General features: G+C 52.3%; 40 protein-coding genes and 1 pseudogene (2 of these 41 only partly in view). 8 read left to right on the top strand and 33 right to left on the bottom strand.

Annotated features, from left to right (window positions below; all coding sequences use genetic code 11):
* On the bottom strand, positions 1-505 hold the 5' portion of the coding sequence (locus tag ACZ5PT_RS13680) for a bifunctional diguanylate cyclase/phosphodiesterase (protein WP_464263591.1). It extends 1,652 nt beyond the left edge of the window; the window shows 505 of its 2,157 coding nt (coding positions 1-505); it begins with the start codon at positions 503-505; its stop codon lies off the left edge, out of view.
* A gap of 878 nt (positions 506-1,383) precedes the next feature.
* On the opposite strand from ACZ5PT_RS13680, the gene ACZ5PT_RS13675 reads away from it, so the two are divergent.
* A complete protein-coding gene (locus ACZ5PT_RS13675; RefSeq protein WP_464263590.1) occupies positions 1,384-1,815 on the top strand; it encodes a c-type cytochrome in 432 nt (143 codons plus the stop codon).
* Positions 1,816-1,967: 152 nt separating this feature from the next.
* Here ACZ5PT_RS13675 and ACZ5PT_RS13670 read toward each other — a convergent pair whose 3' ends face one another.
* From ACZ5PT_RS13670 to ACZ5PT_RS13605, 14 genes and pseudogenes are all read right to left on the bottom strand, one after another.
* Positions 1,968-2,636, bottom strand: coding sequence for an EAL domain-containing protein (locus tag ACZ5PT_RS13670; RefSeq protein ID WP_464263589.1), 669 nt, complete (start codon positions 2,634-2,636; stop codon positions 1,968-1,970).
* Between the two features lie 128 nt (positions 2,637-2,764).
* A complete protein-coding gene (locus ACZ5PT_RS13665) occupies positions 2,765-3,379 on the bottom strand; it encodes a hypothetical protein (RefSeq protein WP_464263588.1) in 615 nt (204 codons plus the stop codon).
* Between the two features lie 84 nt (positions 3,380-3,463).
* Positions 3,464-4,264 carry a hypothetical protein gene (locus ACZ5PT_RS13660; RefSeq protein ID WP_464263587.1) on the bottom strand — a complete coding sequence of 267 codons (801 nt, stop codon included), beginning with the start codon at positions 4,262-4,264 and terminating at the stop codon, positions 3,464-3,466.
* A 9-nt stretch (positions 4,265-4,273) separates the two neighbouring features.
* Positions 4,274-7,540: a CxxxxCH/CxxCH domain c-type cytochrome gene (locus tag ACZ5PT_RS13655; protein ID WP_464263586.1), complete on the bottom strand. Its 3,267-nt coding sequence runs from the start codon at positions 7,538-7,540 to the stop codon at positions 4,274-4,276.
* A 1,082-nt stretch (positions 7,541-8,622) separates the two neighbouring features.
* On the bottom strand, positions 8,623-10,068 hold the full coding sequence (fdhD, locus tag ACZ5PT_RS13650) for a formate dehydrogenase accessory sulfurtransferase FdhD (protein ID WP_464263585.1): 1,446 nt from the start codon (positions 10,066-10,068) through the stop codon (positions 8,623-8,625).
* 335 nt (positions 10,069-10,403) lie between these two features.
* A complete protein-coding gene (locus ACZ5PT_RS13645; protein WP_464263584.1) occupies positions 10,404-11,501 on the bottom strand; it encodes a hypothetical protein in 1,098 nt (365 codons plus the stop codon).
* Between the two features lie 214 nt (positions 11,502-11,715).
* Positions 11,716-12,570 (bottom strand): formate dehydrogenase accessory protein FdhE, encoded by an 855-nt coding sequence (locus ACZ5PT_RS13640; protein ID WP_464263583.1) that lies wholly within the window; start codon positions 12,568-12,570, stop codon positions 11,716-11,718.
* Between the two features lie 19 nt (positions 12,571-12,589).
* Positions 12,590-13,660 carry a cytochrome-c peroxidase gene (locus ACZ5PT_RS13635; RefSeq protein WP_464263582.1) on the bottom strand — a complete coding sequence of 357 codons (1,071 nt, stop codon included), beginning with the start codon at positions 13,658-13,660 and terminating at the stop codon, positions 12,590-12,592.
* A pseudogene (locus tag ACZ5PT_RS13630) lies at positions 13,657-14,085 on the bottom strand (DsbA family protein); the annotation flags it as partial. The gene ACZ5PT_RS13635 and the pseudogene ACZ5PT_RS13630, both read right to left, overlap by 4 nt.
* 12 nt (positions 14,086-14,097) lie before the next feature.
* Positions 14,098-14,253, bottom strand: coding sequence for a hypothetical protein (locus ACZ5PT_RS13625; protein WP_464263581.1), 156 nt, complete (start codon positions 14,251-14,253; stop codon positions 14,098-14,100).
* A gap of 77 nt (positions 14,254-14,330) precedes the next feature.
* A complete protein-coding gene (locus tag ACZ5PT_RS13620) occupies positions 14,331-14,945 on the bottom strand; it encodes a formate dehydrogenase subunit gamma (RefSeq protein WP_464263580.1) in 615 nt (204 codons plus the stop codon).
* A 2-nt stretch (positions 14,946-14,947) separates the two neighbouring features.
* Complete coding sequence (locus ACZ5PT_RS13615; RefSeq protein ID WP_464263579.1) at positions 14,948-15,715, bottom strand: 4Fe-4S dicluster domain-containing protein; 768 nt, start codon at positions 15,713-15,715, stop codon at positions 14,948-14,950.
* A 6-nt stretch (positions 15,716-15,721) separates the two neighbouring features.
* Positions 15,722-18,769, bottom strand: a complete 3,048-nt coding sequence (fdnG, locus tag ACZ5PT_RS13610) for a formate dehydrogenase-N subunit alpha (RefSeq protein ID WP_464263578.1) — start codon at positions 18,767-18,769, stop codon at positions 15,722-15,724.
* Between the two features lie 1,372 nt (positions 18,770-20,141).
* A complete protein-coding gene (locus tag ACZ5PT_RS13605) occupies positions 20,142-21,020 on the bottom strand; it encodes an AraC family transcriptional regulator (protein WP_464263577.1) in 879 nt (292 codons plus the stop codon).
* A 192-nt stretch (positions 21,021-21,212) separates the two neighbouring features.
* Here ACZ5PT_RS13605 and ACZ5PT_RS13600 point away from each other — a divergent pair, with 192 nt between their 5' ends.
* Positions 21,213-22,385 (top strand): iron-containing alcohol dehydrogenase, encoded by a 1,173-nt coding sequence (locus ACZ5PT_RS13600; RefSeq protein ID WP_464263576.1) that lies wholly within the window; start codon positions 21,213-21,215, stop codon positions 22,383-22,385.
* A gap of 494 nt (positions 22,386-22,879) precedes the next feature.
* Here ACZ5PT_RS13600 and ACZ5PT_RS13595 read toward each other — a convergent pair whose 3' ends face one another.
* Positions 22,880-23,275: a response regulator gene (locus tag ACZ5PT_RS13595; RefSeq protein ID WP_464263575.1), complete on the bottom strand. Its 396-nt coding sequence runs from the start codon at positions 23,273-23,275 to the stop codon at positions 22,880-22,882.
* A 200-nt stretch (positions 23,276-23,475) separates the two neighbouring features.
* On the opposite strand from ACZ5PT_RS13595, the gene ACZ5PT_RS13590 reads away from it, so the two are divergent.
* Positions 23,476-26,022, top strand: coding sequence for an ATP-binding protein (locus ACZ5PT_RS13590; protein ID WP_464263574.1), 2,547 nt, complete (start codon positions 23,476-23,478; stop codon positions 26,020-26,022).
* Positions 26,023-27,332: 1,310 nt separating this feature from the next.
* On the opposite strand, the gene ACZ5PT_RS13585 is transcribed toward ACZ5PT_RS13590, so the two are convergent.
* Genes ACZ5PT_RS13585 through ACZ5PT_RS13570 form a run of 4 tightly spaced genes read right to left on the bottom strand, consistent with a single transcriptional unit; the run spans position 27,333 to position 30,100 of the window.
* The gene (locus ACZ5PT_RS13585; protein ID WP_464263573.1) at positions 27,333-28,244 is read right to left on the bottom strand and encodes a sulfurtransferase; all 912 of its coding nucleotides are present in this window, start codon (positions 28,242-28,244) and stop codon (positions 27,333-27,335) included.
* Positions 28,245-28,293: 49 nt separating this feature from the next.
* Positions 28,294-29,433, bottom strand: coding sequence for a hypothetical protein (locus ACZ5PT_RS13580; RefSeq protein ID WP_464263572.1), 1,140 nt, complete (start codon positions 29,431-29,433; stop codon positions 28,294-28,296).
* 9 nt (positions 29,434-29,442) lie between these two features.
* Entirely contained in the window at positions 29,443-29,616 is a 174-nt protein-coding gene (locus ACZ5PT_RS13575; RefSeq protein ID WP_464263571.1) for a hypothetical protein, read from the bottom strand.
* Between the two features lie 4 nt (positions 29,617-29,620).
* Positions 29,621-30,100, bottom strand: a complete 480-nt coding sequence (locus ACZ5PT_RS13570) for a LytS/YhcK type 5TM receptor domain-containing protein (protein ID WP_464263570.1) — start codon at positions 30,098-30,100, stop codon at positions 29,621-29,623.
* A 453-nt stretch (positions 30,101-30,553) separates the two neighbouring features.
* Here ACZ5PT_RS13570 and ACZ5PT_RS13565 point away from each other — a divergent pair, with 453 nt between their 5' ends.
* Positions 30,554-30,790 carry a GSU3473 family protein gene (locus tag ACZ5PT_RS13565; RefSeq protein ID WP_464263569.1) on the top strand — a complete coding sequence of 79 codons (237 nt, stop codon included), beginning with the start codon at positions 30,554-30,556 and terminating at the stop codon, positions 30,788-30,790.
* Positions 30,791-31,194: 404 nt separating this feature from the next.
* Here ACZ5PT_RS13565 and ACZ5PT_RS13560 read toward each other — a convergent pair whose 3' ends face one another.
* The 3 genes from ACZ5PT_RS13560 to ACZ5PT_RS13550 are packed head-to-tail and all read right to left on the bottom strand — an operon-like array spanning position 31,195 to position 33,363.
* Positions 31,195-31,668: a hypothetical protein gene (locus ACZ5PT_RS13560; protein ID WP_464263568.1), complete on the bottom strand. Its 474-nt coding sequence runs from the start codon at positions 31,666-31,668 to the stop codon at positions 31,195-31,197.
* A 54-nt stretch (positions 31,669-31,722) separates the two neighbouring features.
* Complete coding sequence (locus tag ACZ5PT_RS13555; RefSeq protein WP_464263567.1) at positions 31,723-32,880, bottom strand: Gmad2 immunoglobulin-like domain-containing protein; 1,158 nt, start codon at positions 32,878-32,880, stop codon at positions 31,723-31,725.
* 24 nt (positions 32,881-32,904) lie between these two features.
* Positions 32,905-33,363, bottom strand: coding sequence for a hypothetical protein (locus ACZ5PT_RS13550; RefSeq protein ID WP_464263566.1), 459 nt, complete (start codon positions 33,361-33,363; stop codon positions 32,905-32,907).
* A 1,123-nt stretch (positions 33,364-34,486) separates the two neighbouring features.
* Between ACZ5PT_RS13550 and ACZ5PT_RS13545 the strand changes: the two genes are divergently transcribed.
* Positions 34,487-34,897, top strand: a complete 411-nt coding sequence (locus ACZ5PT_RS13545) for a MarR family winged helix-turn-helix transcriptional regulator (protein WP_464263565.1) — start codon at positions 34,487-34,489, stop codon at positions 34,895-34,897.
* Between the two features lie 177 nt (positions 34,898-35,074).
* Positions 35,075-36,130: a 3-deoxy-7-phosphoheptulonate synthase gene (locus tag ACZ5PT_RS13540; RefSeq protein ID WP_464263564.1), complete on the top strand. Its 1,056-nt coding sequence runs from the start codon at positions 35,075-35,077 to the stop codon at positions 36,128-36,130.
* Between the two features lie 501 nt (positions 36,131-36,631).
* Here the strand turns inward: ACZ5PT_RS13540 and ACZ5PT_RS13535 are convergent.
* From ACZ5PT_RS13535 to ACZ5PT_RS13490, 10 genes are all read right to left on the bottom strand, one after another.
* A complete protein-coding gene (locus tag ACZ5PT_RS13535) occupies positions 36,632-39,634 on the bottom strand; it encodes an NAD-glutamate dehydrogenase domain-containing protein (protein ID WP_464263563.1) in 3,003 nt (1,000 codons plus the stop codon).
* A 19-nt stretch (positions 39,635-39,653) separates the two neighbouring features.
* Positions 39,654-40,955, bottom strand: coding sequence for an anaerobic C4-dicarboxylate transporter (locus ACZ5PT_RS13530; RefSeq protein ID WP_464263562.1), 1,302 nt, complete (start codon positions 40,953-40,955; stop codon positions 39,654-39,656).
* A 134-nt stretch (positions 40,956-41,089) separates the two neighbouring features.
* Entirely contained in the window at positions 41,090-42,523 is a 1,434-nt protein-coding gene (gene aspA, locus ACZ5PT_RS13525; RefSeq protein ID WP_464263561.1) for an aspartate ammonia-lyase, read from the bottom strand.
* Positions 42,524-42,872: 349 nt separating this feature from the next.
* Positions 42,873-44,279 (bottom strand): sigma-54-dependent transcriptional regulator, encoded by a 1,407-nt coding sequence (locus tag ACZ5PT_RS13520; RefSeq protein ID WP_464263560.1) that lies wholly within the window; start codon positions 44,277-44,279, stop codon positions 42,873-42,875.
* Positions 44,280-44,282: 3 nt separating this feature from the next.
* Positions 44,283-45,998, bottom strand: a complete 1,716-nt coding sequence (locus ACZ5PT_RS13515) for a transporter substrate-binding domain-containing protein (RefSeq protein ID WP_464263559.1) — start codon at positions 45,996-45,998, stop codon at positions 44,283-44,285.
* A 955-nt stretch (positions 45,999-46,953) separates the two neighbouring features.
* Positions 46,954-48,699 (bottom strand): SLC13 family permease, encoded by a 1,746-nt coding sequence (locus ACZ5PT_RS13510; protein WP_464263558.1) that lies wholly within the window; start codon positions 48,697-48,699, stop codon positions 46,954-46,956.
* Positions 48,700-48,986: 287 nt separating this feature from the next.
* A complete protein-coding gene (locus ACZ5PT_RS13505; RefSeq protein WP_464263557.1) occupies positions 48,987-50,354 on the bottom strand; it encodes a sigma-54-dependent transcriptional regulator in 1,368 nt (455 codons plus the stop codon).
* A gap of 146 nt (positions 50,355-50,500) precedes the next feature.
* A complete protein-coding gene (locus tag ACZ5PT_RS13500) occupies positions 50,501-52,999 on the bottom strand; it encodes an ATP-binding protein (RefSeq protein ID WP_464263556.1) in 2,499 nt (832 codons plus the stop codon).
* Positions 53,000-53,136: 137 nt separating this feature from the next.
* Complete coding sequence (locus ACZ5PT_RS13495) at positions 53,137-54,105, bottom strand: polyprenyl synthetase family protein (RefSeq protein ID WP_464263555.1); 969 nt, start codon at positions 54,103-54,105, stop codon at positions 53,137-53,139.
* A 170-nt stretch (positions 54,106-54,275) separates the two neighbouring features.
* Positions 54,276-55,688, bottom strand: a complete 1,413-nt coding sequence (locus ACZ5PT_RS13490; protein WP_464263554.1) for a sensor histidine kinase — start codon at positions 55,686-55,688, stop codon at positions 54,276-54,278.
* Positions 55,689-55,984: 296 nt separating this feature from the next.
* On the opposite strand from ACZ5PT_RS13490, the gene ACZ5PT_RS13485 reads away from it, so the two are divergent.
* Positions 55,985-57,400, top strand: a complete 1,416-nt coding sequence (locus ACZ5PT_RS13485) for a cbb3-type cytochrome c oxidase subunit I (RefSeq protein ID WP_464263553.1) — start codon at positions 55,985-55,987, stop codon at positions 57,398-57,400.
* 2 nt (positions 57,401-57,402) lie between these two features.
* Positions 57,403-57,671, top strand: partial view of a cytochrome-c oxidase, cbb3-type subunit II gene (gene ccoO / locus ACZ5PT_RS13480; RefSeq protein ID WP_464263552.1) — the beginning only. It continues 610 nt past the right edge of the window; 269 of the gene's 879 nt are visible here — the first part of the coding sequence; the start codon lies at positions 57,403-57,405; the stop codon falls past the right edge of the window.

The raw sequence follows: 57,671 nt of genomic DNA, 5'->3' as shown, positions 1-57,671 counted from the left end.
CCCAGCTCCATATCCCAAGGTGGGCTATCTGTTGGGCCTCTTCAAGGAGGGCCTGGTTATCGCGCAGGCTCTCTTCCATCGTCCTGCGCTCGGAGATGTCGGTCCAACTACCAAAAATTTCGATGGGCAATCCGTCAGCTTTTGAAAGCCGTAACTCGTCGCGCATCCAGCGGTATGATCCGTCTTTATGCAGGAAACGGTATTCATGGACATGTTTGCCTGTTTTGAATAGCATCGAAAGACCTTCTAAGATCCTTACCTTGTCCTCTGGATGAACTTTGCTAGCCCAGAACCCTGAGTTCTCTGTGAATTCAGAAGGCTCGTACCCAAGTTGCTCTCTAATGTTTTCACTGACGAACGTGGCCCCAAAATCTCCATCTGAACGACAGGAGTAAATGACCGCTGGACTCATCGCCAAAAGCTTTTGCTGGCGGGAGCTGTCAATGGTCAACGAGACAGGGGTATCCAGATTATTGCCATAGTTTTTTAAATGTTCGACAGGCATAAAAATGAAAACCTCAGAGGGGGGGGGGATAGAAATGTTAATAATTTTTATATTATTGTCTCTGCTTTCGGGTATGTGAAGACCTTATCTGATAATTCCTGTGATTTTGACCCCATATAAAAAGGTCCGTCAAGAAATAATGACAGGCCGTATAATTGTTGTTCCTGAAGGTTTTCGCGCAGAGTGGTTGCTTTTATTCAGCGTTTCCTACCTATTCCAATAAAAAGCACATTCAGAGTTCCCTCGTCTGGAACCTTTGAATTTTCGACAGCGGGATTATCGAAACTTAGGAGTTGCGACTGGCAACCGGAGTGACCGGTAAGGGCTTTCGCCCCAATTTCAAATGTCGGGTCAAAATGGGTTTTCGTATATCTAAGGGATTTTTGCTGGGGTTTGACTGTCCGATAAATCACCTGTTTAAATACACAAAACGCCCACGGCTGCCTCATCGTGGGCGTTTCTTTGAATAGGGTACATATCAAACATGAACTTACTGGAAGTGGCGATATTCAGAACATACTCAATCTGGCCGACTTTCTGACCGTCAAAACAATACTGAACAACTTACAGCACACTTTCGGCGGGGCGAGGATTTCGGGTAGAAATTGGCTCCTCCTATGTCTGTTAAGTCGACACTTGTCGGACTCGGCCAGTCAAAACTTACCATATACGAGACGATGAAACGAAGTAGTCCCGGCGTAGGCTAGGGCCCTGTTTTGTTACAACTTTTGGGTAACTTGTTATGGCAACTTAGTATTCGTGTGCCGCACGGGATTGTCATTCTCGATTCATCTGGTAGGCTTTTTCGTAAAAAACGTTCAATGCATCAAAGATCCGGCATGGCATGCTAAGAGTGAAACGATTGAAAGGCCACGAGAATGAAAAAAACTTGTCTTGTTCTGGCTATATCAACAGCCTTGATGGCGCTACTAATTTCCTGTAGCACGACACCTATAAATATATCGCGATGGTATACACCTGAACAGGTCGCTATCGGCAAGCCTCTTTATGCAACTCACTGTGCAGGCTGCCATGGTGAGAATGGCGAAGGAGCTCCGAATTCTGACACTCCTTTGCCTAACGGCTCATATCCTCCGCAACCCTTGAATGGCTCCGGCCATTCCTGGCATCATTCATTGACCGATCAGGAAGAGACCATTGAGATGGGTGGTAGGCATCCCGGAGCAACTATGCCCGGTTTTGCAGAGGTGTTAACCCATGAAGAGCGAAAAGCGGTGATTGCCGCATTTCAAAGCTTCTGGGGCGATCAAACTTACAGGGAATGGTTAGGGCGTGGTGGGGTTGACTAAGAACGGTTGATAAGCTTCGCGTAAAATGAATGTTTTTTTTCCTCAAGACTTACTATATATGAGACAGAAGAGCCTTATGACTACACCCAGCCGACATAATCGGCTGAGGCTAAATTTGTTCTGGGAATAGTGAATAGTAATTGTCGCTAGCGTTAAGAAACCTGCCCCCATCTTGCAGTCAATTCTCCAGACTCTACGGGCCGTCCAAAAAAATAACCCTGGCCTTGTGAACAACCTTGGGAGCGCAAGAAATTGAGCTGAGCATCAGTCTCTATCCCTTCTGCAATCGTCTCCAAATTCATACTTTTTGCCAAAGCGATAGCTGCTATGGCGATTGCCATATCGTTTCCATCATTGGGGATGTCACGCACAAAAGCACGATCAATTTTAAGCTTTGAAATGGGAAACTGTTTCAGATACGCCAATGAGGAATAGCCAGATCCAAAATCGTCGATTGCCAATGTGATGCCCATATCAGCGAGCTTCTGCATGGTGATGATGGCCGTGTCAACATCATCCATCACCATGCTTTCGGTGATTTCTAACTCCAGATTCTGGGGCTTCATCCCGGTTTTTCGCAATACGCAAGACACCGTAGCAACTAAATTCCCCTGCCGGAACTGGCGCGGCGAGAGATTGACAGCCATTCGAAAAATCGGCAAGCCTTGTTCTTGCCATTTCATATATTGCAGGCAGGCGGTTTTAAGAACCCACTCCCCCATCGCAACGATCAGGCAAAAGCTGAAAAATGCGCTCTTGAACTTAGATGGGAATCCTGAAGGCAGACTGGCCCTGGAAAAAATGAAAACTGTGAAGTTCATCGAAACAACGGTCGATGATTACCAGACTGTCCTCACGTTGACAGACAAGGCGGGAATTGATCTCGGGCGCTATGAATACCGGAACGAATGAACTCCTGTTCTTTTCCTTGAGCGCAAAGGCGGGATGATTAATTGATATTCCCAAGCCGGGGGATAAGAAAAGTCAGCGAGCCTTTTCTTTCTTCAACAGAGTAAGAATTTTCTATTTCCGCCAACGCATCCTCCTTCGGCACAGTTGTGTGGGTGCGCCTATCGCTCTCATACCGAAAAGCGATTTTCTCCTCTTGAGGGAAGGACCAGAATCGGTAGCCAGAGCCTTGGCTCGACATAGCCAAATAAATAGAAAAATTATCGCCGAGCGACTCGCTCATATAGTCGGAATCGAAGAGGTATTCACCATCGTCAAAGTCTTTGATCGATTGAGGCCAGCGGCGATACACAGAATGATAAGCCTCAACGACGTTACGAATACTCTCCGTTTCAGCATGGACTGCCTGGCGCAACACCCCTTCGTTTTTCTTCTGTATTTTGGCCAACTGTTCATGGGCTTGTTGGGCTGGCGTTGTTCCTGGGGAGTTGTCTAACAATCCTTGGTTGAACGTCTTAGCGTTGTCAATGCGGCCGGCCTGCTCAGTTCGATAGGCTGCGTCGAATTTTTCTTTAGCTTTTTCTTCGCTGTTACTGCAGCCCGTAAGGCCTACGAGCAAAGTCAGGACGATAAATATGGAGATGTCTTTATGCATGGGCCTCCATTGTGCTGTAGATCGCTTCAATAGATTTTTCATCACTCACCGTGACAAGCCCCATGTGGCAATCGCTCGGCAGAATCAGTTCCAACAACCATAGGTATAAATCTTTTTTCTCTGCAGACTTTTTCCCGCATTGAAATAAGCCTTACTAAGCAAATTTCCGTAGAGATCGTACCGCTCCTCAACGATTTCATAGGTCTGGCCGTTATCCTTTTTCTCTTTAACCAGCCTGTTCCCAGTATAGTGGTAACTGATCACAGCAAACAGCTGATTCGATGTGACATCAATCATGGCCTCTTCGGTAATCCTGCCGTCAGTTCCCGGGGTATAGCTGATTCGGCGGTCCGCCTGGCCGTCACAGTCGGAATCCCGGTTCTGCTCAACCATCAGCCCTTCCGCATTATAAATATAGGAGACGGCCCGATCACAGTTGCCATCGTGATTTCGGTCGAAACTCTCTTTGACCATGCGTCCTAGGCGATCATACTCAATCTGCTTTTCTTTTTGGCCGTTGATGCTCACAGTGGCCTTGCCGGCCAGATCGTAGCTGTAGAATTCTGTCCTATCGATGGTTCCGTCGTTTCCCCGATCAGTTGACACCTGCTGTAGCCGACCACCGGCATAACGGTAAACAGTCTTCTCTTCGATGGTCCCGTCATTGCCACGATCATATTCCTGCGACTGGAGTTTACCTCCTTTCAAATAGGTAAAATCGAACCTGGCATCGATAATTTCATCGCCATCGTGATCTTCGCCGATCTGGCAAGGTCCGGCAACCTTCTCAAGCATCGGCTTGAATTCTGGCTCAAAGGCGATCTTTTTGGCGCACCCCGAAGCCATTACGCCAACCACAATCCATAGCAGGATTAATCTCTGCACGTCCCCCTCCTACTGTCCCGGGGCCAGCTTATGCCAGCCGGTATCGCGATTTTGCACCGCCGTTCCCCAGGTTTCCTTGCGGTGGCAGTTCATCGCCGCGACTTGTCCCCAGGAACTGGTCGCCTTGGGGCCGATATTCAGTCCGTTATAGGATTTGGACCAGGTTCCTGCCGAGGTGTCCAGGCAGTTGGTGATCAGCAGGGCCGGCAGCCCCGTGGCATGTGGGCTGTGGCACTTGGAGCAGGTGAAACTATGGGCCCGAGCGTTCAGACCACTGGCCTTGCTGCCGTCGGTGCCGACCGCCGCCATGTCGGTGGACAATGTGCTGCCGTTGAACCAGGCGGTGAACTGACCATTGGCCCCTTGAGTGAAACTGCCGACTGTGCCGCCATAGAAGCCTAAGTTCTTCGGTGGGTGGTTAGTATTGGTGCGGCCAGCCCCATCATAAGCATCGAAGAAGGGGCCATTCTTTACCAAATAACCGTCGAAGATCGCGATCCCGAAATCGCCACTGTAATCGAGAGTGCCCTGCATCGCCATGTGCATGCCGCTGGACGTTCCTCCGATGAAACCGTCGAAGATGTTGCGCCGGTTGGCACCGGTGCCGCCCAGTGCCGCGTTGCTGTGCCCGTTTGACATCGAATCACGCCACATGGAAGAGCCGTAGAAATCCATGCCGTCGATATCGCTGCCGTGACAGAGGATGCAGATGCCGGCGGTTTCGGCCAGAGTCATATCCGCACCGGTTGGGGTGTTGCCGACCCGGGTCGGCCAGCCGCTGTTCTGATCGATGAAGTAGCCGCCCTTTTCCTGAGTGGTGGTGGTGAAAAGGCGCGGCACCGCGACCTGTTGAGCGACACCACCGTTAGCGGAGAAGCGGTTGCCCTTGTTATCAGGTCCACCGGTGGTCGCGTAGTTGTAGGTGCTCAGCGGTGGAGCATCGGGGCCGTAGGGGTCCCCCATCCAACTACCGCGCAGGTAAGGGCGGCCGGAACTGCTGTCGCCAACCGCCTGATTCAGATCGTGTAGGTCGTGACAGTAGCTGCAGCGGATCTGGTTGCGAGCTTCCTGGGTGGCGGCCACCACATTGCCATTGGCATCGACGGCCGTTGAAACACTGGAGATGCCAACGGCATTGACATTGGCGGTATGCACCGAGGTGATCTGGCGGCTTAGCGCTGCGGAAGTTGAATAGTAGTCCTTGCGCCAGTAGCCATCGCCGGTCTGGGTGATCCAAGCAGAACTCGCAGTAGTGTGTGCCGATGTGGTGTATGGGGTACCGAAGTTGTGCGAGGAACCACTCCAGCCATTATCTGGAAAGGCCCCGTTGGTGTCCGCGTTGAAGCCCCACTCATTGATGGTTTCATCGACACCGTGACAACTCCAGCAGGCATCAGCTTCATCCGTACCGAGGCTCCCTTTGAGATAGATACCACCATGATCCGTGCCCGTATAGTTAATGCCGAGCTGGGTGCGCATGTTGGTCGTTTCGATTGCACCGGTGCCGGGATTGTCCCAGCTGGTGGCTGGTAGGTCGATTTTAATCGCGGTCACATCATAGTGCTTAGTATGGCAGCCCAAACAACGGGTCTTCCAGGTGGCTGCCGTAGTCGGCAGTATTTGACCGGTAGTCTCCTTCAGGTGACTGCCCGAGGGCGTAACGAAAGGATCGGTGATCACTATCGGGCCTGCTTTACCAGCGTAAGCGTTGCTGTGGCAGTCAGTGCAGGAATCGGTTATCCCATCCGTCCAGTTAAGCAGCCCGCCCCAGGTTCCATCCTTGTGACAGATGATCGCACAGGTATCTGCCGTGTTGCCACGTCCGCCGACATCGGTGAAGTTTACGCCCGAATTCAGATCGCCGGCGAAGTTGGTAACATTGTTGAAATGGCCCGTGTGCGTACCAGTGGTTGCGCCGCTGCCGTGGCAACTGTCGCAGGTAATATAAGTATCGCTGGCCGCGATATGCAGGGCATGTGAACCGGTCGCAGGTGCCGCGTTATCGACCGCACCATCGTTGATGCCGTTGTTGTGGCAAGTCGTGCAGGTCGCCGGAGTTGCACTGTTCCAGGTGGGTGTTGGCATGTTCCAATGACAGGCGGTGTTCAGGCAGGTGGCATAAGAGACACTTGGTGCCCGAGCGGCAGTAGCAGCCTGGGTTGTATTGCCATTGTACGACGCGGCTCCGCCACTGCGATAATCTGCGGCCAAAGTGCTGACATCATAACGGACCACGCCGTCAACATGCCCGGACGGTGCAGCGACACCACTGGTATAACCAACACCATGGCAATCACTACAGGGCAGGTTCCGTCCAGCGGAACCTGCATGAGTAGCATGACTGATCCCAGACGCGGGACTGACCGGTGGACTCGCTGCGGTTGCGCCATGGCAGTCGCCACAGTCGCCTGTCGCAGCCTGATTCCAGACCGGCAGCTGGGCTTGGCCGATGGTATTGCCATGGCAATAGAGGTTATTGCAGCTCAGGGTGTCATCACCCGCTACACCGTTATAAGTCACAGCCAACTGGCCGCCATAAGTTGCTCCCACTTCGGGAGCGCCACCGCCAAATAGCAAAAAACCGCTATTGATATCGCCGCCGTCGTCCGACTTGGGCATTTCATTGACGTTAAGATAGCCGTAATGGCAGGTACTACAATCGTTGATTCCTTGATTTGTAACATGCTCTGCGTGAGCCCCAGCGGTTGTCGAACCGGTCCCGGTCCCGGCATTGGCAGTATTATCGAGGCCATCCGGGCCACCAGCTGTGGCATTGATCGGTGGGTTGCCGTGACAGGAGTCGCAGGTTGCCTTGAACCCGCCATCGTGTTGGTGGCACCGAATACAGTCACCCACGTTGTAATGATTCAGACCACCACTTTGCCCGCTGGTATCGTAGCGGTGGTATTTGGTCTGGCTGTGGCAGACTTCGCAAATTCTGTTCGACGTGGCATGCCCCCCACTATCGTTCCCCATGTCTGCCGAGCCGTCAACGGTGGAAAGGAAGCTAACTGAAACGCTTGGGGTCCCGGAGCTGCCCCAATTGCTGGCATCGGGAGTAGAAATCGAGGTTTGGACCATCTTGATATTCGAGGAGCCTTTGATGTGACAGGTAGAGCAATCGATCACACCGTACTGTCCCCCAGCTTGTCCCCAGTTTCCGCCCCATTTTGTCGAACCCGTATTGTCTGAATTGTGCAACAGGGTTGAAGCGTACACATTTCGACCACTGAAAAGTATTAGCAGTAATAAGATGACCAGCGTTGCCCGTACCATAACATTCTCCTCACTAAAGGATTCCTGACTGCGATCCTAGTATTGGACAGTGCCAATGTCAAGCAAGACAGTGTCAATTCATTAAGGGGAGGTACAAACACTTAACCACTAATACCTTTTGTTGGAATGCTGAACCCTTCTGAAAATGGAAAATATGCTCTTTAAAAGGTAGGACCCATTCACAAAAGTTAGCAGTTGTGCCAGGCGAACGGAGCGACCGGCAAGTCCCTTCGGTTAGTTTCACAAATATCCTGCCGATGTTCAGCGACAATGGATTTCCATATATCCATAAGAATTTTGACACGGGCCGGATGTCTGATAAGTCACTGCTTTAAACACGCGAAAACCGCACTGATACCAGATCGTGCGGTTTTCTTGGTTTTCGGCATTAATCAGACACTTTTTACTGGAACCCGCGATATTCAATGAATGGCCGACCTGGCCAGTTCTCCTGGATTGGGTCTTTTGTTGTTTAGTGGTCGATAGGCTTTCCACCGTATAATGATTCTCTGACATTGACTGGTTGTGGTGGGAGGGATGTAGCTTTTTTGTGCTGTAGGGGGACATTTCCTGATGACAATATATCTGCCATCAAAGTGATCTGTAGTCTCTTTTCTACAGCGTTATCTCTTATTATTTTTGACCACAAATTCATACATGTAACCTCTTGAGAGGGACTTCTAAGTCTACTCAAGATCCTCAAGATGACCATGGTTTACAATATTAAATAACACTGAACATAAAAAAGCTCAGAACAGCGCAGAGGGGGGCTCGGTTTGCAGTATTTAGCGGTCATCTTTTACTGGAAGTGGCGGTTTTCAGTAATTTCTGATCCCCCGATTTTCAGACCATAAAACAATCCGAGACAACTTCCAAGACGGCTTGGGCAGTGCAGGGAATTGTTGCCAATCTGCCCTTGTTCAGTGTTTTGAAATACGGCATTTGTAAGAATCTGAGCATGGGTGTCGGGTCTGAAGCCCGAGGACTTACCTACCAAGACTCCCGCGCAATTTACACAAAGGATTCTACAGGCTCGGTTGCAGCCTACCTCAGGGGCTGCAGAGAATGCTCCCGTTACCTGGTCAACTCTCCGCCCCCCCCTTCCCCCCCAGGCCTTTCCCTATTCCGGATGGCCATTGGGACATAGGAGAAGCAGTCGGTTCCTGTTTCCGCAGGGCAAAATACTCCTGGGGTGTATTGATGTTGCGAAAGGAACGTCCTTCCGGATCCAGCGAAGCCAACTCTTCCTGAGGGACTTTGTGGATCCGGACGTCCGGGAAGAAGCTAACGATCCTACGCTGCCCCGAAGCGAGGGCCTTTTCCATCGCAGGTAGGCAGCGTCTGTGATACAGGGCATGCAACGGTTCCAGGCCCGCCGCGCTTTCGGGGATCACCACATCGCCGAGGACGGCCTTCCGGCACAGATTCCGGATCACCCCGGAGGACAGAAAGGGCATATCGCAGGCGACGACGAAGGTCCGGTCAAGCCGGGCATGGTAGAGCCCGGAATGAATCCCGGCCAGAGCGCACTGAGCTTTGAAAATGTCCGAGACATTTCGGCAGGGGAGATCCTGGTAGAGGGAGGGCGAGTTGGTGACCAGAATGACCTCATCGAAAAGTGAAGCCATCTGCTGATAGATATGCTCGATAAAGAGGCCCCCGTCAAGCGGCAGAAGCGATTTGTCGCTGCCCATGCGTCTTGATTCACCTCCAGCGAGGATGACCCCCGTCACTCCTGGAATCTTTTCAGTCTCCGGGGCAGTGGCAATGCGCTCAGGGTGGGTGTAGACTTCGAAAGATTCCCCGCGCACATAACCGACCAAGGTGATGCCGGCCGCCTCGCTCATTCTGACTGCCATATCGGTGGGGGAAGTGCGAGAGGCGATCAGGGCGATCCCAAGACGAGCCGCCTTGCCTACCATTTCGGTGGAAATCCGCCCTGAGGTCACCAGGAGCTTGCCCCGCAAGTCAATGCTACGGAACAGGGCTTCCCCGGCGATGCGGTCAAAGGTGTTGTGGCGGCCGAGATCCTCGGCATAAAGGAGCAGGCCACCTCCATCGCCGACGGCGGCGGAGTGGATACCCCCGTGCGCCCGATAATTTTCCGCCCGCTGGGCCAATGCTTTCATCAGGCCGAAAATGGCTGAGAGTGGATAGCGGGGGGAAATTGGCCCCTCTTCCCTTCTGGGGAGGTTTCCCGGGAGGTTGAAGGCAATCCCCGTTCCGCAGCCGGAGGTCAGGGTCGGGCTGAGCCGCTCAGGGATCTCCTTTTTTATCTGGACCTTGGCCGCTCCAGATTCTTCACAGGCACCAATCACAAGAAAGTCGTCAAGGGTTTCGACAAACCCGTGGGTCCGGAAAAAACCGGCCACCAGAAAATTCAGCTGGTGCGGCGAACCGACCAGGGTCGCCAGTTCATGACCGTTGACGAAGAGCGTGAGTGGAAACTCCTGGACCACCTCCCGTTCCACAGGACGCAACCTCCCGTTTTCCAAACGGAGAATTTTGCGGCTATTGTTTCTCTCCATGCCGTCTCCAAGGGTATTGTTAAGGCCGTTCAAATACCTGCCGCAGGTCCTATTCCATCTCGGTTTTGGTAAAAAATCTTCTCAAGGCACGTCATTTCGGTGACTTCCGTGACTCTCGCGACGATTCAGAAAACATTCTCGGCTCCCGTCATCCTTGAGTGGATCGGGCGGAAACGCTCCTGCAATCGGTATTTCTACGAATTTCGAGTTCGTTTGACACCGAGCAACTGAACATGCCGCATAGCGCAAAGTTGGTTTCAGGGACCCGGAGCCCCTACACCGCACGGCCTTCATCCTCGCTGCTAGCCAGCGAGGATGTCCACGGTCCGCGCCGTCTAGAAATTGTACTGGGCGCTCAGGATCAGCTGAGCGGCGTCGTTGTCGCCGCCGCCCGCGATGTCGGACTCGAAGGTCGCGACCTCGGCACCGAACAAGATCGGTTTGCCACCGGGCACCGCGGTCTTGAACTTGTACTGACCGCCGGCGAAGGACATCCAGGAATCCTCTATACTGCCGCTTTGGATGTCGTCCGGGTTCTCGAAGGCACCGCCGATCCACCAGTTGAAGTCGGCTCCCGAGTAGACGAGTTCGGTCCAACCCGAGACGACTTCCTGCTCTTCCCCTGTCACCTTGTTGACCTTCGCACGGCTCATGAAGACACCCAGGTTCTCTCCGGTGGCCAACTCGCCTTTGAGGGAGAAGCTGGAAGCGATGGGCACCACCCAGTCGGCGCTGACGCCCCAGATGTCCGAATCAACGCTCGAAACCGTCGTCTCGTCCCTGCCCCAGTTCCCGGAGATGCCGAACTTGGCACCGCTGTACTCGAGCCCGACCCGGCCTTCCAACAGCGGAAAGTCGGTGTCGGACGTACTGCCACTGGTGCTGGGATCATTAATGCTCGCCGCGAATTCCCATCCCGAACTTTTGTATGCGTAGCGGGCCTGAGCGCGCCGGGCACCCAGGTTGCCGGTCTGCCACAGGTTGCCGTTGGTCATCAACGTGGTTGGGTTCAACGGCGAGAAGATGTCCCAGTGCTGGCCGAACAACCAGGTCGAGGTCTCATTGGACAAAGTGAACGCGATCAGCCGGGTACGGAAATCCATATTGTTGTTCGTCGAGCCGTCGAACAGGTCGAACTCGAGCACGCCTGCCGCCTTGTATCCGTGGACCATCTCCGGCCCGGCCCATTTGAGACCGAAGCGGCTGTGCATGGCCGTGAAGTTGGTCCCTTCGGCGCCGTCGCCGGTGGCGAATCTCGGCGCCACCTTGCTGTTCATGTCGTCGCCCTGATAGGTTGCGTCCAGCTTGATCCAGCCGTAAATGCTCAACTGGTGGGTTTCACCCTTTAAGACGTTGATCTCGGCCCAGGACGCACTGACCAGTCCCAAAAGAAGCGCCGCGAGCGTGAAAGATACGAGCTGTAGTTGCTTCATAATCCGATCCTCCCTTAGTGAAAATGGCTTTAAGGGGTAGCGCCTACGGTGCTTGAGATATCCCCTTCCCGCCGCTAACTGGCCGGAAAACAGCCTGTCATCCCAGACACAAGAACACTCTAATAGGTTGATAGGTCTTTACTCCCTGGCAAATCTAAAATCTCGCAAAAAATAGAGAGTAACCATATCCGAAAAGACAAATTTTCGAGCTGACCTACCCCTGGAGCCTTTTGCCTTTGGCAAAACCTTCTTTTTGCGCCAACAGATCAAGGTGCATGGTGTTGAGATCCTCGACATCCATCGGCAGACCTTCGCCGAGTTCGCGACTGTCGACCACCTTGAGGTAGCAGGAGCACTTGCGACAGATGTCGACCCGGTAGCCGGTTTCCCCCTCGGCGGTGAAATATTCCAGGCTGTCGGTCTCTTGATTGCCGCAGTAGCTGCACTTGAGACGGGTCACGTCCCAGCCGGTGGCACAGATCGAACAGTGCAGTCGTTTCTGCCCTTCTTCGCCGACCAGTTCACCCATTGCCGGAATACCGCCGCAGACCGGGCAATAACCTTCCTGCCAGCCATCAAATAGTGGTTTGGCCAAATTTTCCTGCCATTGCTGCAGGCCGAAGGCAAGAGTGGTAGAGCAGACATACTCAAGCAGGGCAGAAGGGATCTCCAGTCTGCTGGCAACCTCTTCAAGCGGAGCACGATCTTTTTCCAGACAGGCGATCAGTAGTTTGTCAATCGCGATGGTTTTTAAGTCGAGGGCTTGCCGAACCAGATGCAACTCCGCTCCGCCCTGCTGGCCGAGATCGATCAGATTGTCGATCAGTAAACTGACAAACTGACTGGCTTCGCACTCATCTATCTGCAGAGCATCACGACTGAGCAGCGGGAAGCCCGCCTGCCGACGCTGCTCCCAACTCTCCAGATCGGGACTGCATTTAAGCCAGGTGACTTTTTTGCCCTGCAGAAATTTACAGAGACCGGTATAGAAATGGTAAACCTCGACATACTGGGGACGCAGCTTGCTTAACTCTTCCAGGCGCAGCAGTTTTTCGCTAAGCAGATTCACAGATCTTCCTCCCTTTCATTCAATAGCCGGGCGGGCGGGGCGCCCGGATCGACTCATAGGTTCCTGTCAAACTCAGTAAAAAAGCTTCCAGTGCGTGCTTTTCCTCGACCTTCAGGCCGAGAGGCTTGAGCAGGGTGGACTTGTTCGGATCGGTTCCACCTCCTTGATTGAAAAATTCGATGACCTCGGCCAACGTTGCCAGGCTGCCATTATGCATATAGGGGGCGGTCTGCTCTATTTGACGCAATGGCGGCGTACGGAAAGCGCCCATATCTTGCCGCCGGTGACTGATCACATAATAGCCGGGGTCGCGATCCATCGGCGGCAGACCCATTTCGCCGAGAAAGAAGTTGCGACTGGTGCGATGCTGCGGATCATTGATCAGTTCCGGCAACTCAGCGACTCCAAGGTTGTAATACTTCTGATCGGTCAACAATGCACCAGTATGACACTGGCTGCAGCCGCCCCGCTCACCGAAGAAAATTTCGGCCCCCTGCAAAGCCTGGGTGGAGAGCGCCTGCCGTTTGCCGGCCAGATAACTATCGAAGGGAGAGTTGAGCATCAGCAGGGTCTGCTGAAAGCTTGCCAGAGAGCCGACAATCCGATCGACCGAGACTCCGCCGCCCCATGTGTTCTGAAACAGCTGTTGATACTCCGGGATCTCGCGTAGCTTGGCGACCAAAAATTGCGGGTTGATATTCATTTCAAAAGAGGAATGGATCGGACCCAAGGCCTGGGCTTCGAGACTGCGGCTACGACCATCCCAGAAGAAGATATCTAAATAAGCAACGTTAAGCAGGCTGCTGGTATGTCGCCAGTGCTTGTTGGTCGGATAGGCGGAAGAAATCTTCTGCCCGTCGGCAAAGGCTTCGTTCGGAATATGACAGACAGCGCAGCTGACGGTGCCGTCCCCCGACAGACGACGATCGAAAAACAGCGCCTTACCCAGCTCAACCTTAGACTGATCAGGCTGTTCCAAAGTCGCTAGCGGCTGTAAATCCGGCCATTCATGCGCGGCTGCCGAACCGCTGAAACAGAGTCCGCAGAAAATTAAAAGGCCACATAAAGATTGGGAAATTATGTTCATCATTCCCCCTTGTCCTGTTCCGCCAGCGCCTGATCGATCAACTGACGAAACTTCTCGATCGGCCGCTCACCAACCAGCAGGCGGCCGTTAACAACAAAGCTCGGCGTTTGATAAAGATCGAGCTTGCGTGCCAACTGGACATCCTTTTCCACCCGGGGCCGATGCTGTTCACTGTCGAGCTCGCGGGTAAAACGGGGCACATCAAGTTTCAGCTGCCGGGCGTAGCCGATCAGGTCATCGCGGGTCAGCCGTTTCTGATCCATCATCAGATCAAAATATTCCCAGAATTTCCCCTGCACCCGAGCCGCTTCTGCGGCCTGGGCCGCCAAATAAGAATAATCCCGGTAACGATAGGGATAGTGCTTGATAACGAGCCGCACCTTACCCCGATATTCCTGAAGAAGCTGCTCGACGGTCGGACCGGCCGCCTGACAATAGGGTCATTGAAAATCGATAAATTCGACCATGGTGACCGGTGCAACGGCTGGGCCACGGACCGGGGCATCGCCGAGCGGCACCTCAAGCAACGGTTTCTCAGCGGCACCGACTGGCGAAGCCAACAAGCTAAACATCAAGATGAGCAGCAGACGCATCATTCACCCTCAGTTTATTCGCGGATTGGAGCCCGCAGCCGGCACGCAAAGAACAGTCCGGCTACGGGGTGCCCAATGCTCTAATCTTTGCCAATCACTTCCCGGTACCACTTGATGGCATGTTTTTTCGCCCAGGCGGATCTTACCCGGCCCCACAGCATCCCCTCTACTGTGCCGGGGTTGCCAATGGAACCAAGATAGATGTGCACAATAATTGCCATCATGAACAGGACGAAAAACAGACCGTGCAACATAAGCGAAAACTGGGCAAGGGTCCGCGCATAAGCGACCGGGTTCCAGATCACCAGGCCGGTGAAACCCATCACCAGGGTGCCGACAAAAGAAAAAATCCCGAAAAGTTTTTGTCCGGCGTTGTATTTGCCTTGTGGAAGATGCGGTTTTTTCCGCGAAAAATAGCCTCCGAGGGCAGCGAACCATTTGCTGTCGTCGCTATCGAAGCGACAGACTTCCCGGACATTGCCCAGAAAAAGCAGCACCGAGGAACTGAGAAAGATGACCCCAGCCCACTTGTGAAAAATGATTCCGCGCTCAGGCCCACCGAAGAAGTCGAAATAGTTAAAGAAAGCATGGGCGAACAAGCCGAGCCCGGAAAACAGCAGAACAAAGAATGAGCCGGCGACTGTCCAGTGCAACACCCGCTGTAGGGCATTATAACGATGTATATACTGGGTCATAATCACTCACCTCCCTCGTCCTGATATTCCTCTTCTTCCAACTGCTCGGGACCTATGGTCACGTAATGCAGCAGGGTAGCGCTAACGGCGCCCCAGAAGCCGAGAATACCGAGCGGCTTGATGACATCCTTCCAGAGGAAGATCGAGGTCGGAATCGCCGGATCAGCCGCGAGATTATAATCCTCCGGTCGGTTATCGAGCAGATACATGGCACCCAGACCACTGAGAGCTTTTTCCCCGTAAATGGGTCGCCCGGTTGCTTTGCCTTTGGCGATCAACTGGTCACGGTCGCCGAACTGCAAGGTTCCGGTCGGGCAAGCCTTGACGCAGGCCGGTTGCAGACCATTAGCGACCCGGTCGATACAACCGTGGCACTTGGTGATCTTTTTATCGCTGTTGTAGCGGGGCACATCGAAGGGACAGCCATTGACGCAGTAATTGCAACTGATGCACTTGTCCTGGTCAAAACCGACCAGGCCTTCTTCGGTGCGGTAGAGCGCGCCAACTGAGGGGCACACCTTCAGGCAGCCTGCTTCACCGCAGTGCAGGCAGCGCTTATTCAGGAACAGCCATTTAAATTCGCCGCTCTCTTCGGTTTCGACAAACTCGATCTTGTTGTACAGATGTGGGGTCAGCTGCGGCGGATTCTCGTAGCTGCCGCGATTCACCGACGCCTCGGCCGGAAGTTTATTCCACTGTTTGCAGGCCACCTGGCAACTCCGACAGGCGGTGCAGCGACTGGTATCGATCATAAATGCTTTACGTGCCATCGCTCATCACCCCCTCTTCTCGATGTTGACTTGGAAGGCCTTGGTTTCTGGAATCATCGTGTTGGCATCGCCGATGGTCGGCGTCAGCAGGTTAGCGCTGTCTCCGGCATTCGGCGTGCTCCAGCCATAACACCAAGGCAATCCAACCTGATGGATGGTCGTGCCCTGTACCTTGAAGGGGCGGAAACGCTTGGTGACAATGGCCACTGCCTCGACTTCACCGCGTCCCGAGGAGACTTTCACCCAGTCGCCGCTTTTGATCCCTTTTTCCGTGGCCAATTCCGGATTCATTTCAACGAACATGCTCGGTTGCATCTCCAGCAGCCAGGGGATGTTACGCGTCATGACGCCGGTCTGCCAGTGTTCGGTAACCCGGTAAGTGGTGGCCACATAGGGGTAGCGCTGGTCGCAGGAGTAGAAAACATCCTCCTCCAGCCCACCTTCTTCGTAGAAGCGCTTGATGACCGGGTTGTTCTTGGTGCCGGAAAGCGGATTCTTCTCGATCGGACACTCAAGCGGCTCGTAGTGTTCAGGAAAAGGACCTTCCTTCATCTTGGGCCCGAAAATCGAGGCAACCCCGTCGGGCAGCATAATGAAGGACTTTTTGGTTCCGGGCTGGTTGAGCGGCTTCCAGCCGCCGTCGGGAACATCCCCTTTCCAGCCGCTGCCGGTCCACCAGATCACCGGCTGCTTTTTGTCCCACGGCTGGCCATTGGCATCGACCGACGCACGGTTGTAGAGAATCCGCCGGTTGACCGGCCAGCACCAGCTCCATTCGGGATAAAGACCGATGCCGCTCGGATCCTTCTGGCTACGGCGAGCCATGTTGTTGCCCTTGCCGTTGTAGCTCTGACAATAGAGCCAATTGCCCGAATTGGTCGAGCCGTCGTTCTGCAGAAAGGCGAAGGAGGGAACCAGATCACCTTTTTTGTACTGCTTGCCCTTGATGACTTTATCTTCAAGGAAGTAGCCATTGATCTCTTTGGCAACAGCATGGATATCCATATGATCGATCTTACCGTCGACCCCCTTGAAACCGTAATTCCAGGTCAGCTTGGTAATCGCCTCGGGGAAGGCACCGCTTTCCTTGCGGTAGAGTTCGGCAACCCGGAAATAGAGCTCGTTCATCACCTCCGAATCATGGCGACTGTTGCCGAGCGGTGGCACCGCCTGATAGCGCCACTGGGCCCAGCGACCGGAGTTGGTAACGCTGCCTTCCTTTTCGAAAGAGGCAGCGATCGGCAGGAAGAACACCTCGGTGTCGATCTGGCTCGGGTCCATGCCCGGTCCCTTCCAGAAACTGGCGGTTTCGTTGTCAAACAGGTTGACGGCCACCATCCAGTCAAGTTTGGCCAGCGCCTTGCGCACCTTGTTGGCGTTACTTCCCGAACAGGCCGGGTTCTGCCCCCAGGCGAAGAAGCCCTTGATACCACCTTTGAACATCCGGTCGAAAAGCATCAGCCAGCTGGCATTCTGGCCATCATCCAGTTTCGGCAGCAGACTGTAGCCGAAATCCTCTTCGGCACTCAGGCCGTTGTCGAAGTGGGCGCGCAGCAGCGAAGTGATGTACTTGCTGCGGTTGCTCCACCAGTTGGCGCTGTCCGGATCGTTGGTCTGCGGCGTGCTCTTCTTGATGTAGGTCGCCAGATCGCCCCAGCTCGATTTCGGCGTCGGCAAATAGCCGGGCAGGATATGGAAGAGCAGGCAGTGGTCGGTCGAGCCCTGCACGTTCGACTCGCCACGCAGGGCGTTGACCCCGCCACCGGCCAAACCGATGTTGCCGAGCAACAACTGGATGATCGCCATGGTACGGATATTCTGGGTTCCAACGGTGTGCTGAGTCCAGCCCATGGCGTACATGATGGTCGCCGCTTTACCGGCCTTGCCGGTCGAGGCGTAAGGTTCATACACTTGGGTCAGCTTCTCTTTCGGCGTACCGGTGATATCGGAAACAACATCGAGTGTGTAGCGGGAGAAATGCTTTTTCAGCAGCTGCAGCACACAGTTGGGATCCTGCATACTCGGGTCGGACTTGGGCACCCCGTTGCCATCGCGCTGGAAAGACCAGGTCGACTTATCGTAGCTACGCTTGTCGGCATCGTAACCGGAAAACAGCCCGTCCAAATCGCCCGGCATCTTGAACTTGGGATTGACCAGGAAGGGCGCATTGGTGTGCAACTGCATGTACTCGGCGTGATAGAGCTTATTTTCGATGATGTACTTGATCATGCCGCCTAAAAAAGCGATGTCGGTGCCGCTCCGCAAGGCGGCATAGACATCAGCCTTGGCGCTGGTGCGGGTAAAGCGTGGATCGACACTGAGCAGCTTGGCGCCTTTTCCCATCGCTTCCAAAACATATTTAAAGGAGATTGGGTGATTCTCTGCGGCATTTGAACCCATCACCAGAATAACATCAGAGTTGCGGATATCGATCCAGTGATTGGTCATGGCACCACGACCGAACGAGGTCGCCAAACTGGCAACCGTGGCGGAGTGTCATATTCGCGCCTGGTGTTCTATGTAGACCAGCCCCCAACTACGCAGCAGCTTCTGGAACAGGTAGCATTCCTCGTTGTCCAGCGCCGCACTGCCGACCGAAGCGAGCCCATCGGTGCGGTTAACCACCTGCCCCTTGGCGTTGGTCTCCATAAAGGTGGCGTCGCGGGTCTCCTTGATCTTACGAGCGATCTGCTCAAGAGACCAATCCCAGGAAACCTTCTTCCACTCCCTGGAACCCTTGGCCCGGTACATCGGTTCAGTGATGCGGTTTTCGTTGTGACGCAGCTGGTAGAGGGCCGCCCCCTTGCTGCAGAGGGTCCCGCGGTTGATCGGATGATCTGGATCCCCCTCGGTGTTGATTACTTCGCCCCCGCGGGTGTGAACGATCAGGCCACAGCCAACCGCACAATAGGGGCAGATGGTGATGGTCTCCTTGGCATACTGGATAGCCAACGGCGCGGCATAGGCCTGGGCCGGCTTTAAGCCGACACCGACGATCGATGCGCCGATAGTCCCACCGGAGAGCTGCAAAAACGCTCGTCTGCTAAGCTCCATATGCTTTCCTCCTTGTTGGTGAGTCGGGATATAAATCCGGCAAAATTCACAGGCTGACCAGGTCGATCCCTCGCAACCGTAGATCGCTGTGAATCCCGAACACAATTCAAAACAACGCTATTTGGTAGCTAGCAAGCCAGATTCTCGGCAGTCAAAGTGCCACTGAAACAATAAGTTGGGCTCAAAACTTCTTTCTATCAGCGCTCATCAAAAAAGGTCGGATGCTGTAAATGTATTCCCGCCCTAGGTCATAATGACTCAGCTGGAGATCGGAGCCCTCATTAGAGTATAACTTGTAGCGGAATCTGCTTGATTTGCAAGCGTATGCCCATAAAAGGGTGATGAATGTCTGGTTAACGTGCAAGCTCTTTAGCAAGCAACGTTCCTCCAGGCATAAAAAAAGTCGAAGGTTGAGCGGGAAAAGAACGGCAAGGCCACCTTGCACCTTTCCGAAATCGCTCCCCTTGGGTCTGTGCTAAATATTGCGCATTGCAGTACACCATATCGATCATTCGCAACACTTATCAGCAGTTGTGACAGGTGCTCGGTGTGACTGTCAGGCCGCTTCAGGCCGTTTTGCAAATATCCTGTCGAAATGGTTTGTCATAAATTTATAGGAATTTTGCCAGGCCGCCAGACTGTCCTACAAATCACTGCTTTAAACACGCGAAAACCGCACGGATACCAGATCGTGCGGTTTTCTTGGTTTTCGGCATTAATCAGACACTTTTTACTGGAACCCGCGATATTCAATGAATGGCCGACCTGGCCAGTTCTCCTGGATTGGGTCTTTTGTTGTTTAGTGGTCGATAGGCTTTCCACCGTATAATGATTCTCTGACATTGACTGGTTGTGGTGGGAGGGATGTAGCTTTTTTGTGCTGTAGGGGGACATTTCCTGATGACAATATATCTGCCATCAAAGTGATCTGTAGTCTCTTTTCTACAGCGTTATCTCTTATTATTTTTGACCACAAATTCATACATGTAACCTCTTGAGAGGGACTTCTAAGTCTACTCAAGATCCTCAAGATGACCATGGTTTACAATATTAAATAACACTGAACATAAAAAAGCTCAGAACAGCGCAGAGGGGGGCTCGGTTTGCAGTATTTAGCGGTCATCTTTTACTGGAAGTGGCGATATTCAAGACATGCTCGGCCTGCCAGATTCCAACACTATAATTCAATGTGGAGCAACTTCCGAGACGTTTACGATTGATCGTCGGTTTGGGTCAAATACATCCTCGATCAACGTTCGACAAGTCAACACTTGTTGGAATAAGGTCGGTCAGAACCCACTATTTTGGTACTGAAGTCTGATCGATCCGATATTCGTTTTCAAAAGGGAACTCCTGATCGTGGAAATAAAAGTCAGGGACGTACCTCCCGGATCATCTCGGCCGGACTCTGCCCGAAATAGCGCTTAAACTCGCGACTAAATTGCGAAGCGCTTTCATAACCGACCCGATCTGCCGCTACATAGGCTTTCATCCCATCCTGTAGAATGAGATCTCTCGCTTTGTTCAACCGGATTTTTTTGAGGTACTGCAGTGGAGAATCGGATGTGACCTCCTTGAAAGCACGGTGAAAGGCGGAACTACTCATGTGGGCCTGTTGTGCCAGACGTTCGACATTAAGGCTGGTAGCATAATTGTGCTGGATCAGTTTCAGAGCTCGTGCGACTCGTCCGAGGTGACTGTTGTGCGCAGCCAGAGCGTAAAGGACGTGGGCCTGTTTGCCAGCTAAGGCACGAAAGAGGATCTCTCGCAGCAAGCCTGTTCCGAGCACTTGAGTTTCGGCCTCAGACTGCAGGCATTTAAGCAACCGGCCAATGGCATCGCTCATCTCCGCTTCCAGCGGTGCCGGACCTATCCCGCAGGGCAGACGAGTGTTGTTGTGCACCGTAAGCTCTTGATTCTGCCCCAGTTTAGCGATCAACTCATGCAACAGCGGCAGGTCGACATCGATATATAGACCGAGTAACGGCTCGTCAGGGGTGGCGAAGCTTGCACACTCGAAGGGCATGGTGACCGAGGTGACCAGGTAGTTATTGGTATCGTAGGAAAAGGATTTGTCCCCCAAGTAGCCGATCTTGCTCCCCTGCACCACAATGCAGATGCCCGGACCGTAGATCAGCGGGCAGCGGGGTATGGTTTGTAGCGCCTTAAAAAAACGCACGCCGGGCAGCCGCGATTCGGAAAACCCTTCGGCAAGATCAAACTGCTGCATCAGCTCTGCAAGTTGCGACATAGTGCTTATCCTCTTGGCGAATAATTATGTAATTGGACATGAATTTTATCATTTGAATGCCGAAAGGTCTAGCTTGGAGCAGGAATAGGCAATACTTTGGCAGCATTGGGTATTAACTCTTTACCGCGCAGTTCCTATACTCACAAATAGCAAAAACAACATTCATCATCACGATTTAAAAAGGGAGCGCAGATGTTAAATTTTAATTTTTACAATCCGACCAATATTCTCTTCGGCAAAGGTCAAATGAGCGAGCTGGACAATTTGGTGCCCAAAGATGCCAAGGTGCTGGTTACCTACGGCGGCGGCAGTGTTATCAAAAACGGCGTGCTCGACAATGTAAAAGCTGAGTTGGCCAAATCCTCACGCGAGGTTCTTGAGTTCGGTGGTATCGAGCCGAACCCTAAATTTCCAACCTTGATGAATGCTGTGAAAGTTGTACGCGCTGAAAAGGTTGATTTCCTGTTGGCCGTCGGTGGTGGCTCGGTCATGGATGGCACCAAATTTATCGCCATTGCTGCGGGTGCCGATGATTTTGTTGGCCAGGAAGAAAAACTGATGACTTACGGTTTTGCTCCGGTTCCAGTGGACAGCGCTATCTCTATGGGCACCGTGGTCACCTTGCCGGCCACTGGTTCCGAAATGAACTGCGGCGGCGTGGTGACTCATGGCGAAGATAAACTGCCGGTGTTCAGCCCGCATGCTTATCCCAAGTTTTCGATTCTAGATCCGGAATTAACCTATACCCTGCCAGCGATCCAGGTTGCCAACGGCGTAGTTGATACCTTTATACATACCGTTGAACAGTACATTACCTATCCAGTAAACGCGGGGTTCCAGGATCGCACCTCCGAAGGGATACTCCAAACTTTGGTGGAGATCGGTAAGCAAACGGTGGCTGATCCGACTGATTACGATGCCAGGGCCAACCTGGTTTGGTGCTCAACCATGGCACTAAATGGCCTGATCGGTGCTGGTGTCCCGCAGGACTGGAGTATTCACATGATTGGGCATGAAATGACCGCCCTGTTCGGTATCGATCACGCGCAAACCCTGGCGGTGATCACCCCGGCCATGTGGCGGGTCAGACGACAGCAGAAGAAAGAAAAGTTGCTACAATACGCAGAGCGGGTCTGGAACATCAGCGCTGGTTCCAAGGATGAAAGAATTGATGCCGCAATCAACAAAACTGAAGAATTTTTCCACAGCCTCGGCATCAAAACCAGATTATCCGATCATGATATCGACGCAACGGGAATCGAACGGATTATCAAGGGGCTGGAAAAGCACGGCATGGTTGCCCTGTCTGAACATGGTGATATCACCCTGGATGTTTCCAGAAAAGTTTTACAGGAAGCACTGTAAGGTTCCTGCTATCTCCACTGTAGGTATTTTAGACTTACCACTTTAGAAACAAGAATCGCCCATGATTACCAGATCATGGGCGATTCTTGTTTTGGAGGGCTTTTAGGAATTGTCTACATAGGCACAAATCCATTTTTTGATACCTGTGACTCTATTTGAGACACATCCCACTTGGTGTATAGGACGGAAATTTAACCCAGGCAGCATTCTATGAAAGTGGGGAGTGTCTAGGATTCTCGTGGCGATTCACAGACGTTTTTGACGGGGTCAGCAGTGTTGAGAGAAAGAAACCTTGTTCAACGTCCGATAAGTCGACACTTGCAGGAAGACCGGTCACAACTTACTATTTTTGAAAATCGCCGAACACCAACAAATCCATCGTCAAAAATAAAATACCGATTTATGGTGGACGTAAAAAAGACCCGATCCATTGGACTGGGGCTCTTCTGAATTATTACTTCACAGCCAATACTGCCTAATATTTGTGGGGCGATTCAATCCTTCTTCTGACTTACATCAAGCCAAGCGCCAATCAGTTCAAGTGCGTAAGGCTTGTGGAAGACCTGACAACCTATCTGGGCGGCTATGCCTAAATCATCCGTGGTCCAGTATCCGGAGATGATTGCCTTGCGATGAGCTGGGATTTTACAGCCGTTGCACCGCTGAAGTTCCAGAAAGTCTAAACCGGTCATGCCCGGCATCTGGTTATCTGTGAGGAGGACATCGTAGCAGGGAACCTCCATCGGGCAACAGTCTGCCTCCTGGATCGTCATGTTGCAGGTTGCCTGAGGAAAGGCGTCGACCTCGAATTGTTGCTCGATCAGTATTTCAGACAGCAATTCGAGGCAGAATTTGTCGTCATCAATAGCCAGAGCACGTCTTTGCTGCATAGCTGTCCCCCCCCTATAGGGATTTTTAAATCCTATAAGGAAAACGGCTAATGTCTAGGGAATTGAAGTCCCTATATAATACTGTATATTTTAGAAACTCTGTTAGGGGACTTTAGCCCCAAAGGAACCTCTGCACTGAAAGTGCAGAGTGGTTGGGTTGATTAAAGAAAGACCCCTAGAGGCAACACAAGGGGCTACATGTGTATATAAATAGTAAAATAAAATCATCTATAGCTATTTTTTCTTTATGTGCAATCTCAATTGCCATTTTTGGTTTGCTTGGATATCTTCCTGGATTTGGATTGCTGGGCAGTATTAAAGAAGACTACATCCCTATGGCTCCGACTACTGCAATCAGTTTCATTGTGCTCGCGGGTATTTTGCTTAATCAGTTTCTGCGGTCTCTCTCAGAATCGAGCCTCCGTATATTCGTTGCTCTGACAATGGTCGTTACTCTATTTGCCGCCCTTGAAGTTGTCGGGTATTTCACAGGCATGGACCTCAATTTCGAGGATATTTTGGTTCCGACTGCCGGACATCTCGGCGAGATACCCATCGGTCGTATGTCTGTGTTCACAGGAGCCTTGTTCTTGCTTTCAGGTCTAGCTGTGCTTGCCCTGCTCTGGCGCGTCCGAGCAAATAACAGCGGGACCAGTCTGGGGGACTTAATTGGGGCCTTGGGTGTCATAACATTTGGCACAGCCGTCGCCGTCTGTCTTGCCTATCTCTTTGGAAGCCCGCTTCTATACGGACAAGGCGCTACTATTCCGATGGCCTTGACGACGGCATTGGCCTTTATCATGCTCGGTGCCGCAATAGTTCGCGCTTCTGGCAAAGGATCGATCCCTCTACGTTGGCTCTCTTTCACTATTGGCCCTGGAACTAGAACCGGGATGAGTGAGGGGAGACGGTTGTTTTCCTTGGCCCTGGTAATGGTCCTAGTCTCTTTAATGGTGATGACTATCACTATTGTCATGCTTTATCGTTCTAATATCACGGAGTACAGAGAGCAATTAGCGTCGACAGTCCAAATCCAAGCCCGCTTAATAGAGGCAGTCGCGCAACACGATCCTCTTCATGATAAAGATGTATCAGGAGCTTCTTCACAGGCAACTATGGGTCATATTATCGATGCCCACGCCAAATTCGCAAGATTTGGCACAACGGGAGAGTTTGTATTAGCCCGTCAAACCGGGGATGAAATCGAATTCATCGTGCGAGATCGTTTTGATTCGACTGTGAATCAACAGCCAGTGGCTTATGATTCCGCTCTGGCAGAGCCGATGCGATTAGCTTTGCAGGGACTCTCAGGATCAATCATTGGCCTTGATTATCGTGGTGACATGGTAATTGCCGCTTACGAGCCTGTCGCCATACTAAATGTGGGGTTAGTTGTCAAAATCGACCTAGCAGAGATCCAGGAACCCTTCATAAAAACTGGTCTCATAGCAGTTACATTTGCTTTGATCCTTATTCTAGGCGGTACTGCTCTATTCTTCCACCTAGGCCGACCGATTATTACTAAGTTGAGGGAACATACTCAGGATTTGGAAAAGGAAATCACGGAACGTAAACAAGCGGAAGAAGAAAGGGGCAAGCTTGAACACCAGATTAAACAGACCCAGAAGATCGAATCGATAGGACAACTGGCGGGCGGCGTGGCACACGATTTCAACAACATGTTAGGAGTTATCCTCGGCCACGCGGAACTGGCGATGAGGAAAGCGGGACCTTCCAGCCCTTTTATTCCAGATTTAGAGGCAATTAGATCCGCAGCCAATCGATCCGCCGATCTGACCCGGAAACTGTTAACCTTTGCGCGTAAGCAAACCATCGCGCCCAAAGTGCTGGACCTGAACGAAACTGTGGCGGGAATGCTCCAGATGCTGCAACGGCTCATTGGTGAAAATATTCAACTGTCCTGGAATCCGGAGATAAGCCTCTGGCCGGTCAAGGTCGATCCCTCACAGATTGACCAGATTCTCGCCAACTTGTGCGTCAATGCTCGTGATGCAATCTCGGGGACCGGCAAGATAACGATCAAAACGGCGAACAGCAGCATGGACGAGAGCTTTTGTGTCTCGCATCCAGAGGTTGTGCCAGGTGATTACGTCCAACTCTCTTTTAGCGACGACGGCAAGGGGATGGATAAGGACGTGCAGTCCCATGTCTTCGAGCCGTTCTATACCACCAAAGGAATTGGCGAGGGGACCGGTTTGGGATTGGCCACAGTCTATGGTGCTGTCAGACAGAACAGCGGTGCTATCACTCTGTACAGTGAACCGGGGCATGGAACGGTCTTCAATATCTACCTTCCTCGGGTGATTACAGCGATAGACGTTGTGCCGGAGATAACAGCAGAACCGCTGCAACCTGGAGCCGAAACAGTTCTGCTCGTCGAAGATGATAAAATGCTTCTTCAATTAAAAACATCCATGCTCGAAAAATGCGGTTATACGGTCTTGCCCGCGTTGACACCTGGCATTGCCCTGTCCCTGGCCCGGCAATACACAAGTCCGATTCATCTACTGCTTACCGATGTGATCATGCCTGAGATGAACGGCAAGGAGTTGTCGGAAAAAATTACGGCCCTGCGGACTGAGACAAGGGTTATCTTCATGTCCGGCTATACGGCTGATATCATCTCAAGACAAGGCGTTATTGAGGCGGGAGTTCATTTCTTGCAGAAACCAGTTTCGTTAGAAGCACTGACATCAAAAGTGCGGGAAGTGCTGGACCATTACTGAACCACAGATGAATCCCGAAGTGTTTCAAATAGCACACCCATCAACAGAAACCCCGTCTCAAGTATTGTAATCCTATTGCAGCACACTGATCGAGGACCATGCCAGCATCAAGGCTTCGACCAACTCAAAGTGACTCGGATGTTGTTCCAAATTGATTAATGGGTCGACAAGATACCAAATCAGGCAAGGCTTACTGATCGCGTAATCCAATACGTTGAGCAATAGATTGTTGGTCAATGATTTTCTGCCAAACAAAAGCGTCTCGGAAGTTGCTCTACCTACATTCAGGATATGTTGACCTTTGCAAAGAGCAGATTCCTATAGACCCTGCAATCCAATACACGCAGGGAACTTTTCAAAATTCAGCAATTGTGGAAGGTGAAAATCGCCCGAACGGGCAGAGGATGATTTTTTCAGATGTAACACCATTTTCAAAACTTAGCAGTTGTGACTGGCGACCGGCGTGACCGAGAAGTCTCTACGATTCGTTTCACAAATATCAGGTCAAAAGGGGTTGTCATATATCCATAGGAATTTTGACGTGTGACCGAACCGTCCTATCAGTCACCTGTTTAAATACGTAAAAAGCCCACGGTTACTATATCGTGAGCTTTTCTTGGAATAGGGCATTAATCAGACAGGCTTTCTCTAGTTGAGCCTTAGGTGCAGGCTCCCTTGATCACGAAATAATCGTTTTTTCACCATACAATTCCTGCCTAGGATCAATCGGTTCCTGAGAAACAGATGATATGCGTCGGTATTGCAAAGAGTCAGAACCTGGCGACAGTACTCCAGCCAACAAGGCGAATTTCAGGTCATTGCCGCTGGCATGTTTTGTTATTTTTTTGTTGAGCCTAACCCAAAACCTCAAAGCGATTTCCTTTCCAATTTTCATAGCTACGAGTGTACGAAAAAAGAGCTGGGCAGTTAAGTATATTAATATTAAAAGAGTCTTCTGGGTCAGTGAGAAAGGGACTGCTGGGAAACCTGAACCTAGACATCAGGTTGTCACTCATTGAGGCATCTTTACTGGAAGTGGCGATATTCAAGACAGGGCGGAACGAGCTAGAACCAGACCCACAATTCAATATGAAGAAACTTCCGAGACGTCCATGGCGGGTCAGCAGTGTAGCGAGAAAGCAACCTTGTTCAACTTCCGATAAGTCGATACTTGCAGGAAGACCGGTCACAACTTACTAGTTTTGAGAATGGGAAATGCTTGTTCAACTGGCGGCAATTCAAATTGCCCCACAGCTTGCGTAATAAAAGCAGCCTCCCTTCATTCGTACAGGGAGGCTGCTTCATCTTGTTTATTTTGCTTTGCCAACGATCTTCGGCAGGTGGCCTTTACCGTTCCACTCAACCCATGAATAATCATAAACGCGTACGTTCGGGTAGTTAAGGGCCTTGAGAACGAAGTAGGTATTGGCTGCGTACCAGCCGGTGTTGCAGTAAACGATGATTTCCTTGTCTGGAGTTACACCTAACTCCATGAACTTCTCTTCCAACTCAGCCGGATCCTTCAGGTAGGTTTTGTGTTCCCAGTTGGCCAAGGTAAAGGCATTAACTGCGCTCGGCAGACGGCCACCAATTTTGGCCATCGGATGCTTAGTATCGCCCTTGAACTGCTCTGGAGGACGGACATCCAGCAGTACAGTGTTCGGGTTGCCCATTTTACTCATGATGTAACTGGAGGTTGCCAGCAGTTGCGGTTGGACATCGGCAACAAACAATGCAGGCTCTATGGTATTGACGGTTTTTTCAACCGGCAGCTTCTTCTTGGTCCACTCGGGCCAGCCACCGAACATGATTGCGACGTTATCGTGTCCGGTGTATTTCAATTCCCAGAACAGACGGGTTGCGGTGTCCTCAATGTCGTCATAGAGGATAACCATGGTTTCGTTATCGATCCCGAGCGTCCGACCGAACAGTTCTTCTTGGGCTTCAAGCTGGCGACGGACACCGACGGTATCCCAAGCGCCTTTGATGCGCAGATTTGCATCGATATTAAAATAGACAGCTCCTGGGACATGGCCTTTGTTGTATGCCTTTTCATCCAATCGACAGTCGATAATCTGTAGTTTCGGGGCTTTGGCTGTCGCCAATTCTGCAACTTGCTTGGCCTTGACAAAGACCTTCTCCGCAGCAGCATCAGTGGCCGCAAAGGGGATGATGGTCAGCATCAGTGCAGCGATCAAAAACAGATGGGTCAAATGTTTCATTCTTTTCTCCTTTTACTCACTTTGAGATTTATGGCCGCAAGTAGCCCCGTTAAAAATATCCGCCTTTTTTCTTCTTTGATTTTTTCGGTTCTGCCTGCTCCTGCTTTTCCGGGATCATCTTATACGCAACGATAACCTTCTTGTTCGCTTTACGGAATTCCGCTTTAATTTTCTCCTCGGTCAGGAACAGCTCTTCGTTGCCGTGACAGTTGTTACATTCACGGTTCTGGGTGGTCTTCTTTTGAATATTGTGTGGCGAGGCATACTTCCAGTTATTGAGCCGGTCGAAACGGGGCAGAAGGTCCTTGCCGTAGAAATCAAATGAAGTCGGTACTGAAGGAGTCCGGCGGAGCAAGATCCATTTTTCCGGGCGCTTGTCGGTCTGATCAGGATTTATACCGATGCGGAACAGCTCTTCTTCGTCCGGGTTCTTGAAATAGGCCAAGCCCTTGTCATCCAAGCCGACATGACAACCGTAACAGTTGGCGTAGGGTTGGGAATGGCAGACGTAACAGGAAACTTTTTCGCCATGAATGGCATGCTGCTCGATACTGTCGTCCTGCTCGTGGCAATCCTGGCAGCTGGAGAGTCCTTCGACATCATAACGGTCGCGATGATCGGTCTTGCCGTCACCGTGAAGATCTTTGCTGCTGTGGCACGACATGCAATCCATGTCGTGCTTGGTGTAATGAGCATCGCCGGACCCGGTCTTGCCGGTAAACTCGTTGCCGACCCGACTGCCGTGGCAGGCCGTACACTGGTTGGTCTGATCCGGGGTTTTATTGAAATTATGCCCGGCGATGAAACCGCCTTTGGCAAAATTGGGTCGGCTGATGTGGCACTCTCCACAGCTGGCATGACAGCTGTAGCAATGATTGTCCATCCCCTGATTCAGCATCTGTAACTGTGTCTGGTCTGTGGTGGCTCGTTCATGAACCATCGGACGATAGGTTGCTAAGGTGTAGTGGAGAGAGGTTTTGGCTAGTTCTGCTTCCTCAGCATGACATTCTCCACAGGCTTCCACCGCATTCGGGAAAGTCGGGTCGGCTTGCATGCCGACGTGGGCTGCGTTCATTTCTGCGGCTTTACTGTTTCCGCCATGGCAATCGATACAGGCCATGGAACCGTGGGTTGTTTCCAGAAAATCTTTGGCGACCAAAACTTTTTCGTGCAGCTCCAACGGAGCCACAGAGCCGCCTCACCCCTTGCCCGCAGTTTCGGCCGACCCAACTTCCTTCGGTATTGTCTTGGCGACCGCCTTGAGTTTCTCGATATCAGTGTGGCACGAAACACACTGAGAGGCCATGACTGAGCTGGTTGCCAGCAGCATGAGCACTGCCAGCAACAGGGTTACCTTCCCTAGCTTGGGCATTGAACTACTCCTTTGTTTTAATAATAACAAACCTGTCTGGAAATCTTTGACAAAAAGGAAACCGGGGAGAATGAAGGTTTTCGCCAGGAACGCGCTGGTTACAGCCTTTGGTATTGATCCAAAGGGCTGATGCCGCCGCTAGAGAGACACCGATATCTCCCGCAAAGCCCCCCTGTCCCCCGAGAAATAAACGGAAAGCACCGGCAACCGCCGCACTGAGGTATGCAGCTATTGGCCCACCAAAGAAACCGCTCAGTGCGATGATCGCATTTCTTTGATCAACAATGACACCTTTGAAAATAGGGATTTTGGCACACATGCAGCTGATAGCGAACATACCGAAAACCAAGCCAAGGAGCAGTAGCCGCATGTACCAAGGTGACTTTTTGTGTTGAAATATCAAGTAGCCATAGACACCGACAAGGCCGATAAAGATTGCCAGGTTGTTGAAAAGCGCAAAAAAGAGATCTGCTCCGAGAATCATAAATTGAATCCCCCCTGGGGATGGTATGCTGTCGTTAATGATGCAGCTAGGGTAACTTTGAGTATAGACAAACAGTTCAAGATCTCAAGGCATGTGGCTGCTAATAAATTAATCTGACTTGCTAGGGCTTTACTGTTTTGTGCGTTATGGCAAAGAGAGGGAATTCACAATTTTCTTTTTACATTGCTTTGGAACACACAGATATGTAGTTGTGCAAGCGACCGGCGCAAACGACAAGCCCCTTTCTTTCATTTCGCAAATATCCATAACTCCCAATCTCAACCAGCAGCGTCTCCGGCAGAACAATTGTCAAATTTGAGTTGCCGATTTTTGGAATATAATAAAAACCATATCTGACCGCCTTGGGGCATCTAAAATTGCAATAGGGAGCGCTAATGATACAATGTAGATCTAGACAGTAACTGTTTCATTACTGAATAGGGGGATGGGTCTATGCTGCTACGTGTTGAGTATTTGGATGGCACGCTTGGTTTTGTGAATGAACCAATGTTGACATCCTTGATCGAATCCAGACTGATCACAAAATTCATGCGGTCAGATGTTTGGTTTGATATTGATTTGCCGCAAGTTCGCAAGGCTGACAGACCAAGAAATCATAAGGTCCAGGAGAGAAGATCGCACTTAAGGGAAGATCCCGACAGCCCTATTTATTCAGATTTACTCTTTTAGAAAACATCCTCTTTCCTTGTGCGGTTACCTAGCCTGACCTAAAGCACCACTCCCCCCCCAGGTATAGATCAGAACGACGACTATCTTCAGAATTACTAGTTTTGAAAAACAGCCAGATTCCACGGAAAACCGTTTTCAAGAGTGAAATCCTAAGTTTTGATAGTTGCGAACTAGCCGAGCATGTTGGATTGCGGGAGTCCTGAGACGCCCCCCCCCCCTCTGCCTTTGCTTGGGTGTGATAGTATCGAAAACATTTCGGTTTCCTGCAGAAGCCTGGAAATTAGGCCAAGGCTGTGGCAGTCAGGGGATGAGGGGGCTCCGCTGTGGCACCTGCTAGAGTTGCAACCGCAGATCTGACCCTTTGGCCCAGGACAAAACCGTCTTCCGGGTAGGGTTTTCTATGTTCATGCAAGCTGAAGCCGCTTGAGCGAAGCACAGATAGCACCACCACTGATGTCTGGGATAATTCTCAATGCGAGTTCCGTCACCCCACTGAGATCAACCATGTAGTCCTCTACCTCATCGGTCGTGCTTGGCGGGCTGAAACTGAACTGCTGACGTACAATCTCCTGGGGGCTCTGGCGGTCAGCCACTGACCAACACAGCACGAACTCTTGCGTGCGGGCTTGTTTTTTTTCCGCGAATTCCAGGTGGATCCGCCTGATTCTCAGCGGTTCGACAAAGAGAAGACGAATTGTCTGCTCCCCGGGGTGCATTGCTCGCCAGCCAGGCCCGGTGCCGGGAATGATGGCTGACTCGATTGGGTGGGCAGCATCTTCGGAAGTAAGCTCGATCTCCGCGAGAGGTTCGAGGTTCAACCAGCCCTGTTCGGGGGGGGATATTTCCTTCGAGCTTTGCTTGGTAATCCGTTTGCGCATCAACACACCTCTCTCTGGTTCAGGTAAAAAGAGCCTTGTCGTCTTAAAGGTTGGTCATTCCAGTAAAATAGGAATAGCCACCGCGTCATCAAGTTCAGGCCGGTCGTTGGGATTGTCCTTTTTGAGAATAATCCAGCCCCAGCCTTGATCGTGAGATTTTGGGACGTCAAGGATCCCAGTGAAGGAGACCCAGTCTTTGGTCATCCAGGGCCCCTGCGCGGTCGCAAAACCCTGGCCGAGAATCTGCCCCGCGGCATCGGTCAGCAGTAGGGGGAAATCTCCTTCGAAGTACCAGGCGCCCCTGGCCTTTCCGGTCACTTTGAGCAGGGTAGCGATGCGCTCGCCCGGTGCTGGGCTCTCCACGACAATGAGCTCGTTGCGGCAGTAGCCCCGGGGGTCGGCCTCCAGCAATTTGTCGGCTCGGAATGCCGCTCCATAGTCATTGCCGAATCCATCTTCAGGGCGCGGAGCGGAAACACCGGTCAGCACCATGAACAGCGGGGCATAGGGAGGGAGATCCGCAAGCGTCTGCTGATAGACCGCCATGATCTCCGGCAGCGCTAGTGAGTCCCCAAGCAACCAACGCTGCGCCTTCTCCCGGCATGGCAGGAATGATCGGACCTCGTGTCCGATAGTTACCCATCCTTGCTCAAGCCTGCTGCCCTCACTGGCGGAGGGGATTTCTTCCAGACGGCCGTACTTGATGTGTAGACGTTTCGTCTTACTGACCGAGGGTGTGTCGACCATCGGTTCATTGGGCCGGCGATCGCTGTATAGAACAACGATGCGGCCAGTTCGGATCTCGATAGCTTGTGGCGCAATCCGGTCTCCAAGAAACACCGCATTGGTCCCCTGATACGATCCATTCAAATTGAGGGCAGCAGACAGATAAAAAAAAGACCCGCTGCCGCCGTCTTGCTGGACCAGCAGCAGCACAGCATCCAAATCGCCATTACCATCCAAGTCTCCATACACAGGTTGGGCGGATAGTTTCGTAATGGTTTTCGAAGACGTGCCGGGAACAATCATCGTCTCCGCACGCCCGTTGGCAAGGCGCACCCACTCATTCTCGATCCGATAAGTACCGTTTTCTGGATTCAAGGCCTTCCGTACTTCGGCATGAGCGTCTCTCTGCTCGCCGCTATGTTGAGGACCGGAGCAGCCAAAAAGAACAGGTAAAAACAGCAGACCGAGAAATAAAGAATTGGTCATTTCTGCCTCCTGATACCTCGCAACCTATCGCACAACAACCTGCCCCTCGCCAACCCGGATAAACCTCACACCGGTGCGTGGAATCACCGCAATCGCCATGGCCGCCCGATCTTCGATCGGTAGAGCCGACATTGTCTCCATGGCGAGGACCTCGGCCATACCGTTCTTGAGGGTCACCCTGAAGATGTTGGTGCGGTTGTAGAAATTGACGTTGCGGGTAAAGACAACGATATTCTTGCTAAAATCGACCTCGGGCATATTTTCGCCCGGTTTAAAGGTCTCCCAGACGGCGGCGAAAGAGACATCATCGCCAATAACTCCGATCGAAGAGTGCCTCTGCCCATCCGGCAACCGTTCCAGTTGGGCCACAGGGTAATCCCCACTCCAAGTCTGCAGTATGGAAACTTCCTTGGTGAGGTTGTGTTCAGGTGCTGAGATATCCGGGCTTGAAGGGTTGTCCTGCAAGGCTTTCATCTGCTTCATTTGGCCTTCAGTCCCGCTGCATCCTGTGGTCATGGAGACAGCCAAGAAAGTTGAAACGAAAATGATTTTGTAAGGCAGCATGAAATCCATGATTTTTGTCCTTTTAGGGTGCAGTGGTAAAATTGCTACGAAACGTCAATGAATGAGTACTTTTGCCGTGTTTGGAGCAGTGACCACCAGGGTGAAGCAATATTTCTAATTACACAACTTTACCATCATTAATTCCAAGATATCCTGCAATTCAACACACTCTCACCTTTAGGCAGCATGGTCTCTACCAACATGCTAGGCCTTTCTGATAAGTTGCCCCCCTCCCCAATCTTGGCCACATTGCAGAAGTGTAATTTGTGGATTCCTACAGCCCCCACAACCCAGAACTCCGAGTGCTCGTTTGCCAAGACATAGCAGTTGTGGAAGGTGACCAGCATAACCGACATGCCCCTTCAGTTCGTTTCGCAAATATTCTGCCAAAAAGGGCTTTCATATATCCATAGGAATTTTGATGAGGCCGGATGTCTGATAAATCACCTGTTTAAATACACAAAACGCCCACGGCTACCTCATCGTGGGCGTTTCTTTGAATAGGGTACATATCAAACATGAACTTACTGGAAGTGGCATTATTCAGGACATACTCAATCTGGCTGACATCCTGACCGTCAAAACAATACTGAACAACTTCCAATACACTTTCGACTGATCGATAATTGCGGGCTAAATCACCCTCGATCACTGTCCAGAAAGTGGGCACTTGTCGGAATCAGGCCGGTCAAAATTTACTATTTATAAAACACTGAAAGCCCACGGATACCATGTCGTGGGCTTTTCCGTTTTTAACACCCCACGGCAGTGCTCTTTATGCAGTGTTAATCGGCATGCAAATTCGACCCATTTAGAGATGAAATCGGCGTTGAAAATTGACCCACTCCGCCTTTGCCTTCCGTCGTATTGGCAGAGAGTCAAGTCGTTCCTTGCTCACGGATGCCGGGTCAAACTTGAAAACCGACCAACGGTCAGGTCAAGACTTGAAAGATGATTTGCATTCAAATAGGTATGATGCTATCTATAATTCATGGACTATTTATCTTCACCTATTGATCGGTGTAATTTCGGGTTTCGACTTGTGGTATTGGGCCGGCGCTGGCGTCAAGCCATTGACAAAGAGATTCAGGCGGTTGGCCTCACCGATGCCACCTGGCGACCACTCCTGCACCTTTATCGTCTGGGAGATGGGATCCGGCAAAAGGATCTGGCCTCGTCCATCGGCATCGAAGGCCCGACGATTGTTCGCCTGCTGGACAGCTTGGTTGACCGGGGTCTTCTTGAACGAGTCGAAGTCCCCGAAGACCGCCGGGCCAAGTCACTTAGATTGACGGAGGACGGACGCCAGCTTGTCTTGGGCATCCAGAAAGTCATAACAACTTTGGAAGATCAGATAGTGAGCGGGCTTTCCGATCTTGAATTCGCTCAGTGCGGAGGATTCATTGGTCGCATAGAATCGGCACTGGACGAATGTCTCCGGCAACGCAAGTAAATATGGCTGTTCGTCAAAGACAGAAGCATCGGACAGTTCAATATCAGACGATGACCGCTCCCCTGAAGAAATTAGCCGATTAATCTATCCTGAAGGATATGAGGTCGTATAAAGGACTGGAATCCGGCATTTCTGGAAAAACGGTCAGACCCACCTTATTTCCATTCCGAGGGAAACATGAAACGCACCGACAACCTGAATGTAAAGAGTTTTACTTCAATAACCTCACCGGAGAATATTAAGCAAGTTTTTCCTCTTTCAGAAAAAAATGCTGAGTTTGTCCTCTGCTCCCGTCAACAAATCAAAGATATTCTTTATCACCGGGACCGGCGCATGATGGTTGTCGTAGGGCCCTGTTCGATTCATGATCCCAAGGCGGCTTTGGAATATGCCGACCGTCTGGCACAGTTAAAGAGTGAGGTTGAGGATCAACTCTGCTTGGTCATGAGAGTCTATTTTGAAAAACCTCGAACCACCGTAGGGTGGAAGGGCTTGATTAACGACCCGGAACTGAACGGAACCCACCCGATTTCCAAGGGTCTGGGATTGGCGCGCCAGTTGCTGTGCCGCATCAACGACCGGGGCATTCCGGTTGCTAACGAAGTACTCGACCCATTCGCCCCTCACTTCCTTGCTGACCTCATTAGCTGGGGGGCGATTGGTGCGCGGACCACCGAATCCCAGATCCATCGTGAAATGGCCAGCGGTCTTTCTTTTCCGGTTGGCTTCAAGAATAGTACTGACGGTAATATCAATATTGCGCTAGATGCCATCAGTGCCGCCGGTCATCCCCACAGCTTCATGGGGATCAACCGCAAGGGGACCATCTCCATTATTGAAACCACCGGGAACCCGGATGCCCATATTGTCCTCCGCGGAGGCAATAACAAACCAAACTATTACCCCGAAGACATTCAAAAAATCGAAACTCTCATGGAGAAGGCGGGCCGGATACCGGCCATCATGGTGGACTGCAGTCATGGGAATTCACTTAAGGACCCCGAACGGCAGCAGGAAGTTTTGACCCAGATTGTCGATCAGGTGGTCCAAGGCTCCCGCTCCATCCGCGCGCTAATGATTGAGAGCAACCTGAATGCGGGGAATCAACCGATCCCTAATGATGACAGTCAGCTCAGGCATGGTGTGTCGATAACGGACGCCTGTCTCGATTGGGGAGCGACTCGGCAGATGCTGCTTGAAGCGGCCAAACGGCTCAGAGAAATGAAAACCTGAGACAAGAGCTGTTCTCTCGGTAGAGCAAAGGTGTTCTTGGATGTTACCTCTTTAAACACACGAATCGCCCACGGATACCAGATCATGGCCCATTCGTGCTTTGCTGCATTTATCAGACAAATTTTACTGGGAGTGGCGATATCCAAGACGGGATCGATCTGGCCGATTTTCTAACCCATTAAACAATGTGGAACAACTTCCGGGACGTTTTCGGCTGATCGTCAGGTTTGGGCTGAAACCACACGCTATCAACGGCCCATAGGTAGACACTTGTCAGAATCAGGTCGGTCAAAACTTACGAAATTTTGCAAAACAGCCAGATTCCACTAAAAGTTGTTTTCAAAAGCGAAATTCTGATTTTTGAAATGCCTGATCTGTGCAATTGCGTCCCTAGGCGAAGCAGGTTTCCATTCCAGCACCACATGCAAAACGGCCCAACCATTTAAAATCAGGTTGGGCCGTTTTATCTTGCTGATGTAGGGTAATTAAACAAACTGAAAGTTAGTTCTCCCCCCCTGACATATTAAAATGACGCCGCAGATGGCCATTGAGCTGCTGTTCGTAATCGGCCTCGAAATCTTCCTGATAAACCAGCGAAGAAGCAATCTCGCTGGCGAGGATTGCCGCCCGGTATTTCTCTGGCAGCTGTGTCAAGCGCTTGCGGTAGCGGGCGGTTTCGCGCAACAGCTTCGGCAGGTGCGCAAGCAGCGCCTTACGGTAGAGCGGCTTGTTGCCCAGCTCGGGGCGCTGCTGAAAATAATCGAACAGCCTCGCGTAGTGAGCGTTAATCTCGGTCGACAGGGCCGCCGAGATATCAGTGTAACTGAGCGTCCCGTCACTTTGTTGGTGACGGCGGAAAATCAACCGCGCTTCTTCGGCGGCACGTTTTTCCAGAATCTCCAGCACATCGCCGACATACTGCTGTTTTTTAGCGATAAACTCCTTCTCGCTCATCAGCAGGTTGGCGATGATCTCGTAGGAGGATGAGATGACCCCGCACTTGTTGGCCGATGCGTCGCGCATGATGATGATTCCGGCTTTTTGCAATTGATCACGAGCCGCCGGAGTGATATAGGAGTTGGCCCCTTCGATGATCGCTTTGGCGCTCGGTTTTCCGTTCGGCAAAAACTGCTCCCAATTTTCAATATGGATCGTTTCCGGACGACCGCCGGCCGGGATAAATAGGTCCGCCTCGACGGTGAAGATCAAACTATTGAATAGCCGGTAGAACTCATCGACAGTGATCCATTCTTCGGACAGTTCTCCATCCTGCATCGTCACTTTGCGATAAAGTTCCCGCAGCCCTTCTTTGTGGGTATGGGTACGGAAAATCATCATTCCGCCGTCGTGCAGCGCAGCGGGGTCGAACTGATCGATATCGCTCTTTAAAACCACCTGCTGCAGAGCTTCGATATCCGCACCTTGCTGATCAACCAAGACCCCGGTGCCGTCGAGGATCATCCGGATTTGCACCTGTGGGCAGCGCTCCATCAGCAGCCGCAGGGCGTTTCCAGCGACGTCGCCGCCTGGTCCGCCGGTCAGCTTGACGCTGAACGGGTCGCTGCGTATGTCAATCCCCAGTTGCGCCAGGGTGATGTCAGCAAAGGTGATAACGCCGGTCGAGGTAACACCAAACTCCTTGTGGTTGATGCCGAACTGCTTGCTGGAGATGACGCCCGGGCCGAGCAGGTAGCCGCGCTTCTCGGAGATGCGGGCGATCAGCTCAACCATCTCGTCGTGCATGTTCTCGTCTGGACCTAGCTCAATCGGCTCGTCCTCGCCGTAGTAGTCGACCACCCGCGGATCGCGGGCCCGGCCGTCTTCGGTGACGAAGATATCGAGAAACGCCTGGATGAAACCGTACTGCAGCTTGTACAGGCGGCGGGTGACGGTCTCCGGATCGGTCAGATCGGCGGCGTCGAGAGCCACCACCATCTTTGACCCCCCTTCGTAGATATCCTTGTTTTTCAGGTGCTGGGTGTGGGCCAGCACGTAGTTCTCGCGGAAAATGGTGTTGGCGCTGGTGATGTAGTCGTCACGGTTCTTCGCCATCACCGTTCGCCAGCCACCGCGGGCGATATCGGAGAAACCGATATGGTAACCGCAGCCGTGCCGGGCGAAGAAGAAGGTCACCCGGAAAGGTCGCTCCGGCGGCAGGTCGTCAGTAAACTCGCTGCCCAACTCTTCCAAATAGCCCGGATGCAGGCGGAAGATCAGAGCGTGTTTTTCACTGACGAAGAAGTTGGTCTTCAGGGTGTGAGTGACAAACAACAGGCAGCAGCGGTAAATCGCCCGGCGGATACCGTCGAGGTAAGCGTGACCAGTATTGTAAGCGGTGATCGCCTTTTCTAACTCGGCCAGCTCCTCCTGATAGTTGGCTTCCCGCTCCGGAAGCTGCGGCTCGAAGCGGATGCGGAACAGTGCCACCAGTTTCAGGGCCATCTCCGGATCGGCAGTAAAACTCTCCTCGACCTGCTGGTAATTGAAGCGATCCGGCTGGTTGTGGCCAAGGGAGGTATGACAGAAACTGGCAAAAGCATTGATCAACGCCGCGTCGACCCCGGCCAGCTGCCCCTGAGTCACCATCCGATAGGTATCGGAGGCGGTGGCCAAAATCTGGGTATTGAACAGCTCGTGCTCCAGCTGGTTGTAGAGGAACCCATCTTTGGCGAGTAGTTTTTTGCCTTCACCACTGACGTAAAAAGTTCCAAGGAAATAGGGATGAACGCCGTTATGAATGGTCAGGCAGTAGGCCCGTTTGATGCCGACCTGCAAACGCTGATAGACTTCCATCACCTGCTGCAGAAAATCGAGCTGTGGCGGGTTACCGGCAGCGAACATGATCCGGTATTCCGGATTCTCCATGGTTTCTTCGGCGACTTCGACATCGAGGTAAACCCCGCCATGAGCGACGGCCTGGTGATAGAGCCAGATGATCTGCGCCACCCGGCGGGCCGGGGAATGACGGACATAGTCCTCATTGTTCAGCCAGATCAAGCGCAGTTCTTTTTCGAAACGGGAGAAGTCGTAATGCGGGTAACGCTTTTTCAGCGCGATGCGCACCTCTTTCTGGATCCGTTGAGGAATCCTGACCTCTTCCCCGGCAATGATCTCCTCCGCACTGCGCCTGTCGAACTCGAAGCGCTGCAGCTCCAGTTCCTCTCCAACGCCAGGGATCGGCGCGTAAGAATGGGTGAACTGGGCGTAGGAGATCTCCCGCTCGCGCAGCAGTTTCAGGGTGCTGTAAAGCGACCCCGGCTGATTGAGCCGGGCGAGGATCAGCGTCTTTTCGGTGTCACGCAGAACCAGGCGCTTGTTGATCTTCAACGCGGGGAGCTGAAAGGCTAGTGAACCGATTGCCTCTGCCTCGTCATGCATGGTGATCGACAGATAGGGGTGCATCTGCTCCTGCAGCCACTGCAGGTTGGCGCCGGAGTCGAGGCTGCGGGCGGTGATCGATTTGGAAACCTGGCGGAACCAGCGGATTTTTTCTGCGTCAGTCATCAGATATCCCTTTCAGCCGTTATAAAATCATGCCACCGATGATAAATGCGAAGGTAACGGACAGCGCTATAGTAACCACCCCAGGAATGATGAACGGATGATTGAATACATATTTCCCAATCCTGGTAGAACCAGTATCGTCCATTTCAACTGCCGCAATCAGTGTCGGGTAGGTTGGCAGGATAAAAAGCGCACTAACTGCCGCAAATGAAGCAACGATGGTAAGCGGGGCAACCCCTAATAGGACTGCCGTTGGAATCAACGCTTTAGTCGTTGCCGCTTGGGAGTAGAGTAAGGTGCTGGCAAAGAAAAGGACAACTGCTAACATCCAGGGGTAGACGTTAAGCAGGTCGCCAGCGAATAATTTTATTTCTTCTATGTGGTTTGATACGAATGTATCCCCGAGCCAAGCAACACCAAGTACGCAGATGCAAGCACTCATGCCAGACTTGAAAGTCGAAGTGTTTAGAACTTTTGCGGATTCGATTTTACAGAAGAAAGTGATAAAGGTAGCTGCTGCTAGCATGAAGAGCATAATCGCTTCATTGCGTGGAACTATCGGGTTGGTAATGATGCCGACCTTAGTGCTGATTAGCGTTGCATAGGTGACAACGATAAGGATTGCTGAAAGGAAAATGGTAACCGAGAGCTTTGCTCCTTTTTTGACTTCTAGTTTGGTTTCTCCCCTCATCTTAATCAGACCCTTTGCTAACCTGTCTTGGTAGACTTCGTCATCCTTAAGATCTTTGCCTAGGAAATTTGCAACAAAAGCCCCGACCATACAGGCAAGAAAAGAAGAAGGAATCGATATCGCAAGTAGCTCCAGATAACCGAACCCTTGTTTTTCTAAGACACCACTTAAAAATACAACGGCTGCCGATATTGGTGATGCGGTGATAGCAATTTGCGATGCAACAACCGCGATACTTAGTGGTCTTGAAGGACGAATCCCTTGCTCTTTTGCCACTTCGGCGATAACCGGAAGAGTTGAGAACGCAGTATGCCCAGTCCCGGCAAGCAAGGTCATGACATAGGTAACGACTGGCGCCAAATAGGTAATGTGTTTTGGGTTTTTACGCAAGATTTTCTCGGCAACGCTGACCATGAAATCAAGTCCACCAGCCACTTGCATCGCCCCAATGGCTGCGATCACTGACATGATGATCAGGATGACATCGATAGGGATCGATCCTAATTTCAGTCCAAGCCCTAAAGTAAGAACGATAACACCTAATCCGCCCGCATATCCGATACCAATACTGCCGAGTCTGGCACCGAAATAAATGGCTCCGAGTACGACGATAATTTCTAGCAATAACATCTTAGACTCCTTTTTTAGTTCTAACTGTTTAATCAGTTTCCAGATGAAAGTGCTTGTCGAAAATATCTGGAACAGGCGACCTGGTCCTCAAGTTGTGGAGATCGGGGCCACCTGACCCCGACCTCCGATAGCGACTAACTGATGAACTGTGGGTGCATCATGTTCTCGGCAGAGAGGATCTCGTCGAGCTTCTCCTTGCTCAAAAGCCCCTTCTCGAGGACCAGTTTGTAGACGGAAAGGTTGTTGTCGAGGGCCTCCTTGGCAATGGAGGTGGAGTTCTCGTAGCCGATGCAGGGGTTGAGGGCGGTGACGATGCCGATGCTGTTTTCCACCATCTGCCGGCAGTGCTCCCGGTTGGCGGTGATGCCGTCGATGCATTTCTTAGCGAGGGTCTTGCATCCGCGGCTCATGAGATTGATCGATTCGAAGAGGCTGTAGGCGATAACCGGCTCCATGACGTTGAGCTCGAGCTGTCCGGCTTCGGAGGCCATGGTGATGGTGAGGTCCGCGCCGATGACCTTGAAAGCGATCTGGTTAACCACCTCGGGGATGACAGGATTCACCTTGCCGGGCATGATCGAGGAACCGGGCTGCATCTTGGGCAGGTTGATCTCGCTCAGTCCTGCTCGCGGTCCTGCCGAGAGGAGGCGTAGGTCGTTGCAGATCTTGGAGAGCTTAACCGCCGTCCGCTTGAGAATGCCGGAAACGTGCATATAGGCGCCGGTATCCCAGGTCGCCTCAATCAGGTCGGTGGCGGTGGTTACCGGGATCTTGCAGAAGTTGCGCAGATAATCGGCCGCCAAAGCGGGGTATTCGTGGGGGGCGTTGATGCCGGTGCCGATAGCGGTGGCCCCGAGGTTGATCTCAAGCAGCAACTGCTGGGACTCCCGCAGGCGCAGAACGTCCTCGCCCAAGGTGGTGGCGTAGGCGCTGAACTCCTGGCCGAGGGTCATCGGCACCGCGTCCTGCAGCTGAGTCCGGCCCATCTTCAGCACGTCGGCGAACTCGACCCCCTTGCGCTTGAAGGAATCGCGCAGGGCCGTCATCTCCGTGAGGAGCTTGTCGATGACCATGTGCAGCGCGATTCTGAAAGCGGAAGGGTAGGCGTCGTTGGTCGACTGGGAGCAGTTGACGTCATTATTGGGGTGGACGATGTCGTAGCGCCCCTTCTCGTAGCCGAGGATCTCCAGGGCGCGGTTGGCGATGACCTCGTTGGCGTTCATGTTAGTGGAGGTGCCGGCGCCGCCCTGAATGCAGTCGACGGGGAACTGTTCGTGGAGCGCTCCGCCGATGATGTCGTCGCAGGCCTGACTGATCGCGTTAGTCACCTCGACGGAGAGGAGTCCCAGATCCCTGTTGGCGTGAGCGGCGGCCTTCTTTACGTAGGCCAGGCCATGAATCATCTCCGGGGTCGTAGAGATGGGGATGCCGGTGATCTCGAAGTTCTCCAGGGCACGCAAGGTCTGAACCCCATAATAGCAATCGTTGCTGATCTCGCGGTCACCGATGAGGTCATGCTCCATCCGGGTTTTGCTCTCTATTTCGATAATCTTTGCTGCCTCTGCCATGTCTCGCTCTCCTTCGTTTGGTGGGATGATCGATTTTTTTAGGGCCATTCGTTCTGGCCGTTCATAGACCGTTTCGCGTTCGCTTCGATCTTCTTATAGAGCAAGGCCGGTGCCAGTTTTGATTGTGGCTGGTAAGCTACTGGAATTAAATGGTAAAGCAGAAAATAGGAGGCGACTGGGCGGGACGGAAAGGTTATGCAGTATGCTATCGGATATTGCTGAAAGATGTTGGGAAACACTTAGATATTAGTGGGTTGGCTTTGGTTATGCGGGGATGGCAGATGATGCGGAATGTTATGATCTTTTGTCAGCGGGGTGAGCGGTTTTCTGCACGTTTCGCCGACGCTGATCAATCCTCCCGCTGCTTGAGGCGCCGACTCAGGGCGGGCTGGGAGATGCCGAGGATCCCCGCGGCGATGGTCTGATTCCCCTTAGTTCTCTTCAGTGCCGCAGCGATGAGGGACTCGGTGGCCACGCCGAGGGTGGGCAAGCTTTCGAGACCAGCAAAGAGCTCCTCCTCCCAGGCGGGGGGGATTTCGCACAGCTCGCTCTCCCCGATCGCCTTCTTGAAGGTTTCCATGGAGAGGATCTTGGTCTTGTGGAAGCTCACCGCGTCGTAGGCCATCGCCTTGAGTTCGCGGACGTTGCCGGGAAAGGCGTAGTTGGAGAGGAGGATTGCCAGCTCTCGAGGGGGAGTTGGCTTCTTCTTCCCTAGCGCCTCGGCGGCCTCCGCCAAAAAATGCTCGAGAAGCAGGGGGATGTCCTCCCGGCGCTTGCGCAGGGGAGGGATGTGGACGTGGTGGGAGCGCAGGCGGTAGTAGAGGTCCTTGCGAAACTGGCCGGTGGTCTGCTTGCTGGCGAGATCCTGGTGGGTCGCGATGACGAACCGGGTCCTGCTGCGTTTCGCCTTGTCGCTGCCGATCGGGAAGTATTCTCCCTCCTGCAGCAGGCGCAGCAGCTTCACCTGCGAGGCGAGGCTGAGGTCTCCGATCTCATCGAGGAAGAGGGTTCCGCCAGCGGCTTCTTCCACCAGGCCGCGGCGCACCTTGTCGGCACCAGTGAAGGCTCCGCGGAGGTGGCCGAAGAGGGTGTCGGAGAAGTGGTTGTCATCGAGACCGGCGACGTTTACCGAGACGAGGGCGCCTTCGCTGCCGGAGAGGCGGTGCACGGCTCGCGCCACGAGCTCCTTACCGACGCCGCTCTCGCCGGTGATGAGGACCGGCTGGGGGCTTCGTGCCACCGACTCGATGTACTGGAAGATCGAGCGCATCGATTTGTCGACAGTGATGATCTCGGCGAAGGCTTCGGGGTGGTCGAGTTTGTCGTAGAGGAAACGGGTGCGCATCTCCCGGTGCTCTAATTGCATCTCCTGCATACGGATGGCCCGCAGCACCCCCTGCAGCAGACGGTCCTCTTCGGTGGTCTTGACGAAATAGTCGAAGGCACCGAGCCGCATGCATTGCACCGCCGTATCGATCTGGTTCAGGCCGCTGACGATGATCACCACCACGGCGGGATGCTCCTGAACGATCTTCTGCAGCAGTTCCTCGCCGCTGACGTAGGGCATGGTCAGGTCGAGAAGGACTAGGCCGATGCCGCCGCCCCCAAGGATTTCCATGACCTGCCGGCTGTCGGAGCACTTGTGCAGATTGGTGATGCCGCCGCGTCCCTCTAGAAGCATGCCGAAGGAGCGCAGCCAGAAGGGCTCATCGTCGACGAGGAGCACGCCAAAGGCGGGAAAGAGGGTCTTCTTCATCGTTTATCCTTTGTCCTTTTCGATTGCCGGGAGGGTCAGGGTGACGGTCGATCCCATTCCCGACTCGGAGGCGAAGGCCAGTGAGCCGCCGTGGGCTTCAGCGATCCCCGCCGAGACGGAGAGGCCGAGGCCGGTCCCCCCCGACTCCCGCTTGGTGGTGAAAAAGGGGTCGGTAAGCCGCGCCAGGTTCTCCGCCGCGATCCCCGTTCCCTCGTCCTGTACGGCCAGCCTGAGCGCTCCCGCCGCTTCGTCGTGGGAGGTCCTAACGATGACCCCCCGCTCCCTGTCGGGGAGGGCCTGACAGGCGTTGAGGATGAGGTTGACCACGATCTGCTCGATGCGCTGGCTGTTCCCCTGGAAGGGGGGGAGGTTCTCGCCGTACTCGACGTGGAAATGCTCCGTGGCCGTCTTTATCGAGGTCGAAACCAGGCGCAGGGAGGTCTCGACCACCGTGTTGAGGTCGGCCCTTTCAGTCAGCTCCGAGTCCTCGCGGCGGGCGAAGTCTTTGAGATCATCGACGATCCGCTTGATACGGTTGGCTCCGCCGAGCATCTCGGAGAATATCGCCGGCATCTCTTCGCGCATGCGGGAATACTCGAGGGGCCCCATCATGAAGTCGCCGTGCCCCTCGAAGTGCTCCTCGAGGAGCGGCTCCACGTCTTCGTAGGCCTCCATGAGCCGCGGAACGCTGAGCAGGATCATGCCGTTGGGATTGTTGATCTCGTGGGCCACCCCGGAGACGAGGACGCCGAGGCAGGCCAGCTTATCCGCCTGGATCAACTGCTGCTGGCGCAACTGCAGTTCGTCCATGGCGCGCTTGCGTTCGCTGACCTCCAGGGCCAGCTCCTCGGTGCGGAGAGCCACCTCTTTCTTCAGCGTGCGCGACCAGAGGAGGGTGAGGCCGAGGCCGAGAAGCAGGGGGGCGACCACCGCCGCCCCATATTTAAAGACCGAGTGCCAGCTGATCCCCACCGGCTCCAGAACCCCCAGCCAACGGTTGTAGATCTCCTGGTAGCGGCCGGTATTTTTGAGAATCGCCAGTCCTTCGGCGAAGCGGCTCAGCAGCTCGGCCCGCCCCTTGCCGACGGCGTAGCCGTACCTCTGGGTAGTCACCGGGGCACCGACGGTCGTGATGTTGCTCAGCAACAGTTTCCTTTTCAGGTAGAGTCCCGGGAGTTTGGCCACCAGGGCGTAGTCGTTCTCTCCGGCGGAAAGAAGGCGCAAAGCGTCGGCCTGTGTCGGCACCGGCACCAGCGTGATGCCGAAATCTTCGCTCCTGAGGTAGTCATGCAGGATGCCTTCCTCCTGAACCATGACCTGTTTTCCTCGCAGCTCCTCCAGGTTGTGGACAACGGGGGCATCGGTGCGGGCGAAGATTGAGTGGTGGATGACGGTGTGGGGAGGGGTGAAATCGACTTCCTGTGCTCGCGCCGCCGAGTACGACATCCCCTGCAGGGCGTCGATCTCCCCGCGTTGTAAGGCCCGGCGCATGTCGACCCAGTCGCCGAGGCGGATCTCCACTTCCATCCCCATTACTTCAGCGATGGACCTGGTCAGGTCGACGTTATAGCCCGCTGGCTCGCTCTTTTCGTCGAGGAATTCATAGGGGGGGTAGTCGCGGTCGCCGCCGACGACGACCGGTGTCGCCGCCATGACCACAGGGGCCAAGAGCAAGAGCAGCCCAGCGAGGAGGAACCGGAAAGTTGTCGATTTGTTCATTGAGAAAAAGGGCATCCCGAACGCCTTCCTCGCTTGGTTATGCTTGCGGTAATGGCCGGAATATACACGGTATCTGCCGCCTCACCTTGAGACGCAACTATAGCATCGCGTACGGTAGTGCGCGCAACAAATTCTAACCGTCTTATTTCTTGCACGACCTTCGTTCACCGGAATACACGGGGCCTGGACAAAAGGAAAGTGAATACAGAATTGAACGACTAGCGATCAGAGTTTCTGACTTTTTTAGGATGGGAATGGAGGAGCCGTTACGAAGTCATTTTAGGGGCCGGAGGCAGAATCGAGAAGTGTAGTCTGCCGTAATCAGTTGAAGTGTAAGAGAAAGCTCTTCCGGTAAGGGTTCACAATTCGGGTATGGCACCGTCGCCGAAATCCTAATTTCACCGATTCGGTTTAAAAAAAACAGGATTTAACTTTTGCAAATGAATTTCGCATCGAACCACGCAATCCAACACGCCACGCGATCCATTCACAGAACTTATCAGTTGAGCCAGGCGACCGACATAACTGGCGAGTCCCTTCAGTTCGTTTCGCAAATGTCCTGCCGGTATGGGTTTTCACATATCCATAGGAGTTTTAATGGCGACCGGATGTCTGATAAGGCACCATTTCCTGAACAAAATATGTCTCAGCCTGCCTGTGCGGGCTGAGGCGTTACTGCATGTTGTCCGATAATGTGATCCTGCTTGACCTTAGGATAATTCGTACATGATCGGCTTTTCAAAAATTAGGGATTCACTTTTAAAAATAGATTTTCGGTCAGTTCGGCAGATTTCCAAATATAGGTACTTTTGAAGTCAGCTTGGGTTCATGGGCGAGCGGCTTATTCCCCCCCCCTTGTGTCACCATAGTTGTCGCAACAGAACCAAAAAAAAGACCCCATCCCGATGTGGTCAGGATGGGGCAAAACTGTCCAGGTGCAGACAGAGAGAGAGCGTTATTTAGGAAGAACCTGAGCCCAAGTCGGGATTTCGCCGATGACGATATCAAAAACCGGAATCACCAGCACGTAGGTAACAACAACCGCCAAAGCGATACCGATAAAGTTTAGACCGATACCACTTCTCGCCATCTGCGGGATGGAAACATAGCCGGAGCCGAAAACAATCGCATTTGGTGGCGTTGCAACCGGCAGCATGAAGGCGCAGGAGGCGGCGATTGCCGCCGGGACAACCAGCAACAGCGGGTTCTGACCGAGACCGATGGCGACCGCCGAAAGAATCGGCATAACCATCGCTGAGGTGGCCGTATTGGAGGTCAACTCGGTGAGAAAAATAATCAGCGTCGCAACAGCTAGCATCAGCACCAGAATCGGTGCATTTTCCAGCTGTCCGACCTGCGCACCAATCCATTCGGCCAGTCCGGTCTTTTTAAAGCCGGTCGCCATTGCCAGACCGCCACCGAAGAGGATCAAAACCCCCCAAGGCATCTTGCTGGCCCAGTGCCAGTCCATGACAAACTGGTTCTTTTTCATGTTGATCGGGATCAAAAACAGAACCAAGGCACCGACCATGGCAATAGCCGCATCAGTCACCAGCGTTGGGTCAGGGAACATAAAACCGAGTTGCTTACGGAAAATCCAGCCCAGCGCAGTCAAGACGAAGACCAGAGCCGTCCAGCGTTCACCGGTATTCATCGAGCCCATTTCCTTGAGCTCTTTGTTGATCAACTCACAGCCACCAGGAACCTTTTTCAGCTTCATCGGGTTGGCGATACGGGTCAGCCAGAACCAGCAGACCGGCAGCATCACCACCACCAACGGCACACCAACCTTCATCCAATCGACAAAGGTAATCTCGTAACCGTAGGTTTTCTGCAGATATCCAGCCAGCACGGTATTTGGCGGGGTGCCGATCAGGGTGGCAACCCCGCCGATGGAAGCCGCATAAGCAATACCGAGCATCAAATTTAGGCCAAAGTTAAACTTGCCTTGCGAGAAATCGATGTGTTTGTCGAGCCCTTCTTTTTTACCCTCTTCGATGACGTGGGCAATGATCGCCAGACCGATCGGCATCATCATCACCGTGGTCGCGGTATTGGAGACAAACGCTGAAAGAAAAGCGGTTGCAACCATGAAGCCGAAGATCAAACGACTGGGTGAAAAGCCGACCGCTTTGACGATGTTCATGGCAATACGACGGTGCAGTTCCCAACGTTGCATCGACAGGGCGATGATAAAGCCGCCCATAAACAGGAAGATCAAGTGACTTGCGTAAGGTGCAGTCGCAGCCTTGGTGTGCATGATCCCCATCAATGGAAACAGGGCAATCGGCAGCAAGCTGGTCGCCGGAATCGGGATTGATTCACACATCCACCAGGTGGCCATCAACAGTGCAATCGCAGCCATTTTCTGCGCTGACGGATCCATCCCGGCAGGAGTCGGAATCAACAGCATCAGCAGAAACAGGGCCGGTCCAAGAGCCAGACCGATCTTTTGCCGCTTGGTGTATTCGCGTGGATCGCCCTCGTCAATTCCGCCAGGGGTACTCTTGAGACGATTGGCATGTTCTGCCGGCGCTTCATCCATTTCATCGGCCAGGTCAACATCATGCTCGGTATGGCTTTCAACAACCAGCATGCCTTTGCGGCCCATCAACCGCTTCATACCCTTCGGTGTAAAAGCGACCGTTTCTTTGGTGTCATCATGCATCGTCCAGAGACGATTCCATAACGCTGTCATCATGATTTACTCCTATCCAGCTATCGAAAACAGAGACTGTTTAAATGATGTCTGACGATTTCAAACAACTTTTGATTATCTAGATAGGAGCAACGGCGATGCCAAAACAACAAATCGTATACAATAAAAATATATCTATTGTCATTTCAGTGGCTTACTAGATTAAACAGGTTTATATCCGGAAACGAACAATGGTACAGAAATGGTGAAAAAATACAAAAAGCCGGCCCAATCGGCTAATTTTGGCCAATCGGGTCGGCTTGAAGCAGCCAGCTTTATGCATAATGCAGCTAATCGCAGGTCAACTGATATTTTTCCAGTTTATAACGTAATGTTCCACGCGGCACATTGAGGATACGCGCAGTTTTGGCAACATTACCACCTGTCACCTTAAAAGCCTTTTCGACCAACTCCTTCTCCACCTGTCCGACCACTTCGTCAAGGACGATCCCTTCTGGTGGAATTTCGAAACTGAAAGGCACTTCACTCTGCGGTTCTTCACCCCAGATTTCACGTGGCAGGTGTTCGGCGCGAATCTGTTCAACGTTATGCATAATACAGATCCGCTCGACAATATTGCGCAGTTCGCGGACATTTCCCGGCCAGTGATAACGCATCATCAGTTCAAGCGCGTCGCGGGAGAAGCCTTTCATCGACTTGTTAAACTCCTTACGGAAGCGGACCAAAAAGGTTTCGAGCAAAACGGGAATATCTTCGCGTCGTTCACGCAAAGGCGGGATATGAATCGGGAAAACATTGAGACGATAATAGAGATCTTCGCGAAATTCTTTGCGCTCCATCACCGCCTTGAAATCAGCATTGGTGGCAGAAATGATCCGCACATTAATATCAATATTCCGGTTACCACCAAGACGACGAATTTTGCGATCTTCGAGAACTCGCAATAATTTAACTTGCAGATTCATATCCATCTCACCGATCTCATCGAGAAAGATGGTCCCACTATCCGATTCTTCGAACAGACCTATTTTGCGATTTTTGGCATCGGTAAATGCGCCCCGTTCATGACCGAACAGTTCAGATTCGAGGAGATTATAAGGTAAAGATCCGCAGTTAATGTCAACAAAAGGACGCTCCTTACGCGGCGACAGATTGTGAATTGCGTGAGCAACAAGCTCTTTGCCAGTCCCGCTCTCACCGGTGATTAACACCGTTGCCGTTTCGTGCTTGGCAACCTCGCGAATCTGGCGAAAAATCTGCAGCAACGCCGGGCTGTTGCCGACCATATTGATCCCCGTTGCATCCTTCGATAAACGCTTGACCTTGCGGCGCAGGTTCTGCGTCTCGAGGGCCAACTTAACAATCAGGTGAATGGCATCAGCCTTAAACGGTTTTTTGATGTAATCATAAGCACCAATTTTTAATGCTTCGACAGCACTTTCAACGGTTCCGTAACCGGTAATGATGATCACCAGAATATCGGGATCGACCTCTTTCATCGCCCGCAGCACATCAAGACCGCTATGGCTCCCAAGATTCAAATCAAGCAAAACCAGACTGATTTCCTCTTCGGAAACAATCCGTACAGCTTCGTCGGGCGATTCGGTAGACAGCGGCCGATAACCATCTTCGGCGAGAATTCTTTCGAGATTTTCGCGAATAAACGCTTCGTCATCAACAATAAGTATTTTTTCCATGAAGTTATCCTTTGCGAAAATCAAATCGAGCCACCGACCAAATATAGCCACATTTAAGATCACTGACAAGCAATGTGGCCATTTTCGACCAGAACCTTCAATAAAATGGATAAATCAAAAGAAAAAGCGAACAGATGTGGTGGATTTTAGCCGATAAGGTTGTTTGGTGCGTCGTGATCAAGCGGAAGGGTAATATGCACAGTCGTCCCCTGCCCCGGCTGACTCTCAACATCAATCTTGCCGCCGTGATCGGAGATAATATTGTAACTGATCGCCAAGCCAAGACCTGTGCCCTGCCCTTTACTGGTATAAAAGGGTTCAAAAATAAGCGGAATCTGTTCAGCAGGAATACCAATGCCAGTATCGATGACACTGATGCGCAATTGCCCGGCAGTCAATGCAACGGCCACGGACAACACCCCACCATCCGGCATGGCATCAAGTGAATTATTGAGCAGGTTCAGCAGAACCTGCTTGAGACGATCAGCATCCATCTGCATCTCAGGCAGTTGCGCGGCGATAGATTCCCGCAACTCCACCTTCTGCCGTTGGCACTGCTTGCGCACCAAAAACAAGGAATCCTGCAGAACCGTCCCGATATCGCCAAGCGCCAATTGCGGCGCGGGCATGGAAGAAAAACGCAACATCTCGTTAACCAGAGACTCCAAACGCTCTATTTCACCAAGCGCGCGGCGGATCAACTTTTGATCAGTCTCTTGACCCAGCAGTCGATCATGCAGTTCGTCGAGCAGCAAACTGACACCGGTCAATGGGTTGCGCACCTCATGCGCAATACCAGCCGACATCCGTCCCAGCGATGCCAACCGGTCCATACGGGCCATCTGTTGACGCATGTTGACCCGTTCGGTCAGATCTTCCACAGTCAATAACCAGCCAGCCTGCTGGCGAAAGCTCAAGGGGAATATGACCAGCCGGTAAGTCAATGGACGACCGTTTCTCTGCAGCGCCACATAGCGCCGAGACGACTCGCGACGGTCGAGTTCACCGGTATTAAACCATTCCTCTAGCACCTCGCCAAACTCCGGCCAAAGGGTTAGCAATTGTTGCCACGGACTCTTCTGCGCCGGTCTTTCGATGCCGAGGATATTACATGCCGGACCGTTAACCGAAGTCACCTGGCAATCGTGATCAAAGGTCAAAATTCCGATTTCAACGTTCTCAAAAACTGTATCCTTGAAGTTTCGTTCCCGAATGATCTCTTTGCGTGAATGGCGGAGTGCCTGCAAGGTCTTCAACAATCGCTGTCGGCGATTATTTAACTCATCGACCATGGTATTAAACGACTCGGTGAGCACCCCAACCTCGTCATTTGAACGGACATTAACCCGGGCGGACATATTGCCACGGATCATCTCGCGCGTGCCTTCCGTCAACGACAACAACGGCCGGATAATACTGTTGGACAAACTGTATGCCGCCACAATGACGAACATGACCGTCATTGAAATCACCAACCAAGACTCACTCAAGTATTTGGTGATCTCCCGGCGAATCAGCTTGGAAGTCGCGACCGCAGGCTGATGGAAATACTGAACCTCTGCACCAATGGTAATGCCGCCGAATACCTGATATTTCCCATAATCACCGCGACTGTAATGAATCGGAGCATAGGCCATTATTTTCTTCGATCCACCGATATTCGTCGTGTCGAAGATTCCGGTTTCACCACGCCGAACTGCTTCTGCCGCCCTGGGGTAGTTGGGGTGAATAAATGCTGCCTCAAAGAGATTAAACGGCAACCGTCCGAGGCGTTTATCCTCTTCCGAAGTATTTTCTGTGTAAGCGGGAACCAGCGTCCCGTCAGAGTCAAAACCACGCACATCCCAATATTTCGGATGCGCGATAGTCCAACCCTGATCATCAAACATAAATGCGTAATTACCACTGGCGTAGGACGGAAAAGCGACATAACGATCTTCGGTCGGCGAAATATGCTGAGTATACTCAATCAGGTGGCGATGATCGAGAGAGAGGACCACCACTCCTTTGAATTGATTCTCGCGCCAGATCGGGGTCGCAAACCTGACGACGCCACGATAAGGCACCCCTTGCGACAGATCGGTTCGACTGACATACCAACCGTTCAAGTGCGAGACCCAGACCCCTGCCGCTGGTAACCGGGCTGCCTGTTGAAAATAATCCTCATTTCTGTAGGTGGTCGCGCGCGGGTCAGCAACATTTCTCAACTCGCTGGAGGGCCGACCATCAACAATCCTGATCCGCTCTTGCCCGCTTGCATCGATATAGGTCAGTTCACTATACAGCAGTGCCTTTTCGCGCACCTCCAGCGGCTGTTCTTTACTGCCACCTTGATACCAAAGCATCCGTTGATGGCTTGTACTGAAAGCGAGATACGAATTTTCCATCGCTGGCAGCAAAGCCAAATCCTGCAAATCCCCTTCAACCTCTTGAAGAAAAGCACTGACTTGACCGGCCACCATTTCAGCGCGTAGTTCAAGCGCCTTAGCAGCTTGGGTATCGAGCGCTTCGGTGGTGCGCTGACGGAGCAGATCCTCGACCAGGCGTAAACTGTGATGGGAATTGATCAGTAATAAAACCAGAGGGAGCAGGGAGAGCAACAGAAAAGCGCCGAGCACTTTTGTATGTAAATTGACACGAAACATGGAGCAGATTATAGCCGAATTCAGTTACTGAGCATAGCAATCAACAATTAGAAGCATAAAAAAGGAGTCCCACAAATGGAACCCCTAGAAAATAACAACCGACAAACTACGCAGCCGGCCTATAGTTCACATCAAACCTACTTATTACGCGACACCACATAGTCAGCCAGAGTGTAGAGTGCGCGCCGGGCCTCGCAGTCGGGGAACAGCTCGAGCTGACGCTTGGCCAGTTCAATCCGATCAGCCGCCCTTTTCCGGGTGTAAGCAATACCGCCATGACGATCGATCAGTTCGCAAGTGTAATTCAGGTCCTCGTCACTTAATTCCTCGGCATCAATAATCCGGGCAATCTCTTCTTTTTCCGCGGCCGATGCCCTGGAATAGGCACAGATCAAAGGCAGGGTCATCTTTCCTTCGAACAGGTCATGACCACGCTCTTTGCCGAAATCGGCTACATCGGCAACGTAGTCAAGCGCATCATCCATCAACTGGAAGGCGATTCCGATCTCCAGGCCAAATTCCCGCAGAGCCAGCTCACGAGCTTCATCGGTGTCGGCAAGAACCCCACCGACCTGACAGGCAGCGGCAATCAGAATCGCGGTTTTATCACGCACAACCTGCAGGTAACGTTGCTCATCGACTTCAAGGTCACAGGTGTTGATCAATTGAAGGATCTCACCCTCGGCTAACTGGGTCGTGGTATCGGAAAGTATTTTCAGAATTTTCAGACTGCCACTATCGACCATCACCGAAAATGACTTGGCAAACAGGTAATCCCCGACCAATACCGAGGCCTGATTTCCCCAGACCGAATTGGCCGAACGGTTACCGCGCCGCAAATCTGCACTATCGACAACGTCGTCATGTAGCAAGGTTGCCGTATGGATAAATTCAACGACGCTGGCTAAGGATACGTGTTTTTCACCCTGGTAGTTGCAAAGGCGAGCAGAAAGCAGCAGCAACATCGGGCGGATACGCTTACCGCCGCTGGAAAGGATGTATTCTCCAACCTGACTGACCAACTGCACGTCGGAGGTCAGATTATGTTTAATGTGTCCTTCGACCGCATCCATTTCATTTTTGAGCAGAGCAGTAACTGTATCCATAACAAGCTGAATTCCTTGAACTTCGAATGACATTGAGACAGAGCCAGGCACGGCTACCGAAAGTAACCCTTACAGACCCGGCAAGTATTATCCCTCACAATCGGACCATTGTAGAAACGACACCTATTGATGTCAAAACCTTTTTCAAGACAAGGGATAAAACTTGCGACTTAGCGATCTCGAAGCGGCAAAGAGACAACCAGCAACGCGCCATCATGCGGAGAAGGTGCTGCGGAGATTTCACCACCATGCTCCTCAATCAGTTTACGGCAGATTGACAATCCCAGGCCGGTCCCGTCGCTCCCTCCCTTGGTGGTAAAAAATGGCTCAAAAAACTTTTCCAAATCGGTATCAGCAAAACCAGGGCCGCTGTCATGAATTTCGACAATCACGTGCGTCTGCGACGCAAGCAGCTCTATCCAGATCTCACCGCAACCCTTTAACGCTTGCGCGGCGTTTAGCAACAGGTTAACCAACACCTGCCTGATCCTGTCACCATCGGCCCAAACACTCGGCAAATCGTCGCTGTCAGGCAAATGAATATTGATTTGGCGAAACAACTTCTGTGGCCGTAACGATTCAGCCGTTTCTGCCACCAGCGCCTTCAAATCGACCGGTTCTCGTCGCGGAATACCGATTTTTGCCAGCCCCAATAATCCGCCAGTGATTTTTTTGCAACGATGACATTCATCAATAATCGCCCGCAGATCATCTTTGCGCTGATCGTCCCCAGGGCAATCCTCCAATAGCAGCTCCGCATAACCAAGAATAATGCCGACCGGGTTGTCGATCTCGTGAGAGACTCCGGCAGCGATTTGCCCAACGGCTGCCAACCGCTCAGTCCGAATCAGACGTTCATGAACCTGCAAGAGTTCCGAATTGGCGTTTTGCAATTGCACATTCTTCGATTGTAATTCTGACTGATTCTGCGCCAGACTCGACGCCATTTCATTGAATGCCGTCGCCAACAGCGCTAACTCGTCACGCCCAGTGGAGGGGATAGTGGTTTGCAACTGCCCACTGGAAATAGCCCGCACCCCTGCGGTTAATTGCTGGATCGGCCGGGTTACCCGGCGCGTCACCAAGGCGACCAAAAACAGAGCACTCGCCGCAGCGATCAAAGCAATAAACAAAAAGGTGCGACGCATCTCATGGAGCTGACGGTCGACAGTTTGAAATGAAAACAGGTAGCGAACGTTGAGGACTTTTCCACCAGAGGGACCAAAAGCCGGCGCAACAACTTCGAGCAACCGCCTGTTATCTGCCAACTCCAGCGTTCGTGAGACGGGATCAAGCACCGACATCAACCAGGCCTGATCTACGGGCAGCAGGGGAAGCTGCTCGCCATTGAAGGGTGGTGGATCAAAAAGAACCCGCCCAGTCGGAGAATAAATGATGAACTTGATCAGATCGGGATTGAAACTCAGCAAGCCCTTTAATTGTTCTCGATGGGCTGGACCCGCAGCCTGACTGAAGTTGCCGCGAAAATGCTTTAATAATTCCGGGGTAGCAAAACGGGCAAAGGCAAGTTGTTGGACATTGAGAGACTCTTGCCACTGCCGCGCCTGATTGCGTTCAAGCACAGCAAAAGCCGCCAAAAGCACAACCAGAAGCAAGACACTGGTATATATAAATAGTTTCCTACCTAGTGTAATCCGCATAATCACCTGAAATTATAGAAGAATAGTTATCATATGAGGAGCAAAGCAAAGCTGTCAAGAAAACTGCGGCAACTTTTTTGTTTTGACTTTTCAGGCGTTGCCCCATAATCTCTAACCGCTTTTGTCATATATCTAAATGGTGTTTGACATTTTTCTCATATCCCATAAACTTACTCTGTTAATTTGGTCCCATTTGTAAATTCTCAACAGGAGGTTGCATGGAAAAACCATCCTACAATATCGACATTGTCAGGAGCTTCGTCAACTGGAGTATCGTCTGGGGCGTGGTGGCCATTTTAGTCGGAGTGATTGCCTCCTTGCAAATGGTTAACCCGGACCTCAACTTCCCTCCCTACCTGACGTTTGGTCGACTACGCCCGATTCACACCAATGCCGGCATCTACGGTTGGGGGATCGGCACCACCTTTGCCATGTTCATTTATATTGCCCAGCGGCTCTGCAAAACCCCGCTCTGGAGCCCTGGACTGGCAAAATTTCAACTCTGGTTTTTCAATGCGACCATCATCGCCTCGGCAATAACCCTGTTGCTCGGCTATACCACCTCTAAGGAATACCACGAAATGGAATGGCCGATCGATGTGATGATCGTCATTCTCTGGGTCGTCTTTGCCGTCAACATCATCATGACCATCATCAAGCGCAAAGAGGAGCAGATGTATATCTCCCTCTGGTACATGATGGCGGCGATCATCGGTGTGGCGATTCTGTTTCTGGTCAACTCGGCGGCTTTTCCGGTTTCATTGTTCAAATCCTATTCGGCCTACGCCGGAACCAATGATGCCAACGTCCACTGGTGGTTCGGGCATAATGCCGTTGCCATGGCGTTGACTGCGCCACCGTTGGCAATGTTCTACTATGTTCTGCCAAAATCGACCGGTGTACCGATCTACAGCCACCGTTTGTCGATCATCTCCTTCTGGTCGTTGATCTTTATGTACCTCTGGACCGGCGCTCACCACCTGCTCTGGACTCCGGTCCCCGATTGGGTGCAGACCCTGGCGATGGCCTTTTCGGTGATGCTGATTGCCCCCTCCTGGGGATCGGTCATCAACGGCTACCTGTCGATGAACGGCCAGTGGCAGCAGATGCGGGAAAACTATCTGGTCAAGTTTCTGATTATCGGTATCACCTTCTACGGTCTGCAGACCTTGCAGGGTCCGATGCAGGCGATCCGAACTTTTTCAGCCTTCATCCACTATACCGACTGGATTCCCGCGCACATTCACATGGGCACCATGGGCTGGGTCTCGATGATCAGCTTTGCCAGCATCTACTATCTGGTGCCTCGCATTTACGGTAAGCAACTGTTCAGCGTTCCGCTGGCCAACCTGCATTTCTGGTTGATTCTGATCGGTCAATTGATCTGGTCGATCAGTCTCTGGGTTGCCGGCGTCTTGCAGGCCGGCATGTGGAATGCGATGAATTCAGATGGTAGCTTGACCTACACCTTCATGGAAACCATGGTCGAAATGTACCCCTACTGGTGGGCCCGCGCTGGCGGCGGAATTATCTACTTTGTCGGTGTGCTGATTTTCATCTACAACCTCTACATGACCACGCGGCAAGGCGAAGCATCTTCACCGGCGATTGCCAAAGCGGAAGGGAGGGCCTGATTATGTGGGAAAAAAAACCTGTCCTTCTCATGGTTCTGGCAACCTGCGCGATTCTGGTCGGCACCATCGTCACCATGATCCTGCCGTTTGCCTGGGTCAATACCGAGGCAGATCGTATCGAAGGGGTGGTTCCCTACACCCCGCTGCAGCAGGAAGGCCGTGACGTTTACATCCGCGAAGGCTGCAACAACTGTCATTCGCAGACGGTCCGCCCGCTGGTCGCCGAGGTGTTGCGCTACGGTGAATATTCCAAATCGGGCGAGTTCGTCTA

The sequence above is a fragment of the Desulfuromusa ferrireducens genome, from assembly GCF_055389805.1.
Note: the sequence above shows the minus strand (reverse complement) of the source record. Positions and strands in the feature narration are given on the sequence as shown.

Coding starts and splice junctions, on each gene's coding strand:
- ACZ5PT_RS13635 (WP_464263582.1), bottom strand. CDS start 13,660: ATGATGAACATAATTTCCCAATCTTTATGTGGCCTTTTAATTTTCTGC.
- ACZ5PT_RS13515 (WP_464263559.1), bottom strand. CDS start 45,998: ATGAACAAATCGACAACTTTCCGGTTCCTCCTCGCTGGGCTGCTCTTG.
- ACZ5PT_RS13570 (WP_464263570.1), bottom strand. CDS start 30,100: ATGATTCTCGGAGCAGATCTCTTTTTTGCGCTTTTCAACAACCTGGCA.
- ACZ5PT_RS13565 (WP_464263569.1), top strand. CDS start 30,554: ATGCTGCTACGTGTTGAGTATTTGGATGGCACGCTTGGTTTTGTGAAT.
- aspA (WP_464263561.1), bottom strand. CDS start 42,523: ATGGCAGAGGCAGCAAAGATTATCGAAATAGAGAGCAAAACCCGGATG.
- ACZ5PT_RS13675 (WP_464263590.1), top strand. CDS start 1,384: ATGAAAAAAACTTGTCTTGTTCTGGCTATATCAACAGCCTTGATGGCG.
- ACZ5PT_RS13595 (WP_464263575.1), bottom strand. CDS start 23,275: ATGCAGCAAAGACGTGCTCTGGCTATTGATGACGACAAATTCTGCCTC.
- ACZ5PT_RS13665 (WP_464263588.1), bottom strand. CDS start 3,379: ATGCATAAAGACATCTCCATATTTATCGTCCTGACTTTGCTCGTAGGC.
- ACZ5PT_RS13535 (WP_464263563.1), bottom strand. CDS start 39,634: ATGACTGACGCAGAAAAAATCCGCTGGTTCCGCCAGGTTTCCAAATCG.
- ACZ5PT_RS13620 (WP_464263580.1), bottom strand. CDS start 14,945: ATGACCCAGTATATACATCGTTATAATGCCCTACAGCGGGTGTTGCAC.
- fdhD (WP_464263585.1), bottom strand. CDS start 10,068: ATGGAGAGAAACAATAGCCGCAAAATTCTCCGTTTGGAAAACGGGAGG.
- ACZ5PT_RS13600 (WP_464263576.1), top strand. CDS start 21,213: ATGTTAAATTTTAATTTTTACAATCCGACCAATATTCTCTTCGGCAAA.
- ACZ5PT_RS13540 (WP_464263564.1), top strand. CDS start 35,075: ATGAAACGCACCGACAACCTGAATGTAAAGAGTTTTACTTCAATAACC.
- ACZ5PT_RS13485 (WP_464263553.1), top strand. CDS start 55,985: ATGGAAAAACCATCCTACAATATCGACATTGTCAGGAGCTTCGTCAAC.
- ACZ5PT_RS13495 (WP_464263555.1), bottom strand. CDS start 54,105: ATGGATACAGTTACTGCTCTGCTCAAAAATGAAATGGATGCGGTCGAA.
- ACZ5PT_RS13510 (WP_464263558.1), bottom strand. CDS start 48,699: ATGATGACAGCGTTATGGAATCGTCTCTGGACGATGCATGATGACACC.
- ACZ5PT_RS13520 (WP_464263560.1), bottom strand. CDS start 44,279: ATGAAGAAGACCCTCTTTCCCGCCTTTGGCGTGCTCCTCGTCGACGAT.
- ACZ5PT_RS13645 (WP_464263584.1), bottom strand. CDS start 11,501: ATGAAGCAACTACAGCTCGTATCTTTCACGCTCGCGGCGCTTCTTTTG.
- ACZ5PT_RS13560 (WP_464263568.1), bottom strand. CDS start 31,668: ATGCGCAAACGGATTACCAAGCAAAGCTCGAAGGAAATATCCCCCCCC.
- ACZ5PT_RS13625 (WP_464263581.1), bottom strand. CDS start 14,253: ATGATGCGTCTGCTGCTCATCTTGATGTTTAGCTTGTTGGCTTCGCCA.
- ACZ5PT_RS13550 (WP_464263566.1), bottom strand. CDS start 33,363: ATGAAGCAGATGAAAGCCTTGCAGGACAACCCTTCAAGCCCGGATATC.
- ACZ5PT_RS13505 (WP_464263557.1), bottom strand. CDS start 50,354: ATGGAAAAAATACTTATTGTTGATGACGAAGCGTTTATTCGCGAAAAT.
- ACZ5PT_RS13605 (WP_464263577.1), bottom strand. CDS start 21,020: ATGTCGCAACTTGCAGAGCTGATGCAGCAGTTTGATCTTGCCGAAGGG.
- ACZ5PT_RS13655 (WP_464263586.1), bottom strand. CDS start 7,540: ATGGTACGGGCAACGCTGGTCATCTTATTACTGCTAATACTTTTCAGT.
- ACZ5PT_RS13585 (WP_464263573.1), bottom strand. CDS start 28,244: ATGAAACATTTGACCCATCTGTTTTTGATCGCTGCACTGATGCTGACC.
- ACZ5PT_RS13530 (WP_464263562.1), bottom strand. CDS start 40,955: ATGTTATTGCTAGAAATTATCGTCGTACTCGGAGCCATTTATTTCGGT.
- ACZ5PT_RS13670 (WP_464263589.1), bottom strand. CDS start 2,636: ATGAACTTCACAGTTTTCATTTTTTCCAGGGCCAGTCTGCCTTCAGGA.
- ACZ5PT_RS13615 (WP_464263579.1), bottom strand. CDS start 15,715: ATGGCACGTAAAGCATTTATGATCGATACCAGTCGCTGCACCGCCTGT.
- ACZ5PT_RS13500 (WP_464263556.1), bottom strand. CDS start 52,999: ATGTTTCGTGTCAATTTACATACAAAAGTGCTCGGCGCTTTTCTGTTG.
- ACZ5PT_RS13555 (WP_464263567.1), bottom strand. CDS start 32,880: ATGACCAATTCTTTATTTCTCGGTCTGCTGTTTTTACCTGTTCTTTTT.
- ACZ5PT_RS13575 (WP_464263571.1), bottom strand. CDS start 29,616: ATGCCCAAGCTAGGGAAGGTAACCCTGTTGCTGGCAGTGCTCATGCTG.